61 protein-coding genes, 1 tRNA gene and 1 riboswitch (2 of these 63 cut by a window edge) are annotated in these 51923 nt (G+C 66.5%); of the genes, 20 read left to right on the forward strand and 42 right to left on the reverse strand.

What is annotated here, in order from left to right:
• The 9 genes from ubiB to rlmE form a co-directional block, all read right to left on the reverse strand.
• Positions 1 to 685, reverse strand: partial view of a 2-polyprenylphenol 6-hydroxylase gene (gene ubiB, locus ACJ7C5_RS09190; protein WP_412703718.1) — the start only. 1001 nt of this gene lie to the left of the window's left edge; only the first 685 of its 1686 coding nucleotides appear in the window; its start codon is at positions 683 to 685; the stop codon falls past the left edge of the window.
• Between the two features lie 31 nt (positions 686 to 716).
• Positions 717 to 1211: a CinA family protein gene (locus tag ACJ7C5_RS09195; RefSeq protein WP_010484249.1), complete on the reverse strand. Its 495-nt coding sequence runs from the start codon at positions 1209 to 1211 to the stop codon at positions 717 to 719.
• 122 nt (positions 1212 to 1333) lie between these two features.
• Complete coding sequence (hflX, locus tag ACJ7C5_RS09200; RefSeq protein WP_032128411.1) at positions 1334 to 2644, reverse strand: ribosome rescue GTPase HflX; 1311 nt, start codon at positions 2642 to 2644, stop codon at positions 1334 to 1336.
• Positions 2645 to 2658: 14 nt separating this feature from the next.
• The gene (hfq, locus tag ACJ7C5_RS09205) at positions 2659 to 2934 is read right to left on the reverse strand and encodes an RNA chaperone Hfq (RefSeq protein WP_004152891.1); all 276 of its coding nucleotides are present in this window, start codon (positions 2932 to 2934) and stop codon (positions 2659 to 2661) included.
• Positions 2935 to 3030: 96 nt separating this feature from the next.
• A complete protein-coding gene (miaA, locus tag ACJ7C5_RS09210) occupies positions 3031 to 3984 on the reverse strand; it encodes a tRNA (adenosine(37)-N6)-dimethylallyltransferase MiaA (RefSeq protein ID WP_412703719.1) in 954 nt (317 codons plus the stop codon).
• Complete coding sequence (gene folP, locus ACJ7C5_RS09215; RefSeq protein ID WP_412703720.1) at positions 3984 to 4880, reverse strand: dihydropteroate synthase; 897 nt, start codon at positions 4878 to 4880, stop codon at positions 3984 to 3986. The genes miaA and folP overlap by 1 nt, the downstream gene beginning before the upstream one ends.
• Before the next feature lie 535 nt (positions 4881 to 5415).
• Complete coding sequence (locus ACJ7C5_RS09220; RefSeq protein WP_004152872.1) at positions 5416 to 5601, reverse strand: hypothetical protein; 186 nt, start codon at positions 5599 to 5601, stop codon at positions 5416 to 5418.
• Between the two features lie 102 nt (positions 5602 to 5703).
• Positions 5704 to 7638, reverse strand: a complete 1935-nt coding sequence (gene ftsH, locus ACJ7C5_RS09225) for an ATP-dependent zinc metalloprotease FtsH (protein WP_176433047.1) — start codon at positions 7636 to 7638, stop codon at positions 5704 to 5706.
• Between the two features lie 69 nt (positions 7639 to 7707).
• Positions 7708 to 8340 carry a 23S rRNA (uridine(2552)-2'-O)-methyltransferase RlmE gene (gene rlmE / locus ACJ7C5_RS09230; protein ID WP_005409014.1) on the reverse strand — a complete coding sequence of 211 codons (633 nt, stop codon included), beginning with the start codon at positions 8338 to 8340 and terminating at the stop codon, positions 7708 to 7710.
• Between the two features lie 65 nt (positions 8341 to 8405).
• Here rlmE and yhbY point away from each other — a divergent pair, with 65 nt between their 5' ends.
• Together yhbY and ACJ7C5_RS09240 are read left to right on the forward strand one after the other, a co-directional pair.
• The gene (gene yhbY / locus ACJ7C5_RS09235) at positions 8406 to 8711 is read left to right on the forward strand and encodes a ribosome assembly RNA-binding protein YhbY (protein ID WP_004152868.1); all 306 of its coding nucleotides are present in this window, start codon (positions 8406 to 8408) and stop codon (positions 8709 to 8711) included.
• Positions 8712 to 8724: 13 nt separating this feature from the next.
• Complete coding sequence (locus tag ACJ7C5_RS09240; RefSeq protein ID WP_412703721.1) at positions 8725 to 9099, forward strand: Mth938-like domain-containing protein; 375 nt, start codon at positions 8725 to 8727, stop codon at positions 9097 to 9099.
• Between the two features lie 136 nt (positions 9100 to 9235).
• Here ACJ7C5_RS09240 and ACJ7C5_RS09245 read toward each other — a convergent pair whose 3' ends face one another.
• From ACJ7C5_RS09245 to surE, 4 genes are read right to left on the reverse strand one after another with little or no spacing between them, the layout of a single operon-like run.
• The gene (locus ACJ7C5_RS09245) at positions 9236 to 10021 is read right to left on the reverse strand and encodes a peptidoglycan DD-metalloendopeptidase family protein (protein ID WP_412703722.1); all 786 of its coding nucleotides are present in this window, start codon (positions 10019 to 10021) and stop codon (positions 9236 to 9238) included.
• Entirely contained in the window at positions 10018 to 10632 is a 615-nt protein-coding gene (locus ACJ7C5_RS09250; RefSeq protein WP_005409010.1) for a YqaA family protein, read from the reverse strand. Before ACJ7C5_RS09250 ends, ACJ7C5_RS09245 begins: the two co-directional genes overlap by 4 nt.
• A gap of 18 nt (positions 10633 to 10650) precedes the next feature.
• Positions 10651 to 11328: a protein-L-isoaspartate(D-aspartate) O-methyltransferase gene (locus ACJ7C5_RS09255; RefSeq protein ID WP_010485977.1), complete on the reverse strand. Its 678-nt coding sequence runs from the start codon at positions 11326 to 11328 to the stop codon at positions 10651 to 10653.
• Positions 11325 to 12104, reverse strand: a complete 780-nt coding sequence (gene surE / locus ACJ7C5_RS09260) for a 5'/3'-nucleotidase SurE (protein WP_049462715.1) — start codon at positions 12102 to 12104, stop codon at positions 11325 to 11327. Before surE ends, ACJ7C5_RS09255 begins: the two co-directional genes overlap by 4 nt.
• Positions 12105 to 12313: 209 nt before the next feature.
• Here surE and ACJ7C5_RS09265 point away from each other — a divergent pair, with 209 nt between their 5' ends.
• Entirely contained in the window at positions 12314 to 12853 is a 540-nt protein-coding gene (locus ACJ7C5_RS09265; protein WP_010485980.1) for a Smr/MutS family protein, read from the forward strand.
• Positions 12854 to 12952: 99 nt separating this feature from the next.
• On the opposite strand, the gene truD is transcribed toward ACJ7C5_RS09265, so the two are convergent.
• The 10 genes from truD to ACJ7C5_RS09315 form a co-directional block, all read right to left on the reverse strand.
• The gene (truD, locus tag ACJ7C5_RS09270; protein ID WP_412703723.1) at positions 12953 to 13984 is read right to left on the reverse strand and encodes a tRNA pseudouridine(13) synthase TruD; all 1032 of its coding nucleotides are present in this window, start codon (positions 13982 to 13984) and stop codon (positions 12953 to 12955) included.
• Positions 13981 to 14478 carry a 2-C-methyl-D-erythritol 2,4-cyclodiphosphate synthase gene (gene ispF / locus ACJ7C5_RS09275; RefSeq protein WP_005409005.1) on the reverse strand — a complete coding sequence of 166 codons (498 nt, stop codon included), beginning with the start codon at positions 14476 to 14478 and terminating at the stop codon, positions 13981 to 13983. Before ispF ends, truD begins: the two co-directional genes overlap by 4 nt.
• Before the next feature lie 34 nt (positions 14479 to 14512).
• A complete protein-coding gene (gene ispD / locus ACJ7C5_RS09280; RefSeq protein WP_049412797.1) occupies positions 14513 to 15211 on the reverse strand; it encodes a 2-C-methyl-D-erythritol 4-phosphate cytidylyltransferase in 699 nt (232 codons plus the stop codon).
• Complete coding sequence (gene ftsB, locus ACJ7C5_RS09285) at positions 15208 to 15561, reverse strand: cell division protein FtsB (RefSeq protein WP_014036740.1); 354 nt, start codon at positions 15559 to 15561, stop codon at positions 15208 to 15210. Before ftsB ends, ispD begins: the two co-directional genes overlap by 4 nt.
• A 4-nt stretch (positions 15562 to 15565) precedes the next feature.
• A complete protein-coding gene (gene eno, locus ACJ7C5_RS09290) occupies positions 15566 to 16858 on the reverse strand; it encodes a phosphopyruvate hydratase (protein WP_032130116.1) in 1293 nt (430 codons plus the stop codon).
• Between the two features lie 96 nt (positions 16859 to 16954).
• Entirely contained in the window at positions 16955 to 17284 is a 330-nt protein-coding gene (locus ACJ7C5_RS09295) for a hypothetical protein (RefSeq protein ID WP_412703724.1), read from the reverse strand.
• Entirely contained in the window at positions 17284 to 17631 is a 348-nt protein-coding gene (locus tag ACJ7C5_RS09300) for a hypothetical protein (protein ID WP_094000069.1), read from the reverse strand. Before ACJ7C5_RS09300 ends, ACJ7C5_RS09295 begins: the two co-directional genes overlap by 1 nt.
• Complete coding sequence (gene kdsA / locus ACJ7C5_RS09305) at positions 17628 to 18458, reverse strand: 3-deoxy-8-phosphooctulonate synthase (RefSeq protein ID WP_014036736.1); 831 nt, start codon at positions 18456 to 18458, stop codon at positions 17628 to 17630. The genes ACJ7C5_RS09300 and kdsA overlap by 4 nt, the downstream gene beginning before the upstream one ends.
• An 89-nt stretch (positions 18459 to 18547) precedes the next feature.
• Positions 18548 to 20212: a CTP synthase gene (pyrG, locus tag ACJ7C5_RS09310; protein ID WP_032130113.1), complete on the reverse strand. Its 1665-nt coding sequence runs from the start codon at positions 20210 to 20212 to the stop codon at positions 18548 to 18550.
• Positions 20213 to 20612: 400 nt separating this feature from the next.
• Entirely contained in the window at positions 20613 to 20846 is a 234-nt protein-coding gene (locus tag ACJ7C5_RS09315; RefSeq protein WP_088025598.1) for a hypothetical protein, read from the reverse strand.
• A gap of 172 nt (positions 20847 to 21018) precedes the next feature.
• On the opposite strand from ACJ7C5_RS09315, the gene parE reads away from it, so the two are divergent.
• From parE to ACJ7C5_RS09330, 3 genes are all read left to right on the forward strand, one after another.
• Complete coding sequence (gene parE, locus ACJ7C5_RS09320) at positions 21019 to 22908, forward strand: DNA topoisomerase IV subunit B (protein WP_049447768.1); 1890 nt, start codon at positions 21019 to 21021, stop codon at positions 22906 to 22908.
• 278 nt (positions 22909 to 23186) lie between these two features.
• Positions 23187 to 23765, forward strand: a complete 579-nt coding sequence (locus ACJ7C5_RS09325; protein ID WP_049421510.1) for a GNAT family N-acetyltransferase — start codon at positions 23187 to 23189, stop codon at positions 23763 to 23765.
• A 109-nt stretch (positions 23766 to 23874) separates the two neighbouring features.
• Positions 23875 to 25371 (forward strand): S10 family peptidase, encoded by a 1497-nt coding sequence (locus ACJ7C5_RS09330; RefSeq protein WP_412703725.1) that lies wholly within the window; start codon positions 23875 to 23877, stop codon positions 25369 to 25371.
• Positions 25372 to 25785: 414 nt separating this feature from the next.
• Here ACJ7C5_RS09330 and ACJ7C5_RS09335 read toward each other — a convergent pair whose 3' ends face one another.
• Both ACJ7C5_RS09335 and ACJ7C5_RS09340 read right to left on the reverse strand, forming a co-directional pair.
• Entirely contained in the window at positions 25786 to 26907 is a 1122-nt protein-coding gene (locus tag ACJ7C5_RS09335; RefSeq protein WP_412703726.1) for an inorganic phosphate transporter, read from the reverse strand.
• A gap of 13 nt (positions 26908 to 26920) precedes the next feature.
• The gene (locus tag ACJ7C5_RS09340; protein WP_004152833.1) at positions 26921 to 27547 is read right to left on the reverse strand and encodes a DUF47 domain-containing protein; all 627 of its coding nucleotides are present in this window, start codon (positions 27545 to 27547) and stop codon (positions 26921 to 26923) included.
• Between the two features lie 292 nt (positions 27548 to 27839).
• Here ACJ7C5_RS09340 and ACJ7C5_RS09345 point away from each other — a divergent pair, with 292 nt between their 5' ends.
• A complete protein-coding gene (locus ACJ7C5_RS09345) occupies positions 27840 to 29144 on the forward strand; it encodes a hemolysin family protein (protein WP_088025595.1) in 1305 nt (434 codons plus the stop codon).
• Positions 29128 to 29787 carry an exopolysaccharide biosynthesis protein gene (locus tag ACJ7C5_RS09350; RefSeq protein ID WP_412703727.1) on the forward strand — a complete coding sequence of 220 codons (660 nt, stop codon included), beginning with the start codon at positions 29128 to 29130 and terminating at the stop codon, positions 29785 to 29787. Before ACJ7C5_RS09345 ends, ACJ7C5_RS09350 begins: the two co-directional genes overlap by 17 nt.
• Positions 29788 to 29875: 88 nt before the next feature.
• Here ACJ7C5_RS09350 and ACJ7C5_RS09355 read toward each other — a convergent pair whose 3' ends face one another.
• The 4 genes from ACJ7C5_RS09355 to ACJ7C5_RS09370 all read right to left on the reverse strand — a co-directional run bounded on the left by ACJ7C5_RS09355 (position 29876) and on the right by ACJ7C5_RS09370 (position 33125).
• On the reverse strand, positions 29876 to 30373 hold the full coding sequence (locus ACJ7C5_RS09355; protein WP_049445693.1) for a pyridoxamine 5'-phosphate oxidase family protein: 498 nt from the start codon (positions 30371 to 30373) through the stop codon (positions 29876 to 29878).
• A 68-nt stretch (positions 30374 to 30441) separates the two neighbouring features.
• On the reverse strand, positions 30442 to 31437 hold the full coding sequence (locus ACJ7C5_RS09360) for an LLM class flavin-dependent oxidoreductase (protein WP_412703728.1): 996 nt from the start codon (positions 31435 to 31437) through the stop codon (positions 30442 to 30444).
• A gap of 211 nt (positions 31438 to 31648) precedes the next feature.
• On the reverse strand, positions 31649 to 32416 hold the full coding sequence (locus ACJ7C5_RS09365) for a sulfurtransferase (protein ID WP_412703729.1): 768 nt from the start codon (positions 32414 to 32416) through the stop codon (positions 31649 to 31651).
• A gap of 343 nt (positions 32417 to 32759) precedes the next feature.
• Entirely contained in the window at positions 32760 to 33125 is a 366-nt protein-coding gene (locus ACJ7C5_RS09370; protein WP_412703730.1) for a DUF6164 family protein, read from the reverse strand.
• 70 nt (positions 33126 to 33195) lie between these two features.
• Between ACJ7C5_RS09370 and ACJ7C5_RS09375 the strand changes: the two genes are divergently transcribed.
• A complete protein-coding gene (locus ACJ7C5_RS09375) occupies positions 33196 to 33630 on the forward strand; it encodes an FKBP-type peptidyl-prolyl cis-trans isomerase (protein ID WP_088025589.1) in 435 nt (144 codons plus the stop codon).
• Positions 33617 to 34864 (forward strand): TIGR03862 family flavoprotein, encoded by a 1248-nt coding sequence (locus tag ACJ7C5_RS09380; protein WP_412703731.1) that lies wholly within the window; start codon positions 33617 to 33619, stop codon positions 34862 to 34864. Before ACJ7C5_RS09375 ends, ACJ7C5_RS09380 begins: the two co-directional genes overlap by 14 nt.
• Positions 34865 to 34914: 50 nt before the next feature.
• On the opposite strand, the gene ACJ7C5_RS09385 is transcribed toward ACJ7C5_RS09380, so the two are convergent.
• The 4 genes from ACJ7C5_RS09385 to ACJ7C5_RS09400 all read right to left on the reverse strand — a co-directional run bounded on the left by ACJ7C5_RS09385 (position 34915) and on the right by ACJ7C5_RS09400 (position 39021).
• Positions 34915 to 35376, reverse strand: coding sequence for a GNAT family N-acetyltransferase (locus ACJ7C5_RS09385; protein ID WP_412703732.1), 462 nt, complete (start codon positions 35374 to 35376; stop codon positions 34915 to 34917).
• Positions 35377 to 35478: 102 nt separating this feature from the next.
• Positions 35479 to 37101 carry an FMN-binding glutamate synthase family protein gene (locus ACJ7C5_RS09390; RefSeq protein ID WP_043402155.1) on the reverse strand — a complete coding sequence of 541 codons (1623 nt, stop codon included), beginning with the start codon at positions 37099 to 37101 and terminating at the stop codon, positions 35479 to 35481.
• Positions 37102 to 37156: 55 nt separating this feature from the next.
• Positions 37157 to 38443, reverse strand: coding sequence for a nucleotide sugar dehydrogenase (locus ACJ7C5_RS09395; RefSeq protein WP_088025586.1), 1287 nt, complete (start codon positions 38441 to 38443; stop codon positions 37157 to 37159).
• A gap of 143 nt (positions 38444 to 38586) precedes the next feature.
• Entirely contained in the window at positions 38587 to 39021 is a 435-nt protein-coding gene (locus tag ACJ7C5_RS09400) for a BLUF domain-containing protein (RefSeq protein ID WP_032128935.1), read from the reverse strand.
• Positions 39022 to 39152: 131 nt separating this feature from the next.
• On the opposite strand from ACJ7C5_RS09400, the gene ACJ7C5_RS09405 reads away from it, so the two are divergent.
• A tRNA-Leu gene (locus ACJ7C5_RS09405) sits at positions 39153 to 39239 on the forward strand.
• 23 nt (positions 39240 to 39262) lie between these two features.
• Here the strand turns inward: ACJ7C5_RS09405 and hemN are convergent.
• Together hemN and ACJ7C5_RS09415 are read right to left on the reverse strand one after the other, a co-directional pair.
• Entirely contained in the window at positions 39263 to 40672 is a 1410-nt protein-coding gene (hemN, locus tag ACJ7C5_RS09410; protein WP_094000308.1) for an oxygen-independent coproporphyrinogen III oxidase, read from the reverse strand.
• Positions 40673 to 40716: 44 nt separating this feature from the next.
• Positions 40717 to 41094 carry a group III truncated hemoglobin gene (locus tag ACJ7C5_RS09415; RefSeq protein WP_412703733.1) on the reverse strand — a complete coding sequence of 126 codons (378 nt, stop codon included), beginning with the start codon at positions 41092 to 41094 and terminating at the stop codon, positions 40717 to 40719.
• Positions 41095 to 41336: 242 nt separating this feature from the next.
• On the opposite strand from ACJ7C5_RS09415, the gene ACJ7C5_RS09420 reads away from it, so the two are divergent.
• Entirely contained in the window at positions 41337 to 41630 is a 294-nt protein-coding gene (locus tag ACJ7C5_RS09420) for a hypothetical protein (RefSeq protein WP_412703734.1), read from the forward strand.
• Complete coding sequence (locus ACJ7C5_RS09425) at positions 41627 to 42676, forward strand: 4Fe-4S dicluster domain-containing protein (RefSeq protein WP_088025583.1); 1050 nt, start codon at positions 41627 to 41629, stop codon at positions 42674 to 42676. The genes ACJ7C5_RS09420 and ACJ7C5_RS09425 overlap by 4 nt, the downstream gene beginning before the upstream one ends.
• A gap of 1 nt (position 42677) precedes the next feature.
• On the opposite strand, the gene ACJ7C5_RS09430 is transcribed toward ACJ7C5_RS09425, so the two are convergent.
• Together ACJ7C5_RS09430 and ACJ7C5_RS09435 are read right to left on the reverse strand one after the other, a co-directional pair.
• Entirely contained in the window at positions 42678 to 42902 is a 225-nt protein-coding gene (locus ACJ7C5_RS09430) for a hypothetical protein (RefSeq protein ID WP_412703735.1), read from the reverse strand.
• A 365-nt stretch (positions 42903 to 43267) separates the two neighbouring features.
• Positions 43268 to 43477, reverse strand: coding sequence for a helix-turn-helix domain-containing protein (locus ACJ7C5_RS09435; protein WP_088025581.1), 210 nt, complete (start codon positions 43475 to 43477; stop codon positions 43268 to 43270).
• 111 nt (positions 43478 to 43588) lie between these two features.
• On the opposite strand from ACJ7C5_RS09435, the gene ACJ7C5_RS09440 reads away from it, so the two are divergent.
• Entirely contained in the window at positions 43589 to 43990 is a 402-nt protein-coding gene (locus ACJ7C5_RS09440) for a transcriptional regulator (protein WP_010486043.1), read from the forward strand.
• A 22-nt stretch (positions 43991 to 44012) separates the two neighbouring features.
• Positions 44013 to 44076, forward strand: a riboswitch (Fluoride riboswitch).
• An 82-nt stretch (positions 44077 to 44158) separates the two neighbouring features.
• A complete protein-coding gene (gene crcB, locus ACJ7C5_RS09445; RefSeq protein WP_125432070.1) occupies positions 44159 to 44551 on the forward strand; it encodes a fluoride efflux transporter CrcB in 393 nt (130 codons plus the stop codon).
• A 3-nt stretch (positions 44552 to 44554) separates the two neighbouring features.
• On the opposite strand, the gene ACJ7C5_RS09450 is transcribed toward crcB, so the two are convergent.
• Positions 44555 to 45388, reverse strand: a complete 834-nt coding sequence (locus tag ACJ7C5_RS09450) for an AraC family transcriptional regulator (protein ID WP_412703736.1) — start codon at positions 45386 to 45388, stop codon at positions 44555 to 44557.
• Between the two features lie 96 nt (positions 45389 to 45484).
• Positions 45485 to 45997 (reverse strand): P-loop nucleotide/nucleoside kinase family protein, encoded by a 513-nt coding sequence (locus tag ACJ7C5_RS09455; protein ID WP_097049137.1) that lies wholly within the window; start codon positions 45995 to 45997, stop codon positions 45485 to 45487.
• Between the two features lie 261 nt (positions 45998 to 46258).
• Between ACJ7C5_RS09455 and ACJ7C5_RS09460 the strand changes: the two genes are divergently transcribed.
• The gene (locus ACJ7C5_RS09460) at positions 46259 to 47335 is read left to right on the forward strand and encodes an alpha/beta hydrolase (RefSeq protein ID WP_412703737.1); all 1077 of its coding nucleotides are present in this window, start codon (positions 46259 to 46261) and stop codon (positions 47333 to 47335) included.
• A 90-nt stretch (positions 47336 to 47425) separates the two neighbouring features.
• Positions 47426 to 47626: a hypothetical protein gene (locus ACJ7C5_RS09465; protein ID WP_088025576.1), complete on the forward strand. Its 201-nt coding sequence runs from the start codon at positions 47426 to 47428 to the stop codon at positions 47624 to 47626.
• Positions 47627 to 47658: 32 nt separating this feature from the next.
• Here ACJ7C5_RS09465 and ACJ7C5_RS09470 read toward each other — a convergent pair whose 3' ends face one another.
• Entirely contained in the window at positions 47659 to 48591 is a 933-nt protein-coding gene (locus tag ACJ7C5_RS09470) for a LysR family transcriptional regulator (RefSeq protein ID WP_097049140.1), read from the reverse strand.
• 106 nt (positions 48592 to 48697) lie between these two features.
• On the opposite strand from ACJ7C5_RS09470, the gene ACJ7C5_RS09475 reads away from it, so the two are divergent.
• Positions 48698 to 49318: an FMN-dependent NADH-azoreductase gene (locus tag ACJ7C5_RS09475; protein ID WP_412703738.1), complete on the forward strand. Its 621-nt coding sequence runs from the start codon at positions 48698 to 48700 to the stop codon at positions 49316 to 49318.
• A gap of 57 nt (positions 49319 to 49375) precedes the next feature.
• Complete coding sequence (locus ACJ7C5_RS09480; RefSeq protein ID WP_094000089.1) at positions 49376 to 50140, forward strand: thioesterase family protein; 765 nt, start codon at positions 49376 to 49378, stop codon at positions 50138 to 50140.
• A 15-nt stretch (positions 50141 to 50155) separates the two neighbouring features.
• Here the strand turns inward: ACJ7C5_RS09480 and ACJ7C5_RS09485 are convergent, their stop codons facing one another.
• Entirely contained in the window at positions 50156 to 50425 is a 270-nt protein-coding gene (locus ACJ7C5_RS09485) for a hypothetical protein (protein WP_088025572.1), read from the reverse strand.
• Positions 50426 to 50548: 123 nt separating this feature from the next.
• A complete protein-coding gene (locus ACJ7C5_RS09490; protein WP_412703805.1) occupies positions 50549 to 51253 on the reverse strand; it encodes an ArsR/SmtB family transcription factor in 705 nt (234 codons plus the stop codon).
• A 105-nt stretch (positions 51254 to 51358) separates the two neighbouring features.
• Here ACJ7C5_RS09490 and ACJ7C5_RS09495 point away from each other — a divergent pair, with 105 nt between their 5' ends.
• On the forward strand, positions 51359 to 51923 hold the 5' portion of the coding sequence (locus ACJ7C5_RS09495; RefSeq protein WP_088025570.1) for a flavin reductase family protein. 77 nt of this gene lie beyond the right edge of the window; 565 of the gene's 642 nt are visible here — the first part of the coding sequence; the start codon lies at positions 51359 to 51361; its stop codon lies beyond the right edge, outside the window.

Below are 51923 nucleotides of genomic sequence, written 5' to 3' on the forward strand. Positions count from 1 at the left end.
GACCATTGAAGTTACGCGCGATGCGCTCGGCATTGCGGCATTCGGCGGCAAAATCCAGCTCGCGGCGCAGCGACACGGTGAACTGCTGCACGACTTCGGCCGGGCGGTAACGACGCAGGTCCGGCAGTCGTGCTTCAACGATCTCCGCCAGGCGGGCCAGCAGACGCAGGTCGGCCTCGACCACATCGCGGATGCCGGGGCGGCGCACCTTCAGCACCACCTCGCGACCATCATGCAGGCGCGCACGATGGGCCTGCGCCAGCGAGGCAGCAGCCATCGGGGTTTCATCGAGGAAGGCGAACACCTCTGCAGGCGATGCGCCAAGGTCGGCTTCGAGCTGCTCACGGATATCCGCATACGGAAGCGCCGGCACCGCGTTCTGCAGCTCAGAGAGCTCAGCGATCCATTCCGGCGGCAACAGGTCGACGCGCGTCGCCAGCACCTGGCCAAGCTTGACGAAGGTCGGGCCGAGATCCTGCATCGCGCTGCGCACACGCACCGGCGCGGTCATCCGCAGCAGCTCCTGCCGCTCCTCGTTCCAGTGAAGCAGGCGCCCTGCCCGCTCCAGCGTGCTGGCCAGGCCGATGCGCCGCACCACGTCGCCGAAGCCATAGCGGATCAGGACGACGGCGATTTCCTGCAGTCGGCCCAGGTCACGGACCGTGCCCAGCGTTTCCCACATCATGCGTGCTCCGGACGATTACCGGAGCAGCATGTCACAGCTGGGCGTCGATACCGCGCAATGCCGCCGCCACGGTTTGCCGGCGGATGGCTTCGCGGTCGCCGTCGAACTGGAAGAGTTCGGCACGGGCGTAGCCCCCACGGCGCTTCCAGCCGATCCAGACACTGCCGACCGGCTTGTCCGGACTGCCACCGCCGGGGCCGGCGATACCGGTGACCGCGACGGCGATGCCGGCACCGGAATTGACCAGTGCGCCGGACACCATTTCCAGCACGGTTTCGCGGCTGACCGCACCGAACTGCTCCAAGGTCTGCGCACGTACGCCCAGCAGGCGCTGCTTGGCTTCGTAGCTGTAGACCACCATGCCGCAGTCGAAGAACGCCGAGGAACCGGCGATATCGGTCATGCACTTGGCGATCCAGCCGCCACTGCAGCTTTCAGCGGTCACCAGCTGCAGCGAAGCCTGCTGCAGGCGCTGCCCGAGCGCGGCGGACTGGGCGTTGAGTTCAGCGTCGGTGGGAATGGACATCGGCATGACGGTGGGGTGAAGAACCTGCACGTTGTACCGCAGATGACAGCTGGATGTCGCGCCCCTCCGGCACGGTTGCGCTGCCGGCCAGCGGCCGGCACTACCGGGCATGGGCCGCTACCTCACCACTCCGGCAGCTTCTCCGGCAGCAGCGCCCGGATCGGCGCGCCGTCGGCACTGGCAGCCAGTTTTTCGGCTTCGGCAATCGGCAGGTCGACCTGCAGCAGCCAGCCGTCTTCGTCGGCCTGCTCGCTGCGGATCACTTCCAGCTGGTGCAGGCGCGCACGCAGGCGGCCGGCATCCGGCGGCAGGCGCAGTTCGCCGGTGACATGCTGCAGGCCCAGGCGCTTGCCCAGCACCGCCTGCAGCAGCTCCAGGCCCTGCCCGTCACGCGCGGAAATCCACACCCGCTCCCGGCGCGACTCATCCGGGATACCGTCCTGGCCATCGTGGCGGACATCGGCACCCTCGATGCGGTCGATCTTGTTGAACACCAGCAGCTGCGGCAGGTCACCGGCGCCGACCGCGGTCAGCACCTCGTCCACCTGCGCGATGCGCTCCTCGCGGTGCGGATCTGCAGCGTCGACCACGTGCAGCAGGAAATCGGCCTCGCGCGCCTCTGACAGTGTCGAGCGGAACGCGGCGACCAGGTCATGCGGCAGATCGCGGACGAAGCCGACGGTGTCGGCCAGCACCACGTTGCCGCCCGGCACCGCGATGCGGCGCACGGTCGGATCCAGCGTTGCGAACAGCTGGTCGGCGGCATAGGCCTCGGCGCCGGTCATGGCATTGAACAGGGTCGACTTGCCGGCGTTGGTATAGCCCACCAGGGCGACACGCGGCAGTTCGCTGCGCACGCGCGCACGGCGCATCTGGGTGCGCTGCACCTCGACCTTTTCCAGCCGCTTCTGCAGCTGCTCCACCCGCTTCTGCAACAGGCGGCGGTCGGTTTCCAGCTGGGTTTCACCCGGGCCACGCAGGCCGATGGAACCGCCGCGCTGGCGCTCCAGGTGGGTCCAGCCGCGCACCAGCCGCGTGGCCAGGTGGCGCAGCTGCGCCAGCTCGACCTGCAGCTTGCCTTCGTGGCTGTGCGCACGCTGGGCGAAGATGTCCAGGATCAGGCCGGTTCGGTCGATCACCCGGCGCTCGAGGAAGCGTTCCAGGTTGCGCTCCTGGCCCGGGCTCAACGCATGGTTGACCAGGATCAGGTCGGCACCGCTGGCGTCGGCCGCGGCCTTGATCTCGTCCAGCTTGCCGCTGCCGATCAGGGTCGACGGATTCGGACGGTCCAGACGCGCGGTGATCGTCGCGGCGATGCTGGCCCCAGCCGAGCGGGCCAGATCACCGAATTCTTCCAGCACATCGTCTTCCAGCTTGCCGAAATGGGGCTGGATCAACAGGGCGTGTTCGCCCTTTTTCGAGCGGTCAAACATTCACCGCTCCGGTATTACTCGTCTGCTTCATCACCTGCCTGACCACCTTCACCCGACTGCACGTAACCACCGCCCGGACCGACCTTCACGTTGCGTGCCGGAACGACCGTGGAAATGGCGTGCTTGTAGACCATCTGACTGACCGTATTGCGCAGCAGGACCACGAACTGGTCGAACGACTCGATCGTGCCCTGCAGCTTGATGCCGTTGACCAGGTACACCGAAACCGGCACGCGTTCGCGCCGCAGTGCGTTCAAGAAAGGATCCTGCAGCGATTGCCCCTTGGACATTGCACACTCCTGATTATTGTTCTTATTGGGTTGCCGACGGTTGCCACGGCCCCCGAGCCGCCCGCCGACCGATGATGTTACACGGCTGGCGGGGGTTCAGCGTGCGACGAAGGTCGACACCGCGCCGGCAAGGCGCTCGTGGTCGATATGGGGGTCGAACCAGCGCGCATCAAGCTCGCCGCGCAGCCAGGTCAGCTGGCGCTTGGCCAGCTGGCGGGTGGCGAAGATGGCCTTGTCACGGAAGCGAGCAGCATCGCCCTCCCCGACCAGGTACTCCCAGGCCTGGCGATAGCCGACCGCGCGCACTGCCGGCAGGTCCAGCGGCGCCTCCACGGCAGCCATTTCCGGCATCGCGCGCAACGCCCGCACCTCGTCGAGGAAGCCCTGCGCCAGCATGGCGTCGAAGCGTGCCTCGATGCGCTGGTGCAGCACCGCGCGGTCACGCGGCGTCAGAATCAGCTTGAGGGTGCGCACCGGCAACGGCGCCAGGCCCGGCCGGCGCTGCCATTCAGTGATGGGGGTGCCGGTCAGGCGATAGACCTCGAGCGCCCGCTGGATGCGTTGCGGGTCGGTGGCATGGATGCGTGCCGCCGCGGCTGGATCGACCTTGGCCAGCTCTGCGTGCAGTGCCGCCCAGCCACGCTCGGCCGCCTCGGCACTGAGCGCTTCGCGCGTCGCCGGATCGGCCTCCGGCATCGGCGACAGACCCTGCAACAAGGCGCGGAAGTACAGGCCAGTGCCACCGGCCAGGATCGGCATCTTTCCGCGTGCCACGATGTCGGCCACGGCCCGACCGGCATCGGCGGCGAATTCGGCCGCCGAGTAGGTCTGCCACGGATCGCGCAGGTCCAGCAGATGGTGCGGCGCCTGCGCACGCTCGGCCGCATCGGGCTTGGCCGAGCCGATATCCAGGTGGCGGTACACCAGCGCCGAATCGACGCTGACGATTTCGCCATCCAGCTGCTGTGCCAGGGCGATTGCGGTGGCGGTCTTGCCACTGGCGGTCGGCCCCATCACGGCGATCGCCAGCGGCCGCCGGTCGATGCCCATCAGTCTTCGTCCGGCCAGCGGATCGACGGCGTGGCGTCGGCGCGCGGCGTGGGCACCGCCTCGACCGCCTTCCATATCTTCAACGCGTCGACGGTGGCCGCCACGTCATGCACGCGCACGATGCGTGCGCCGCGCTGCACCGCGATCAGATGCGCGGCCACCGAGCCCGCTACCCGTTCGGACGGCATGTCGCGGCCAGTAAGTTCACCCAGGCTGCGCTTGCGCGACAGGCCAGCCAGCATCGGCACGCCCAGTTCCAGGAAGCGCTCCGAACGCGCCAGCAGGGTCATGTTGTGAGCGGTGGTCTTGCCAAAGCCGAAGCCGAGGTCGATCAGCAGGTTCTTCTTCGCGATGCCCGCCATCTCGGCAGCGAACAGACGCTGCACCAGGAAACCGTGCACCTCGCCGACCACGTCGTCGTAATGCGGATCGGCCTGCATGTGGCCCGGCTCGCCCTGCATGTGCATCAGCACCACCGGCACGCCAGTTTCAGCGGCGGCGTCCAGCGCCCCCTCCTGGCGCAGGCCGTAGATGTCGTTGATCATGCCGACGCCGGCGGCCACGGCCGCGCGCATCACCTCCGGCTTGAAGGTGTCGATGCTGATCGGCACCTGGGTACGGGCTGCCAGCTGCTCGATCACCGGAATCACCCGGCGCAGCTCTTCCTCGACCGATACCGGCGCAGCGCCCGGGCGGGTGGATTCGCCGCCGATATCCAGCAGGTCCGCGCCCTCCTCGACCAGCTTCAGGCCATGTGCGACCGCGGCCTCGGTGGTGTCGTGCGCGCCACCATCGGAGAACGAATCCGGGGTGACGTTGACGATGCCCATGACCCGGGCACGGTCGAGACGCAGGATGCGGCCGGCGCAATCGAGCTGGGGCGAGGTATCGAACATGGGCAATCCTGCAGGGACAACGGCGGGTAGTTTAGTTCGGCAGGGCGGCGCCCTGCACCCGCAGAGGCCAGAGCGACAGCAACAGCAACTGCGGCATTCCGTGGGATGGCGGGGTGGGTCCGGTTGCGGGAGACGCCGTAAACCCGTCCATGGGGGCTTGGCCGCGGCATCCATGCCGCGGACACTCCCGCAACCGGACCCACCCCGCCTTCGACAGATTTCTGCGATCTGTCGGAGCAGCTCTAGGGTCAGATCCGTTTTCCTCCGGAAAACGGATCTGCCCCCATTCTTGTACATCGATATCTGACAGATGTGTCGACCAAGGTCGACAACTACCAACAGCAGCAGGAATCTGTCAGAGGTGGGGCGGTGTCGGAGTGCGGGGTGTCAGCCGCATGGATGCGGCTGCCAAGCCCCCATGGACGGGTTTACGGCATCCCCGCACTCCGACACCGCCCCGCCAAACCACGGAATGCACGCCGTTGCCGTTGCTCTGGCTCGTAGCAGGTGCAGGGCGCAGCCCTGCCGATACCCCTCAACGGCGGCGGCGCTTGCGGTCCACGTACAGGGTCTTGGCGATGCTCAGCACGATGCCGACACCGATACCCACCACGCAGCCCAACAGCAGGTTGTCGGCGCCCAGACCCACACCTACGCCCACCACGGTGGCGATGACCATTTCGACGGTGTGGGAAATCGGTTCGGGCTTCGGGGTGGACATGCGGGCTCCAGCATCAGATCGGTTCTTCGGGATGGGCCAGTGGCCCGGAAACGACGAAGCCGGGTTGCCCCGGCCTCGTCTGGTGTCACATGCAACGGGCCGTCAGTGCGATTCGGCCGGGCCTGCGATCGGCGGCAGCGGACGGGCGTCGCCGCCCTTGTCGTTGCCACCATCCTTGTTCGACTTGTTCCAGCCGGCCGGCGGCGGCGGATCGCGGCCTTCCATGATGGCGTCGATCTGCGGCGCGTCGATGGTCTCGTACTGCAGCAGCAGCTGGGACATCGCGTGCAGCTTGTCCAGGTTGGCCGTCATCAGCTCGGTGGTGCGTGCGTATGCCTCGTCGAGGATGTTGCGCACTTCCTCGTCGATGCGGCGCGCGGTGTCGTTGGACACGCTCTTGTGCTGGGTGACCGAACGGCCCAGGAACACCTCGTCGTCCTCTTCGCCATAGGCGATCGGGCCGAGCTGGTCGGACAGGCCCCACTTGGTGACCATGTTGCGGGCCATCTTGGTGGCGCGTTCGATGTCGTTGGAGGCACCGGTGGTGACCTTGTCGGCACCGAAGATCAGCTCCTCGGCCACGCGGCCACCGTACAGCGAGCACAGCTGCGACTTGATCGCCACGCGGTTCATCGAGTACTTGTCACCTTCCGGCAGGTACATGGTCACGCCCAGCGCACGGCCGCGCGGAATGATCGTGACCTTGTAGACCGGGTCGTGCTCCGGCACCAGTCGGCCGACGATGGCGTGACCGGCTTCGTGGTAGGCGGTGAGGGTCTTCTCCTCCTCGCTCATGGCCATCGAGCGGCGCTCGGCACCCATCAGGATCTTGTCGCGGGCACGGTCGAAGTGGTCCATGCGGACTTCCTTCTCGTTGCCACGCGCAGCGAACAGGGCGGCCTCGTTGCACAGGTTGGCCAGGTCGGCGCCGGAGAAGCCCGGGGTACCGCGCGCAATCACCATCGGCTCGACGTCGTCGGCCAGCGGCAGCTTGCGCATGTGCACCTTCAGGATGTGCTCGCGGCCCTTCACGTCCGGCAGGCCGACCACGACCTGGCGATCGAAACGGCCCGGACGCAGCAACGCCGGGTCCAGCACGTCCGGACGGTTGGTCGCAGCGATCACGATCACGCCTTCGCCGCCTTCAAAACCGTCCATCTCGACCAGCAACTGGTTCAGGGTCTGCTCGCGCTCGTCGTGACCGCCGCCCAGGCCGGCGCCACGGTGGCGGCCGACGGCGTCGATTTCGTCGATGAAGATGATGCACGGCGCGTGCTTCTTGGCCTGCTCGAACATGTCGCGAACGCGGCTGGCGCCGACGCCGACGAACATTTCCACGAAGTCCGAACCGGAGATCGAGAAGAACGGCACCTTGGCTTCGCCTGCGATGGCCTTGGCCAGCAGCGTCTTGCCGGTACCCGGCGGGCCGACCATCAGCACGCCGCGCGGAATCTTGCCGCCCAGCTTGGTGAACTTGGACGGGTCGCGCAGGAAGTCGACCAGCTCGCCCACTTCTTCCTTGGCCTCGTCGCAGCCGGCGACGTCGGCGAAGGTGACCTTGATCTGGTCTTCGCCCTGCAGCTTGGCGCGCGACTTGCCGAAGGACATCGCGCCCTTGGCGCCGCCGCCACCGCCCTGCATCTGGCGCATGATGAACAACCAGAAGCCGATGATCAGGATGACCGGCAGGAAATTCATCAGGATCGCGGTGAGAGAAATGCCGCTGGACGCCGGTTGCTGGTCAATATCGACCTTCTTCTCGCGCAGCACGTTGATCAGGTCGCGATCGAACGGCGCGGTGATGGTCGAGGTCTGGCCGCCCCGGGTGGTGTAGGTGATTTCGTTGGTGCCACCGCGCATGTCGCCGCCCAGGGACACCTTCTGGATGTTGCCGCTGTCCACCTGGTCCAGGAACTGCGAATACGTCACGCCCTGCGCACCAGCCCCGGAGGACTTCGGCGAGAAGCTCTGGAAGACCACCATCAGCACGACGGCGACGACCACCCATAGCAGGAGGTTCTTGGTCAAGTCGTTCATCCTCATTGGCTCCGGTGTTCCTCTCAGTGCTGGCGTTGCGTTGGGGTCGAACTTGCGTACGTTGCGAGCTTACTTCATGTGGGCGCGTTTTCCCTGACCCAAGGCATACACCTCGGGAGAGCGCTTGCGCGAGGCTTCCGGCTTGCGGATGGAGACCTTGTCGTACCGGCGGCGCATGTCGCGCACGTAGTCGTCAAAGCCCTCGCCCTGGAACAGCTTGATCAGGAATGCCCCACCGGTCTTCAGGTGGTTGTCGGCAAAATCCAGGGCCAGCTCCGCCAGGTGCATCATCCGCGGCTGGTCGACCGCGCCTACACCACTCTTATTGGGGGCCATGTCCGACAGCACAAGGTCTACCGGCTGATCCCCGAGCATGGCCTCAAACTGCGATAGAACGGCTTCTTCCCTGAAGTCACCATGAAGGAACTCAACGCCGGCCAACGGCGGCATGTCCAGGATGTCCAGGGCCAGCACGCGGCCGGTGTCGCCGATTTGTCTCCGAACCTGCTGAGACCAGCCGCCCGGGGCCGCGCCAAGATCGACCACCACCATGTGCGGCTTCAGCAACCGGTCACGTTCCAGCAGCTCTTCGAGCTTGTAGGCGGCGCGCGAGCGCATGCCTTCGGCCTGGGCCTTCTTCACGAAGGGGTCGGAGAAGTGTTCCTTGAGCCAGCGCTGGCTGCTTTTGCTGCGGGTAGCCATTGAAAATAGGGGCTGATGGGGTCCTCATGATACCCTGATCGCCCCATTCAACCGTGTTTTCCTGCATGTCCATCGCCCTGACCGCCTCCCAGACCCGTTTCCTGCGCGGCCAAGCCCACGACCTGAAGGCCCTGCTGCAGACCGGCGGCAAGGGTGTGACCCCGGCCTTCATCGCTGAGCTGAACGAAGTGCTGGAGCGCCACGAGCTGGTCAAGGTGAAGGTCGCTGCCGAAGACCGCGACGCCCGTGACGTGATGATCGGCGAGATCGTCGAAGCCACCGAAAGCGCGCTGGTGCAGCGCATCGGCCACGTCGCCGTGCTGTACCGCCCCAGCAAGGAACAGCGCCAGATCGTGCTGCCGCGCGGCTGATCGCCCTACTGCCATGCAGCTGAACCACGAACCGCCGGATTACGCCTACAGCCTGCGCGCCGCCGATGGCCGCTCGGCCAAGGTGAATGACCAGGTGCTGGTCAGCAGTTTCTTTCTGACCCCGGACCAGCTGGTCACGCAATGGCCGGTGGTGAGCGCCACCGCGCTGCAGGTGGCTGACCTGGAGCCTATCCTGGCGCTGAACCCGGCGCTGATCGTACTTGGCACCGGCGACCGCCAGGTGTTCCCGCCGGCGGTGGTGATGGCCGCCTGCCTGTCACGCGGCATCGGCCTGGAAGTGATGAACAATCCGGCCGCCGCGCGCACCTTCAACATCCTGGCCGGCGAAGGCCGCAAGGTCGCCGCCGCTTTCATTCTGGAAGGCTGAGGCGCGGCGCTGCCGGGCATGGTCCGGCGCCCCCCCCCCCCCTTGGATCTCACGCAGCCTGTAGCGCCCGAGCCCATGCTCGGGCGGCGCCGCTTCGCGGCGGAAAGACGCCGGGCATTGCCCGGCGCTACCAACGTCAACGCGCCGGCAGGTACTGCTGCGGGTCGACCGGCTTGCCGTTGTAGCGAATCTCGAAGTGCACCATGTCGCGGTTCGCACCGGTACGGCCCATTTCGGCGATCTGCTCGCCGGCCTTCACGCTCTGCCCTTCATTCACCAGGCGTTTGCGGTTGTGGCCATAGGCCGACAGCCACTGGTCGCTGTGCTTGATGATGATCAGCTCGCCGTAGCCGACCAGACCGGCACCGGAATACACCACCACGCCATTGGCGGTGGCCTTGACCGCCTGGCCGCTGGTGCCGGCGATGTCCACGCCCTGCTTGGTCGCGTCACCAGCCACGTAGCGGCCAACGATCGCGCCGTCAGCCGGCCAGCGCCAGGCGATGTTGCTCTTCACCGGACCGACCGGCGCCGGGGCCGGCGTGGTGCTGCCGCCACTGCTGCCACCCGAGCGCGGCGGGGTGACCACCGTGGTGGGCGCGCGGCCGCCGCTGGCACCGGCCGGATACAGCCGGATCACCTGCCCCGGATGGATGGTCGAGGGGTTGTCCAGGTTGTTCCAGGCAATCAGGTCGGCCGGGGTGATGTCATGGATGCGGGCCAGCGCATAGATGGTGTCGCCCTTGCGCACCACCACGGTCTGCCCGGGCTTGGGCACCGAGGTCTTCGGCGTGGTCACACCACCACCAGTGCTGCCACCACCAGGACGAACCACGGTGGCGGTGCCGCAGGCGGCCAGGGTGGAAACCAGCAACGCCAGCGCGCCGATGCGCACTCCCTTGCTCAGACGATCAGGACTCATGCGAACTTCGACCTCCATACAAGCCAGGCGATCAGCACCACCACCAACGCGGTGGCGATCCAGCCCAGCGGTTCAATCCAGCGACGCAGTGCCGCTTCAGCACGCGCACCACCGATACGGATGACCGCAGCCAGCACGAACACGCGCTTGCCACGACCGATCAGCATGCTCAACAGGTACTGCGGCATCGGCACGCCGACGATACCCGATGCCCACGTGAAGACCTTCATCGGGATGGGCATGAATCCGCCCAGCACCAGGAAGGTGAACACCGCCCACGGCGACTCGGCCATCTTCGCCTGCACGGTGGTGATGCCCTGCTCGATGGCCGGCAGCATGCCCAGCGCTTCGAACAACGGCTTGATCGCCTCGAAGGCGTAATGACCCAGTGCATAGCCAATCAGCGCGCCGACCATCGAGCCGGCCAGGCTCAGGGTGGCGAACCACCAGCCGCGCTTGGGCTGGGCCACGCACATCGGCGCCAGCATCACCTCCGGCATCACCGGGAAGATGATCGCCTCGAAGAAGCTCAACACCGTCAGGTAGGTTGGGGCGCGTTCGTGCGCCGCCCACTTCATCGCCCGCTCGTACAGCGGCCCGAAAATCTTCATGCAACCCTGCTCCGTGGATTAGTCGAGCATGCCAGACAGCAGCGGCACGAACGTGACCGGCGCCAGCACGTGTTGTTCGATGCTGCCGTCGGCCTTGCGGTCCAGCTGTACCAGCGACTGCGCCCCAGGGCCACCGACCGGCGCCACCAGGCGGCCGCCTTCGGCCAGCTGCTCGATCAGGGCGTCGACCAGTGCCGGCGCCGCCGCAGTGACCACGATGGCATCGAACGGACCGTGCTCGGCCCAGCCGACGCGGCCGTCGTCATGCTTGGTGCGGATGTTCATGCCCAGCGCACGGAAGCGCTTGCGGGCCTGGCGCAGCAGATCGCCGATGCGCTCCACGGTGTAGACCTCCAGGCCCAGCGCACCGAGGATGGCGGCCTGGTAACCGGAACCGGTGCCGACTTCCAGCACCCGCTTCGGCGCGACCTGGAGCACCGCCTCGGTCATCCGCGCGACCACCCAGGGCTGCGAGATGGTCTGGCCGTGGCCGATCGGCAGCGCGGTGTCTTCATACGCACGCGAGGCCAGTGCCTCGTCGATGAACAGATGGCGCGGCACCACCCGGATCGCGTTCAAGGTCGGCTCGTCGACGATGCCGGCTTCGCGCAGGCGGTCGACCAGGCGGTCACGCACGCGCTGCGAAGTCATGCCGATACCGACGGCTTCCGGTTGCAGGCGCAGGCGTGGGCTCATGCCGGCTGGTCCAGCGCGGCACTGAGGCCGCCGACCCAGCTGGCCACCTTCTCCAGTGCCTGGTAACGGGTCAGGTCGACCTGGATCGGGGTGATCGAGATGTGGCCGGTACGCACCGCATGGAAATCGGTGCCGGGACCGGAGTCCTGCTCACGACCGGCCGGACCGATCCAGTACACCTCGTTGCCGCGCGGGTCCTTCTGCGCGATGCAGCCTTCGGCGCGATGGCGGTTGCCCAGGCGGGTGACCTCGAAGCCCTTGACCTCGCTCCACGGCAGGTCAGGCACATTGACGTTGAGGATGGTGTCGGCCGGCAGCGGATCGGCCTTGAGCCGGGCGACGATCTCCACCGCAGCGCGCGCGGCGGTCTCGAAGTGCTTCGGATCGTGGTTGCGGCTGACCAGCGAGACCGCCACGGCCGGCAGGCCGAGGAAGCGACCTTCCATCGCCGCCGAGACGGTGCCGGAATAGATCACGTCATCGCCGAGGTTGGCGGCGTTGTTGATGCCGGACACGACAATGTCGGGTTCGAACTCGAGCAGCCCGGTCAGCGCAAGGTGCACGCAGTCGGTCGGGGTGCCAGCCACCGAGACGGTGTAATGGTCGATGCGCTTGAGGCGGATCGGCAGGTCCAGGGTCAGCGAGTTGCTGGCGCCGGAGCGATCGCGGTCGGGCGCGACCACCGTGACTTCGTGTCCGGCCTCGCGCAGCACCGAAGCAAGCATCCGGATGCCTGCGGCGTCGACGCCATCGTCGTTACTGACCAGGATTCGCATCTTCGATTTAACCGCTTGATTTTCCAAGAATTCGATTCCATCACCGTGCAGTGTGGGCGGGACCGTCGTACTCCCCTGCGGAAGCCGTCGACCCTGCAAGGGCATCGTCTATTGTGCCGCATGCGAGCCGCCGGTCCTACCCTGCCGGCGGTCACGGCCGACATCGAACCGTCATAGGCAGACCTGCGCCGGCGGTTTACCCTGTGCGCATGTCGCACCCTGAAGACGAAGATCCGGCCGCATTGTTCCGTGCGGCCATCGGCGAAGTGACGCCGCTGCGCAAGGATGCCGAGCCGGCACCGGCTGCGCCCCGGCCGAAGCCGCGCGCGCGCATGGCCGAACGTGACGAGGCCGAAGCAGCCGGCGAGTTCGCCCGGCTGCTGCGCGACAGCACGCCGCTGGAAGCCGGCGATGTGGCCAGCTATCGCCGCGACAACCTGCCACCACGCCTGTTCCAGCGCCTCAAGCGCGGCCAGTACTCGGTGCAGGACGAGCTGGACCTGCACGGCGCCACTGCGTCGCAGGCGGAGACGCTGCTGCGCCAGTTCCTGTTGGAGGCGCATGCACACGACTATGGCTGCGTGCGCATCATCCACGGCAAGGGCCTGCAGTCCGATGGCGGCGCGCCGGTACTGAAAAACCTGGTCGATCGCCTGCTGCGGCTGCGCAACGACGTGCTGGCGTTTCATTCGGCGCCGACCGGACAAGGGGGTACCGGCGCGGTACTGGTGCTGCTTGCACGGCGTTGAGGTAAACCATCCACGCATGGCGTGGATCTACTGTGGCGAGCGGAGGAAAGTAGATCCACGCCATGCGTGGATGCTCTTTGCCTCCGCCCCCTTTTCTGCTCAGGCCTGCGAGGCGTCCTCGACCGGGCCGAGCTCGTGCAGCACGGCGGTGGCGTAGCAGCCTGGGGGCAGTGCGAACGACAGTTCCAGCACGTCATCGGCCAGCCACTGGTGCTGCAGCAGCGCCGGGCGCAGGCGCAGCGCGCGGCGTTCCTGCTTCAGGCGCGCGTCTTCCAGGCCGGCCCGCAGCGCTTTCGATTCCTCGTCATCCAGCGCGGCCAGCTCCAGCTCGCGTGCCGCATCGGTGCTGCGCAGCTCGCCTTCACCCCACAGCGGCGCGCTGGGATGAATGTCGAAACGCGCCAGGCGCTCGGCCAACACGTCGGTGTACGGCTCGGGTCCGAACACGCTGCGGCTGCCATCGAGCATCCACACCTCACCCTCCAGCGGCTGATCCCAGTTGCCCTGCTCCACGCGCGCGGCCAGCACGCGGTTGAACAGCGCCGAACGAGCGGCTGACAGCAGCAGCGAACGCTGATCCTTGCGCATGCGGCGGCCACCGAACATCGCCAGTGCCGCCGGCACATTGCCGCCGTCGCGGCCAAAGCGCTGCTCGCCAAACCAGTTCGGCAGGCCGCGCTCGGCAATCTGCTGCAGGCGTTCGCTGATCGCTGCGGCATCGCCCTGCACTTCACGCAGCACCAGCTTGAAGCGATTGCCGGCCAGTGCACCGCGCTGCAGCTTGCGGTTGTGCCAGGTGGCTTCGAGCACTTCGATCTCGTCACTGGCCAGCTCGCCCAGGTCCGGCGCAATGCGCTTGGGCAGGTGCACGCTGAAACGCTGGGTGGTGACCGCGTGCCGATCCTTCATGCCGGCGTAGCTCACCGCCATTTCCGGCAGGCCCGCCCACTTGGCCAGCACCTTGGCCACATGCACGGTGTTGGCGCCGCGCTTGCGGATGTGCAGCAGCAGGTGCTCGCCTTCACCGGTGGCCTCGAAGGCCGGCAGTTCGTCAACCTGGAAATCGTCCGGCGTGGTGCGGATGCGCGCCGTCAACAGCGGCGCACCGAACGCCAACGGCAGCGGAATCATGCCGCCACCAGCAACACGACCGCCTGTGCGGCAATGCCTTCACCACGGCCGGTGAAGCCCAGCTTTTCCGAGGTGGTGGCCTTGACGCTGACCGCATCCAGCGGCAGCTGCAGCAGGCCGCCGATGCGCTCACGCATCGCCAGCGCATGCGGGCCAACCTTCGGCCGCTCGCAGATCACGGTGATGTCGGTGTTGCCGACACGCCAGCCGCGCTCGCGCAGCAGGCTGTCGCAGTGGCGCACGAAATCACTGCTGTCGGCGCCCTTCCAGCGGTCGTCACTGGGCGGGAAATGCTGGCCGATGTCACCCAGCGCCAACGCGCCGAGCATGGCATCACACAGGGCGTGCAGGATCACGTCGCCATCGCTGTGCGCGAGCACGCCACAGCTGTGCGGCACGTTCACCCCGCCGAGCATGATGTGATCGCCTTCACCGAAGGCATGGACGTCGTAGCCCTGGCCTATGCGGACGGGCGGGAACGGTGCGGTGCTCATGGATGCAACCCTTGCAGCAGGGCCGCGCGGACGGTCAGCCGGCGCGGCGGGAAAGTACGAATTCGAACCGGTCCAGATCGGCCGGGGTGGTAACCTTGAAGTTGTCCTCGCTGCCTTCCACCAGCAGCGGACGCTGGCCCTGACGCTCCATGGCCATGGCCTCGTCGGTGACTTCAACACCGGCGGCAGCGGCGTCGGACAGCGCGCGGCTGAGCTGGTGGCGGCGGAACAGCTGCGGGGTCAGTGCGCGCCACAGGCGCTCGCGTGGCTCGGTGCCATCGATGCCACCGTCGTCGCCTGCACGCTTGAGCGTGTCACGCACCGGTGCGGCCAGGATCGCCCCGACCGGATCGGCACGGCCGACTTCAAGCAGGCGGCCGAGATCGGCCAGCGACAGGTTCGGTCGCGCGGCATCGTGGACCAGCACGAATTCGTCGGCGCGCACCGAGTCCGGCAGCGCCTGCAGCCCGGCCAGCACCGAGGCGGCACGGGTGGCACCCCCGATGCAGGTCAGCACCGGCTTGCCGGCCCACTCACTCCAGCCCGGCCAGTCGGCATCGTCCTGGCCGATCACCACCATCGCTCCGGCCACGGCCGGGTGCGCCAGCAGCGCGTCCAACGTGTGGGCGAGCAGGATCTGCCCACCCGCCTGCAGGTACTGCTTGGGCAGCGGCGCACCAAAGCGGGCACCACGGCCGGCGGCCGGAACCACCACCCAGATCGCCGCGCTCATGGCACGTCCGCCGGATGATCGCCCGCCTGCGCACTGACACCTGCCGCGGGCTGCACCGGATGAACCGGTGCATCCTCGACCACGCGGTAGAACTTCTCGCCAGGCTTGATCATGCCCAGCTCGCTGCGTGCGCGTTCCTCGATGGCGGACTGGCCTTCCTTGAGGTCCTTCACTTCGGCAGCGAGCGCGTCGTTGCGCTGCTGCAGACCCTCATTGTCCCGCTCCTGGTTGGCGACCTGGGCTTCGAGCATCATCACTTCACCCGAATTGCCCGGACCGAACCAGAAGCGGTACTGCAGCCAGCCCAGCAGCAGGGCCAGCACCAGCAGCATCCAGCGCCAGTCGCGCATCGGCTCAGCGCTTCAGCGAAACGAACGCGTCACGACCGGCGTAACGCGCGCCGGCGCCGAGGGCTTCCTCGATGCGCAGCAGCTGGTTGTACTTGGCCACGCGATCGCTGCGGCACAGCGAACCGGTCTTGATCTGGGTGGCGGTGGTGGCCACCGAGATATCGGCAATGGTGGTGTCTTCGGTTTCGCCCGAACGGTGCGAGACCACCGCGGCGTAACCGGCACGGTCGGCCATGGCGATCGCTTCCAGGGTTTCGCTCAGGGTGCCGATCTGGTTGACCTTGATCAGGATCGCGTTGGCGGTGCCCGAGTCGATGCCTTCCTGGAAGATCTTCGGGTTGGTCACGAACAGGTCGTCACCGACCAGCTGCACCTTCTTGCCGATGCGGTCGGTCAGCAGCTTCCAGCCGGCCCAGTCGTTCTCTGCCAGGCCGTCTTCAATCGTGATGATCGGGTACTGCGCGGCCCAGTCGGCGAGGAAGTCGACGAACTGCTCGGAGGTCAGGCGCTTGTTCTCGCCGACCAGGTTGTACTTGCCATTCTCGAAGAATTCGCTGGAGGCCACGTCCAGGCCCAGCAGCACGTCTTCACCGGCGGTGTAGCCGGCCTTGCCGATCGCTTCGAGGATGGTGTCCAGCGCTTCGACGTTGCTGCGGAAGTCCGGTGCGAAGCCGCCTTCGTCGCCGACCGCCGTGCTCAGGCCGTGGCCCTTCAGCACCGACTTCAGCGAATGGAAGATTTCGGTACCGGCACGCAGCGCTTCGGAGAACGAAGTGAAGCCGACCGGCAGCACCATGAACTCCTGGAAGTCGACGTTGTTGTCGGCGTGCGCGCCGCCATTGATGATGTTCATCATCGGCACCGGCAGCGACGGGGTCACGCCGGTCTTGGCGGCAAGGTACTGCCACAGCGCCTGCTTGTTCGATGCGGCGGCGGCGTGCGCGGCGGCCATCGAAACACCCAGCAGCGCGTTGGCGCCCAGGCGGCCCTTGTTCTCGGTGCCATCGAGGTCGATCAGGCGACGGTCGAGGCCGGCCTGGTCGGTGGCTTCAAAACCCTTCAGCGCATTGGCGATGGTGGTGTTGACGTTGTCGACGGCCTTGCGCACGCCCTTGCCCAGGTAACGGGTCTTGTCGCCATCACGCAGCTCGACCGCTTCCTTGGTGCCGGTCGAGGCGCCGGAGGGAACCGCGGCACGACCGAACGAACCGTCCTCCAGGATGACTTCGGCTTCCAGCGTGGGGTTGCCACGGCTGTCGAGGATTTCACGGGCGTGGATGCTGCGGATCGTACTCATGGTCGGGCCGGTTACCTGTCTGGAGAGGGGGCGACAAAACGAATGCCGCGTGATTATCCCCGGCTGCCCGCCAGTTGCCAAATGGCCTGGGCGGCATCAGCCCCAGTTGGACCCGATCACGATCAGGACCAGCGACACCAACATCACCAGCAACGCACCAGCAATCGCCGCCAGGATGGGGCCACGCCGCCGTCGCCAGGCCAGCACCATCGCCACCGGGCTGCCCAGGAAGGACAGCACCATCGTGACCAGCGCGCCCAGCAACCACCACTGCGTAGCCTGCACACCGTTGTTTCCGTCCCCCGGCGGCCGGAAACCGGCAGTGAAGGCCAGCACGCCCACCACCAGGGCCATCCAGGTCAACACAGACAGCCCCAGCGCGATCAGGCCCCAGGGCCAGCCGCGCGCTGACGTGCTCGTATTCATCAAAGCAATCCGTAGAACAGGGCACCCAGCCACAGCGAGAGCAGGATGATCGCCAGGCCAGCGGCCACCTTGCCGCGGTTCAGCCGCCACGCAAGTACAGCGGCAGCGACGCAGCCCACGGCACCGAGCAGCTCCACGACCAGCAGCGCAATGAAGTACGCCCGCAGATCGAGTGCGCTGCTGCCATCACCGGGGGGCCGCACGGACGCGGCGCCGATCAGCACCAGGCCGAACATGCCCACCGTGAACAGCACGGCCAAGCCCAGCGCGATCAGGCCCCACGGCCACTGTTTCCAGTGCCGGCGGTGACGCTGGGTTTCCAGCGCCAGCCACGGGTCATGACTCACGCGAAGCGCGAGAAGCCGTGCTTCTTGGTCACCGCATCGAGTTCCATCAGAGTCTCGAGCAGTGCTTCCATCTGGTCCAGCGGCCATGCATTGGGGCCATCGGACAGGGCCTTGGACGGATCCGGATGGGTCTCGGCGAACAGGCCGGAGATGCCCACCGCCACGGCGGCACGGGCCAGCACCGGCACGTGCTCACGCTGGCCACCGGAACTGGTGCCCTGCCCGCCCGGCAGCTGCACCGAATGGGTGGCGTCGAATACCACCGGGCAACCGGTATCGCGCATCACCGCCAGCGAACGCATGTCGCTGACCAGGTTGTTGTAGCCGAAGCTGGCACCGCGCTCGCAGACCATGATCTGCTCGTTGCCGGTGGCCTTGGCCTTCTCCACGACCGGCTTCATGTCCCACGGCGCCAGGAACTGGCCCTTCTTGATGTTGACCGGCTTGCCGGCCGAGCACACCTTGCGGATGAAGTCGGTCTGGCGGACCAGGAACGCCGGGGTCTGCAGCACGTCCACCACCGAGGCCACCTCGTCCATCGGGGTGTACTCATGGACGTCGGTCAGCACCGGCACGCCGATCTGCTTCTTGACCTCGGCCAGGACCTTCAGACCCTCTTCCATGCCCGGGCCACGGAACGCGGTGCCCGAGGTGCGGTTGGCCTTGTCGAAGCTGGACTTGAAGATGAAGTTGACGCCGAGCTTGTCGGTGACTTCCTTCAGCTTGCCGGCGGTATCGAGCTGCAACTGCATCGACTCGATCACGCAGGGGCCGGCGATCAGGAACAGGGGCTGATCCAGCCCAACCTCGAATCCACACAGTTTCATGGCGTTTCCTTGTTGTCCGCGGCACCGGCCGGGCCGGTGCGCTGGGGGTTGAAGCGTGCAAGATGGGGGCCGATGGCCCCCATCACAAGTCAGGCGCGGGCTTCCTGCAGCAGCTTGCCGCCGGCCTTGCGCTCGCGCGCGGCACGAATGAAACCGATGAACAGCGGGTGGCCGTCACGCGGCGTGGACAGGAACTCCGGGTGCGCCTGGCAGGCCAGGAACCACGGGTGCGCATCGCGCGGCAGCTCGACCACTTCCACCAGGGTGTCGTCCATCGACTTGCCGGCGATCACCAGGCCCGCATCTTCCAGCTGGGTGCGGTAGCGGTTGTTGAACTCGTAGCGGTGGCGGTGACGCTCGGCGACCACGTCCTTGCCGTACAGCTCACGGGCCAGCGTGCCCGGCTTCAGGCGCTGCTCCTGCAGGCCCAGGCGCATGGTGCCACCCAGGTCGCTCTTGTCATCACGCTTTTCGACGTCGCCGGTTGCCGTGCGCCATTCGGTGATCAGGCCGATCACCGGGTTCGGCGACTGGCGGTCGTTCTCGGTGCTGTTGGCGCCTTCCAGGCCGACCACGTTGCGGGCGTAATCGACGACAGCCGCCTGCATGCCGTAGCAGATGCCGAAGTACGGCACGTGCTGCTCGCGGGCGAACTTCGAGGTCAGCACCTTGCCTTCGAAACCACGGTCACCGAAGCCACCCGGCACCAGGATGCCGTCGACATCGGCCAGCGCGGCCATGTCGGTGCCTTCCAGGTCCTGTGCTTCCAGCCACTTCAGGTTGACCTTGGTGCGCTGGCGCAGGCCGCCATGCTTGAGCGCTTCACCGACCGACTTGTAGGCATCCTGGTGATCGACGTACTTGCCGACCACGGCGATGGTCACTTCGTCCAGCGGATGCAGGGTCGCGTCGACCGCGTCCTCCCACATCGACAGATCGACCGGGCCGACCTTGTCGGCCAGCTTCAGCTGGTTGACCACGATCTCGTCCAGACCCTGTGCGTGCAGGCCCGACGGAATGCGGTACAGCACGTCCACGTCCGGCACACTGATCACGGCGCGCTCGGAGACATTGGTGAACTGGGCGATCTTGCGGCGCTCCGAATCCGGCACGGCCTGTTCCGAACGGCACAGCAGCACGTCCGGCTGGATGCCGATCGAGCGCAGTTCCTTCACCGAGTGCTGGGTCGGTTTGGTCTTCAGCTCACCGGCGGCGCCGATGTACGGCACCAGGGTGAGGTGCATGAACAGCGCCTTCTCCGGGCCACGCTCGGTGCGCACCTGGCGGATCGCTTCCAGGAACGGCAGCGACTCGATGTCGCCGACGGTACCGCCGATCTCGACCAGCGCCACGTCGTAGCCTTCGGTGGCTTCGTCGATGCAGCGGCGGATCTCGTCGGTGATGTGCGGAATGACCTGCACGGTCGCGCCCAGGTAGTCGCCGCGGCGCTCCTTGCGGATCACGTTCTCGTAGATGCGCCCGGTGGTGACCGAGTTCTTGCGGCTCAGGCGTGTGCGCACGAAGCGCTCGTAGTGGCCCAGGTCGAGATCGGTCTCGGCGCCGTCGTCGGTGACGTAGACCTCACCGTGCTGGAACGGGCTCATGGTGCCCGGGTCGACGTTGATGTACGGGTCGAGCTTCATCATCGTGACCTTCAGGCCACGGGCTTCGAGAATGGCGGCCAGCGACGCGGCGGCAATGCCTTTGCCGAGCGAGGACACCACGCCGCCGGTTACGAAAATCAAGGGAGTCATGGCTGCAAGCATCCTGTCTGGAAATGGAAAACGGCAGCACCACGCGCACCCGGAGGGCGGGCATGGTGCTCGGAGGGGGTTTTCCGGTTCGCTGGGACAGCGAGGGAGGTGCGGGTCCGTGCGGCGGCAGGCGCCGGACGGGGACCATCGTGCGAGGTCGGGGTGGCCGTGCCGGTCAAATCGACCGTCACCTGCGACCCGCCATGCTGGAAGCCACGCTTGGCCGCTCCAGCCCATTCGCAAATGGTGGACACGCACTTACTCCCGGAAAGCCATAGTTTACAGATTGATGGCCGCCAACCCAAGAGGCAGATGGCACGCCACTAAAAAGAAACGCCCCGCAAAGCGGGGCGTTCCGGAGCGCAACCCTTGTCGCAAGGGCGTTTGGCAGGTTGCGGGATCAGCGCTTCTTGCGCGCCTCTTCCTCTTCTTCCTTCTGCGGGGCCGGCTGGCCCTGCGCCTTCATTTCGGCATTGGCCTGGGCGCGACGCTTGGCCTTGGCATCGGCCTCGGCCTGCGCCTTGTCGGCCTGGTCACCCTGCTGCGGGGCCGGCTGGCCGGCGTTCTGCGCCATCACCAGCGGCACTGCAACGGCGGCAGCGGCCAGGATCGCAATGGTCAGCAACTTCTTCATGAGGTCCTCCTCGCGGTATGGCTTGGATGTTTCGACCCAACGGGGGTCGCCGGCGTTCAGATTCCAGCGGCTGCCATTTTACCCCCTCTGCGTCGCCGAGACTGAACCGCAGGCGTGCAAAATCCCGTGCCAGACCCCACACTTGCCCGTCGCTCCAAGCTTTCGAAGACAGATGAACGCCCGTTATAACGCCGCCGATATTGAAGTCCTGTCCGGCCTTGACCCGGTCAAGCGCCGTCCCGGCATGTATACCGACACCGCGCGCCCGAACCACCTGGCGCAGGAAGTGATCGACAACTCGGTGGACGAGGCCCTCGCCGGCCATGCCCGCTCGATCGAGATCACCCTGTACAAGGACGGCAGCGTGGAGGTCAGCGATGACGGCCGCGGCATGCCGGTGGACATCCACCCGGAAGAGAAGATCCCGGGTGTCGAGCTGATCCTCACCCGCCTGCATGCGGGCGGCAAGTTCAGCAACAACAACTACACCTTCTCCGGCGGCCTGCACGGTGTCGGCGTCAGCGTGGTCAATGCACTGTCGACCCTGGTCGAGGTGCACATCAAGCGCGAAGGTGCCGAGCACCGCATCACCTTCCGCAACGGCGACCGCGCCACCCCGCTGGAAGTGGTCGGCAGCGTCGGCAAGAAGAACACCGGTACCCGCGTGCGCTTCTGGCCGGACCCGAAGTACTTCGACACGCCCAAGTTCGCGGTGCGCGCGCTCAAGCACCTGCTGCGCGCCAAGGCCGTGCTGTGCCCGGGCCTGACCGTGAAGCTGACCGACGAGGCCACCGGTGAAGTCGATACCTGGTACTACGAAGACGGTCTGCGCGATTACCTGAAGCTGGAGCTGGGCGATCGCGAGATGCTGCCGGCCGAGCTGTTCGTCGGCAACCTGAAGAAAGACACCGAGATCGTGGACTGGGCCGTGGCCTGGCTGCCGGAAGGCGAGCTGGTGCAGGAAAGCTACGTCAACCTGATTCCGACCGCCCAGCACGGCACCCACGTCAACGGCCTGCGTACGGGCCTGACCGAGGCGCTGCGCGAGTTCTGCGACTTCCGCAACCTGCTGCCGCGTGGCGTCAAGCTGGCCCCGGAAGACGTGTGGGACCGGGTGTCGTTCGTGCTGTCGCTGAAGATGACCGACCCGCAGTTCAGCGGCCAGACCAAGGAGCGCCTGTCCTCGCGCCAGGCCGCCGGCTTCGTTGAAGGCGCCGCCCACGATGCCTTCAGCCTGCTGCTGAACCAGAACGTGGACCTGGGCGAGAAGATCGCGCAGATCGCCATCGAACGCGCCAGCGCGCGCCTGAAGACCGAAAAGCTGGTCGTCCGCAAGAAGGTCACCCAGGGCCCGGCCCTGCCTGGCAAGCTGGCCGACTGCATCAGCCAGGACCTGTCGCGCACCGAGCTGTTCCTGGTGGAAGGTGACTCGGCAGGTGGCAGCGCCAAGCAGGCACGCGACAAGGATTTCCAGGCGATCATGCCGTTGCGCGGCAAGATCCTGAACACCTGGGAAGTCTCGTCCAACAGCGTGCTGGCCTCGGAGGAAGTGCACAACCTGGCCATCGCCATCGGTTGCGATCCCGGCAAGGACGACATCAGCGGCCTGCGCTACGGCAAGGTCATCATCCTGGCCGACGCGGACTCGGACGGCCTGCACATCGCCACCCTGCTCACCGCCCTGTTCCTCAAGCACTTCCCGGCGCTGGTCGATGCCGGCCACGTGTTCGTGGCGATGCCACCGCTGTTCCGCATCGACGTGGGCAAGCAGGTGTTCTACGCCCTGGACGAGGAAGAAAAGCGCTCGATGCTGGACAAGATCGAACGCGAGAAGATCAAGGGCGCGATCAACGTCACCCGCTTCAAGGGCCTGGGCGAGATGAATCCGCCACAGCTGCGCGAGTCGACCATCCACCCGGATACGCGCCGCCTGGTGCAGCTGACCGTGGACGATCGCGAGCAGACGAGCTCGCTGATGGACATGCTGCTGGCCAAGAAGCGTGCGTCCGACCGCAAGGGCTGGCTGGAGTCGAAGGGCGATCTGGCTTCGCTGGAAGTCTGATCCCGGCGCGGGGTCGGATCCGTTTCCCGACAGGAAACGGCTCTGACCCGGTTGCCCGGTAGTGGCGGGGGGGGGGGGGGGGGGCGGCGCGCATGAAAAACGAAAGAGAGGGGGGGGCCGCCGGCCGGCCGCTGGCCGGCAGATCTGCATGAATCAACTGGATATCGAGGTTGCCGGCCAGCGGCCGGCACTACCGGTCCATGCGGCCCAGGGCATTACACCCCCATCGGCAAACCCGGCGGCGCCATAATGCGCGTCCATCCGCGTGGACCACCGTATTGGCCAGCCACTCGCTGCTGTTCCCGGGCCTGCCGCTGCACAGCGCACGCCTGGTCCTGAGCCCGATCCGCCGTGACGATGCGGCCGCCCTGTTCGCGATCCAGTCCGATCCGGACGTGATGCGGTTCTGGAACCACCCGGCGTGGACGCGACCGGCCGAGGCGCGCGCGCAGATCGACGATGACCTGGCCGCGCAGGCCACCGGCACCCAGCTCAAGCTGGCCGTGCGCGAAACGCTGGACGGCCCGTTGCTGGGCATCTGCGTGGTGTTTGCCCTGGACCGCGATGCCGCACGTGCCGAAATCGGCTACCTGCTGGCCCCCGACAGGCAGGGCCAGGGCTACATGCACGAAGCGCTGCAGCACTTGCTGGACTACCTGTTCCAGACCCTGCGCCTGCATCGCGTGGAAGCCGAAGTCGACCCGCGCAACCGGCCCTCGGCACACGTGCTTGAACGGCTGGGCTTCCACCTGGAGGGCGTGCTGCGGCAGCGCTGGCGCATCCAGGGCGAACTGTCCGATTCGGCGGTATACGGCCTGCTGGCCGACGACGACGTGCGCACACCCCTGCCCGCTTGACCCAATCTGGCCAGTGGCAGCCTCCACGCGCGGGCATGCCTTTGGACACATTCGGCATGCCCGCCACCGGCCTAGCATCGGAACCCCCTTCCGCTGCCGATACGGTGCCATGAAGTCCCTGCTGCACACTGCCGCGCTCTGCGTCGGCCTGCTCATCGCCCCTGCCAGCGTGCTGGCCGCGCCCGACGCCGACACCAAGGCCGATCCAAAAGACGACAAGACCGAAGCACCTGCGCTGCCCGCCGATGCATCGGCCCGCCAGAGCACGCGCCTGGCCGGCCGCACCCTGGACTACACCGCCACCGTCGGCACCCTGCCGGTGCGCGATGCGAAGGGCAAGGTGATCGCCGACGTGGTGTTCACCGCCTATACGATGCCGGGCAAGGACCGGCCGGTGACCTTCGCGCTCAACGGCGGCCCGGGTGCATCGTCGGTCTACCTCAACATGGGTGCGATCGGGCCCAAGGTGGTCACCTTTGGTTCGGAGGGTGACAGCGCATCGGCACCCGCCACCCTGCACGACAACCCCGGCACCTGGCTGGACTTCACCGATCTGGTGTTCATCGATCCGGTCGGTACTGGCTTCAGCCGCGCGCGGATCGGCGACGATGAAGCCAAGAAGGCGTTGTACAACCCCAGTGCCGACGTCGAATATCTCTCGCGCTCGATCTACGACTGGCTGCTGCGCAACCAGCGCATGGCCTCGCGCAAGTACCTGACCGGCGAGAGCTATGGTGGCTACCGTGGCCCACGCATCACCCACTTCCTGCAGACCCGGCTGGGCGTCGCGATGAACGGCCTTGTGCTGGTCTCGCCCTACCTGAGCCCGACCCTGGAAGACAACGCCGACGTCTCGCCGATGGCGTGGATGCAGACGTTGCCGTCGATCGCCGCGGCGCACCTGGAGCGCCAGGGCAAGCTGACCGATGCGGCGATGCGCGAGGTGGTGGAGTACACCCGTGGCGACTACGCCACCGCGCTGATGAAGGGCCGCAGCGATCCGCAGGCGACCGAGGCGATGCTGCGCCGGGTCACCGAGCTGACCGGGCTGGACCCGCAGTTCGTGCGCCGCGCCGGTGGCCGCCTGGAGACGCAGGCCTATCTGCGTGAGGTGTTCCGCGACAAGGGCACGCTGGGCAGCCGCTACGACTCCAACGTGACCGCGTTCGATCCGTTCCCGAATGATCCGGAACAGCGCGCCAACGATCCGCTGCTGGACAGCATCATTGCGCCGACCACCACGGCGATGGTCGACTTCGTGACGCGTGTGGTCGGCTGGAAGGTGGATGCGCGCTACCAGGCGCTGAACTACGACGTGAACCGGTTGTGGGACCGCAATGGCGAGCTGCGCCAGGGCGCGGTGACCCAACTGCGCCAGGCGGTGGCGATCGATCCGCATCTGCAGGTGCTGATCGTGCATGGCTGGAACGATCTGTCATGCCCGTTCATGGGATCGATCCTGACGGTGGACCAGATGCCGGCGATGGGCAGCAACCCGGACCGGGTGCAGGTGCGGAGCTATCCGGGCGGGCACATGTTCTACAGCCGGGCGGACAGCCAGGCAGCGTTCCGCAAGGATGTGCAGGCGCTGTTCCAGCGTAACTGAGGGGTTTGGCCGGGCCTGCGGCCCGGCACCCGCAGAATCAACGGCCACTGCAACGGCAACTGCAGAAGCCGGGGTTCCGTGGGTTGGCGAGGTGGGATGGGCAGGCGGGGGACGGCAAAAACTGCTCCTGCGTGCCTCGTAGAGCGCCATCCATGGCGCTCTGCGCCCCCGCCTACCCATCCCCCCCCGCCTTCGACAGTTTCCGGGCGCTGTTGGTGGGTGCCGACCGTTGGTCGGCACGGGATCGGATCTCGGTTTCTGCTCTGGTAGGTGTCGACCTTGGTCGACACGATGGGTGCAGAAGAATTGTTTATCCAATGAAAAAAGCCCGCCGGAATACGGCGGGCTTTTTCGTTTGTCGGGGTCAGATCCTTTTCCCGCAGGGAAAGGGCTCTGACCCCAAGGCCGCTGGCATCAGGTCCAGCCGAACAGCTCGAACAGCTTCAGGATCAGGTACGCGCAGCCACCGGCGGCCGGAATGGTCAGGATCCAGGCCCAGACGATGCGTTCGATCACGCCGAACTTCAGCGAGCGCGGGTTCTTGGCGAAGCCGACGCCCATGATCGCGGTGGAGATGCTGTGCGTGGTCGAGACCGGCATGCCGAAGTGGGCGGCCAGGGTCAGGATGGTGGCCGAGCTGGTCTCCGCGGCGAAGCCGTGGATCGGGTGCAGCTTGACCATCTTGTGGCCCAGGGTCTTGATGATCTTCCAGCCACCCGAGGCGGTACCAGCGGCCATCACCACCGCACAGGTCAGCACGATCCACATGGCGATGCCGTCACCGGCATGCGCGTCCGGGTGCATGAAGGCCAGCCAGGACGGCAGGTCGTTCAATGCGCCGGTGGCTTCGGCACCGATCAGTGTCATCGCGATGATGCCCATGGTCTTCTGCGCGTCGTTGTGGCCGTGGGCGAAGCCCATGTAGGCCGCCGAGGCGATCTGGGCCTTGCCGAAGAAGGCGTTGACGATGCGCGGACGGGCCAGGCGGCCGATGGCACCACCGATCCTGGCCAGGCCGGCGATCAGCGCCCACAGCAGCACCATCACCACGATGCCGAGCAGGAAGCCGGCGATCGGCGAGGTGATCATCGGCACGAACACCTTCCACAGCAGGCCCTTGTTCTGCGCCCAGCTGCCCAGGCGCTCGGACCAGATCAGTGCGTCCCAGTTGTTGTGGGCCGCGGCCAGGCCAGCGCCGCAGAGGCCACCGATCAGCGCGTGCGAGGACGAGGACGGCAGCCCCTTCCACCAGGTGATCAGGTTCCAGATGATGCCGCCCAGCAGGGCGCACAGGATCACCTGCGGGGTGACGTCGACCACGTTGGTGTTGAGCAGGCCCGAGGCGATGGTCAGCGCCACCGCGGTACCGGTCAGTGCACCGAGGAGATTCATGAAGGCGGCCAGCATCACCGCCCAGCCGGGCGAGAGCACCTTGGTCGCCACCACGGTGGCAATGGAGTTGGCGGTGTCGTGGAAGCCGTTGATGAACTCGAAGACGAGTGCGGCCAGGATCACCACCAGGACAAGGGTCAACATGCGGCGGCGTCCGTCAGCTGTTCTTCAACACGATCTGGTACGCCACCACACCGGCCTCGCGGCAGCGGTCGATGGCCTTTTCCAGGATCTCGAAGAATTCCTTCAGCAGGAACATCTGCAGGTTGTCCAGGCGGCCCGAATAGATGTCGCGGTACAGCTCGAGCATCAGGCGGTCGGCCTCGTTCTCCAGCGAGCGCAGCTTCTCGTTGAGCGCGGTCATCCGGTCCAGGTTCATGTGGCGCAGGTCGGCCACCATCTCCACCACCACGCCGGCGGCCTGTTCCAGCATCGCCGCGCGCGGCGCGAAGTCGATGTGCTCCAGGTGGGTCGTGGCCAGCGAATAGCGATCGGCGAACTTCTCGATCTGCTTGGGAATCTTGTACAGCGCCGAGCCCAGCGCTTCGATGTCTTCGCGCTCGATCGGGGTCATGAAGCTGTCCACCAGCGCCTGGCTGATCTTGTCCGAGGCCGCGCGTTCGCGCAGGCGGGCCAGCTTGAAAGCGTCCAGCGCGGGCTGGCGGTCGGCCTCGCGCAGCATGGAATGCAGCGCCTTGGCGGCGTCGGAAGCCGCGACGGCAGCCTCATCGAGCAGGGTGTAGAACTGTTTGCCGGAACCGAAAATGGTCTGCAGAGAGAACATTGAGAAACCTGTCAGCCGTCGCGGGAAGGACGGCACCAGACGGAATTATGACGGCTAGATGACCATCTCGGGTATCCCTGCCCCCTTTCCGGGCCTTGGCCCGCCCAACCTGAACAGGCAGTTGCCACCCTGCCACGCCCCTTTGCTAAGATGCCAGCGCGCCTTCGGGCGCACCTTATGGACGACGACCCTTATCCCCCTGCGCCGCGCCGGACCCTGTTCCTGAGCGCCAGCCGCCATCGCAAGCACCCGCCCTCCCTGCCACCAACCGGGGACGACGCCCGTGTTTGAAATGATCCTGATTGTCTTCGCGCTTGTTCTGCTGAACGGCTTCTTCGCCATGTCCGAGATGTCGGTCATGACCTCGCGCAAGAGCCGCCTGAAGCAGATGGCCGCCACCTCCAAGCGTGCCGCCAAGGCGCTGGAGCTGTCGGAGAAGCCGGAGAGTTTCCTGTCCACCGTGCAGATCGGCATCACCGTGATCGGCGTGCTGACCGGCTACCTCGGCGGTGAAGCACTGGGTGAAGCCTTCGCCGGCTGGATCCAGGGCCTGATGCCGGGCTTTGCCTACGCCGGCAACATCGGTACCGCGCTGGCGGTCAGCCTGATCACCTTCATCACGCTGATCTTCGGCGAACTGGTGCCCAAGCGCCTGGCACTGACCCGCTCGGAGGCCATTGCCGGCCTGGTGGCGATGCCGATGAGCTGGCTGGCCAAGCTGGCCCTGCCCTTCGTCTGGCTGCTGTCCAAGACCACCCAGCTGGTGCTGCGCCTGTTCGGCCTGGGCAAGGATGAAGTCGCCTCGGTGACCGAAGAAGAGATCCGCATGCTGGTGGCCGAGAGCCACGAGGCCGGTGTGATCGACGCCCACGAGCGCGACATGATGAACCGCGTCATGCGCCTGGGCGACCGCACCGCCGACAGCCTGATGACCCCGCGCAACCGCATCGCCTGGCTGGATACCCAGGCTGGGCTGGAGCGCAACCTGGAAATCATGGCCGAGCACGAGTTCTCGCGCTACCCGGTGCTGCGCGACAACGACATGGACGTGGTCGGCGTGCTTGAACTGAAATCGCTGGCCACACGCATGGCGCGCGGCGACAACGCGCTGTTCCAGACCCTGCGCGAACCGCTGTACGTGTCTGAATCCACCCACGCGATGAAGCTCCTGGAGATCTTCCGCGAGGAACAGCAGTCGATGGCGCTGGTGGTGGACGAGTACGGCGAGATCCAGGGCCTGGTGACCATCAGCGACCTGATGGGCGCGGTGGTCGGCCGCCTGCAGGCGGTGGAGAACGCCGACGAAGATGCGTTGGTGGTGACCCGCGAAGACGGTTCGCTGCTGGTGGACGGCTCGCTGCCGATCGAGGACCTGCGCGAGCTGATCGGCAGCAACGATCTGCCCGATGCCGAGGATGGCGATTACTACACGCTGGCCGGCATGTGCATCCACTACTTCGGCCGCATCCCGCACGCGGGTGAGTACTTCGACTGGGCCGGCTGGCGCTTCGAGGTGGTCGACCTGGATGGTGCGCGGGTGGACAAGCTGCTGCTGCGCACGCTGTCCGACGAGCAGGCCGATGAGCTCACCGCCTGAGGCCGGCCAGGGTCCGGGCGTTGAGCGCCCGGCCTACCGTAACGAGGGCATCCGCACCCTGCTGGAGATGTTCGCCTCCGGCGACCCGGCCGAGCACATGCCGCTCGGCCAGATCCTGTGCAACCTGCAGCAGAGCGCGTTCGGCGTGTTCCTGTTCGTGGCGATCCTGCCATCGTTCATCCCGATCCCGGGCATGGGCGGCGCGGTCAGCGGCCCGCTGGTGATCCTGATCGGCCTGCAGATGCTGTTCTGCCTGCGGCGGCCGTGGCTGCCTGGCTTCATTGCCCGCCGTGGACCGAAACGCGGCACCATGCACCGCTTCCTAGACCGCATCGACCGCCCGCTTCGGCGCCTGGACAAGATGTTGAAACCGCGCCTGCCGCAGCTGCTGACACCGCTGCCGGCACACGCCTTCAGCGGCCTGCTGCTGGTGCTGCTGGGCATCCTGCTGTCGCTGCCGATTCCCTTCACCAACTTCCTGTTCGGCTTCCAGCTGCTGCTGTTCTCGCTGGCGCTGCTGGAACGCGATGGTGCGCTGATGCTGTTCAACTGGATCGCGGCGCTGGCGGCGATCACGTTCTTCGGTTTCAGTTCGGGGCAGCTGGTGGGCTACACGGTGGAGCTGTTCCAGCGTTGGTTCTGAGCACCGGAATTCATCGGGGTTGCCCCATCCACGCATGGCGTGGATCTACCGGGATGCAGTAGATCCACGCCATGCGTGGATGGAACGATCATCGAAGGTCGATGAATCCGTTGTCGGCCAACGGCGCGGGCTCGTCCTGCACCGCCGACAGCACGAAACTCAGCGCCGTCCCCAGCAGCGTGCCCGGGCCATCCCAGTATTCGGCCGAGTCGGCGCGCACCTGGATAAGGCGCAGGTTCGGGTCATCCTTGCCGCCCGGGAAGAACAGCTTCATCGCCGGCGACCACAGCTCTTCGATCTTCGCGCGGTCGTCGACGATGCGCGCACGCCCTGCCACCGACACATAGGTATTCTTCGACGGTGAGGCGTAGGCCACGTTGACGTATGGATCAAGCGCGATCTCGGCGACCTTGGGGCTGTCGGCGGTGATGACGAACCACAGATCACCGTCGAAGGTGACCTGCTGCGTAGCCAGCGGCCGGCTGTAGAGTCGTCCATCGACGCCGGTCGTGGCGAACATCGCCACCTCGACGTCCTTGATCAGCTCGGCCAGTTGGGCGATGTGTTCGGCGCGGGTATCAGCCATGTGGGGGCTCCATCGGTGTGAGCCCCCATCAGACGCGGTTCGGCCGCAATGGGCCGTGACGCAATTGTTCAGCCCGCGTGGCGGGCATGCCAGGCGTGCATGGCCAGTTCGAACGAGCGCAGGCGCGCGCGGTGGTCATACAGGTTGGCGGTGAGCATCAGTTCATCGGGCTTGTGGCGCTCGACAAACGCGGCGATGCCTTCGGCCACCTGCTGCGGATCCCCAAGCACGGTGCAGGCCAGTGCCCGCTCCACACCCAGTTTTTCATGCGGTTCCCAGAAAGCTTCGATATCGTCGATCGGTGCCGGGATCTTGCCCGGTCGACCTCGGCGCAGGTTGACGAAACTCTGCTGCTGGCTGGTGAAGAGGCGGCGCGACTCGGCTTCGCTGTCGCTGGCAACGACGTTCAGCGCCAGCATCGCGTGCGGCTGCTTCAACGTCGCCGAGGGGCGGAATTCGCGGCGATATACCGCCAAGGCTTCATCCATCACATCAGGCGCGAAGTGCGAGGCGAACGCATAGGGCAAGCCCATCGAGGCGGCCATGCGTGCGCCGAACAGGCTCGAACCGAGGATCCAGGTCGGCACCCGCAGGCCGCCTCCGGGAACGGCCTGCACTGCCTGGCCAGGCTGCACCGGCTCGAAATAGTGCAGCAGCTCACGCACGTCCTGCGGGAACTGGTCGGCGCTGTCGAAGTAGCGGCGCAGTGCACGCGCGGTTGGTTGGTCGGTGCCCGGGGCACGGCCCAGGCCGAGGTCGATACGATCCGGATACAGCGAGGCCAGCGTGCCGAACTGCTCGGCCACCTGCAGCGGCGCGTGGTTGGGCAGCATGATGCCGCCTGCCCCGACGCGGATGCGCTTCGTACCTCCGGCAACATGGCCGATCAGCACGGCCGTAGCGGCACTGGCGATGCCGGGCATGTTGTGGTGTTCGGCCAGCCAGTAGCGGCGGTAGCCCAGCGCATCGGCGTGCTGGGCCAGTTCCAGCATGTTGGCGAAGGCAGCGGTGGTGTCACTGCCCTCGCAGACCGGGGCCAGGTCAAGGATCGACAACGGGATCATCAGCGGTTTTCCGTTACAGGATCCCCCATGCATGGGGTCGGCCAAGCGCGGCGGCCAGTGACGGTGGCGGGATGCTGATTCCCGTGGGGCAGGTGTAGAGCCGAGCCCATGCTCGGCTGCTGGTGGACCACGAAAGGCAGCCGAGCGCGGGGTGGGCTCTACAGAGGCAGCGGAAAGCAGCCGGCCAGCGGCCGGCTCTACCAAGGAAGCGTCAGAACGCGCTGGGGCGCGGCTCCGGCAGCGGCTGGTCGACCATCGGCTTCAGTTCGGCATCCAGCGCCACGCGCTCATCGAACACGAAGCAGCGGCCTTCATAGCCTTCGCCGCCCACCTCCTCGAAGTAACCGAGGATGCCGCCATCGAGCTGCAGCACGTTTTCCATGCCGTCGTTGACCATCCACAGCGCGGCCTTCTCGCAGCGGATGCCGCCGGTGCAGAAACTGACCACGGTGCTGTCCTTCAGCGCTTCGCGGTGCGGCGCCAACGCCTCGGGCAGGTCGGTGAACTTGTGGATGGGCAGCACCAGCGCATCCTTGAAGGTGCCGTACTCCACTTCCTGCAGGTTGCGGGTATCGAGCATCACCACCGGCTTGCCAGCGTCGTCATGCCCCTGCCGCAGCCAACGCTGGACGGTGGCCGGATCGACCGCCGGGGCGCGCGGATACTCCAGCGGCTGGCCGTCATCGCGGCGGAAGCTGATGATCTCGTCCTTCACCTTGGCCTTCAGCCGCGCGAACGGCTGATGCTCGCTCAGGCTGGTCTTGACCCGCATATCAGCAAAACGCGCATCGGCATGCAGCGCGGAGTAGAAGCCCTCGACCGCCTCTGGCGCACCTGCCAGGAACAGGTTCAGCCCCTCGCCCGCCACCAGGATCGTGCCGCGCAGCTGCGCCGCCTCGGCGCGCGCCAGCAACTGGTCGCACAGGGCCTGGGGAGCGTCGATGACGGCGAAATGGTAGGCAGCGGTATTGGCGATCATCCCGCTATTTTAGCGCCAGACCGCCCCAGGGTCAGATTTTCACGTTCATCCACGCATGGCGTGGATCTACAGAGCTCATGAACCTGTCAGAGGCGTGGCGGTGTGGGCAGGCGGGGGCGCAGAGCGCCATGGGCCCGGGGCATGCGCCGGGCGGGTTGGGCAGGACGCCCAACCCAGGTCTTGCCGTGTGCGCAGGAGAGCGCACACGAGCAAGGCGCTCTACGAGGCACGCAGGAGCAGTCTTTGCCGTCCCCCGCCTGCCCACACCACCACGCCATCCCACGGAAACCAGCTTTTGCCGTTGCCTCTGCGGGTGCCGGGTGCAACCCGGCCAGAAGCCCCCTTACCCCCGCAACAGCACGAACGGCAGCAGCACCAGCGCCGCCGCACCGGCCATCGCCAGCAGTACCAGCACCACATATGCCGGCCGCCGCCGGAACAGGCTGCCGAACGTCTCCGCCGTCCCCTCGCGCAACGCCTGCTCGCGCTCGGCACGGATGCGCGGCCCGCGTTCGGCCTGGTACCCGGCCATCAACGCCTTGGCACGCGGATGATCGGCATCTTCGCGCAGCCACAGGCCGCCATTGGAGATGCCCCACGGGCTGGGTTCGGTGCGATACCAGGCGATGCCGTGCTGGTCGAGCAGCATGCAGACATCGGCATATTCGTCGTCGCCGACATTGCGCAGATTGAGCAGGAGTTTTGCCATGCCCCCATGATACCCGGCGCCGATGCGCTACCCTTGCCGCCCTCGCCCCGCGCCCTTCTGGAGACGCCCGATGCGCCGCCTGCTGCTTCCCCTGCTGCTGTCCCTCGCCGCCGTTGGCTGCTCGACCGAACCCTCCGGGCCGCCGCCGGGCGGCACCCTGACCACCTTCGAGCGCATCGATACCGTGCCCGGCACCGGCGCCGAGGCCGTCTCTGGCAGCAAGGTCACCGTGCACTACACCGGCTGGATCTACGACAACCGCACCGAAACCAAACACGGCAAGACCTTCGACAGCTCGGTCAGCCGTGGCGAACCGTTCACCTTCGCGCTCGGCGCCGGCCAGGTCATCCGCGGCTGGGATGAAGGCGTGGCCGGCATGAAGGTCGGCGGCAAGCGCACGCTGATGATCCCGCCGGACTACGGCTACGGCGACCGCCGGGTCGGCCCGATCCCGGCTGGCTCGTCGCTGGTGTTCGATGTCGAGCTGCTCGATGTCAAACCGTAATACCGCAACGTCTCCGCGGGTCGCCGTCATCGGCGGCGGCCCGGCCGGCCTGTTTGCCGCCGAGCGCCTGCGCGCCGCTGGGCTGGAGGTCGACCTGTACGAGGCCAAGGGTTCGCCCGGCCGCAAGTTCCTGATCGCCGGCAAGGGCGGCCTCAACCTCACCCATTCCGATCCGCGCCCGCTGTTCGACAGCCGCTACCGCGAGCAGGCCGAAACGGTCGGTCGCTGGCTGGATGGCTTCGACGCACAGGCACTGCGTGACTGGGCCGCCGGCTTCGGTGTGGAGACCTACGTGGGCAGCTCCGGCCGCGTGTTCCCGGTCGACCGCAAGGCAGCGCCATTGCTGCGCGGCTGGGTTCGTCGCCTGAAAGAACAGGGGGTGCGCCTGCACGCCAACCACCGCTGGATCGGATGGAGCGACGACGGCGCCCTGCGATTTGAAACCGAAGACGGCGCCGTTGAAGTGCATGCCGATGCCACCCTGCTGGCCATGGGCGGCGGCAGCTGGCCGCAGCTGGGCAGTGATGGCGCCTGGGTCGCGCCTCTGCAGGCGCGTGGCGTGGACATTGCGCCCCTGCAGTCGGCCAATTGCGGTTTCGACGTGGATTGGACGCCGTTCTTCGCCCAGCGCAATGCCGGCGCACCGTTGAAACCGGTGGTCGCGCACTGGATCGACCTGGCAGGACAGCCGCAGTCGCTGCAGGGCGAATGCGTGGCCAGCGAGTACGGTATCGAAGGCAGCCTGATCTACGCGCTGGCGGCTGACCTGCGCGAGACCATCAACCGCGATGGCCACGCCATGCTCTGGCTGGACCTGGTGCCGGGCCGCGACGAGGCGCGCCTGCTGACCGATCTGTCACGCCCGCGCAAGGGCCGCAGCTTCGGCGAACACCTGCGCCGCCAGGCCGGCCTGGATGCAGTGAAAGCCGCACTGGTGTTCGAGATTCTGGGCAAGGAAGCGGGCAACGACCTGCCTGCCGTGGTGGCTACGCTCAAGCGTCTGCCGCTGCGCCTGCTGCGTCCCCGGCCGATGGCCGAAGTAATCAGCACCGCCGGTGGCGTGCGCCTGGATGCGCTGGACGATGGTCTGATGCTGCGGGCAGTGCCCGGCGTGTTCTGTGCCGGCGAGATGCTGGACTGGGAGGCACCGACGGGTGGCTACCTGCTGACCGCGTGCTACGCCAGTGGCCTGCGTGCTGCGGACGGCATGACCGGGTGGCTGGCGGCGCAGTGACGCGTGCCTTGTAGAGTCGAGCATGGCTCGACTCTACAATTGTAGGGCGCTCACCACGGCCGGCGCATGCTCACCGAGGCCAGCGCCACGCCGCTGGGATGCGGGTAAGCCTCTTCGCGCACGCTGATGAACCCCTGCCGTTGATAGAACGGCACGGCGTTGAGCGAGGCCGACAGCACCACCTCACGCCCAGGATCGGCCATCGCCAGCAGGCGCTGCATCAGCGCCTGGCCGATGCCCTTGCCGCCACGATCCGGATCGACGAACAACGCATCGACTTCATTGGCATCGGTATCGAACACACCGAAGCCAAGCAGACCGCCCTGCCCGTCCTCGGCCACCACGCAGCCACCCTGCCCGATCAACCGTGCGTACTGCGACGGCGGCGGCGAGGCCGACCACGGTGCGATGACCTCCGCCGGATAGTGGCTGCTGCAGGTCTCGCGAACGCAACGCGTACGCAATGCCCACAGCGTGGCCACGTCGTCCATGGTGCCGGTCCTGAACTGCATGAGGTCTCCTTGTAGCGTCGAGCCATGCTCGACTGTTCTTCGCTCCAACGTCGCGATGCCTGATAGAAAAGCAGTCGAACATGGCTCGACGCTGCAGAGACGTTATCGCGACTTGCTGGCGCGCAGTGCCTGGATCTTCGGCGGCGGCTGGAAGGAATCGCTGCGTGCATCAGCCCAGAACGCATGGAACACCGCGTGGTCCGGCACCTTGTGCAGCAGCTCGCCCGGTTCCAGGTAGCGGTACAGCGAGGCCAGCGAACGGATTTCCACCGGCGAAACACGGCGCAGGATGTGTTCCGGCCCAAGTTCAGCCGGATCGTTCAGGCCCGCGGCACACAGCAGTTCCTTCAAGGCATGCAGCGTATGCTCGTGGTAGCTGTACACACGGGTGGCCTTGTCCGGTGCATCCAGATGCTTCCAGCGTGCGGGATCCTGGGTCGCGATGCCGGTCGGGCACTTGTCGGTGTGGCAGCTCAGTGATTGGATGCAGCCCAGCGCGAACATGAAGCCTCGGCCGGCATTGCACCAGTCAGCCCCCAGCGCGATGGTCCGCGCGATGTCGAACGCACTGGTGATCTTGCCGGCCGCACCGATGCGGATGCGATCACGCAGGTCGAGGCCGACAAGGGTGTTATGCACCAGCAGCAGCGCCTCGTGCATCGGCACGCCGACATGGTCGACGAACTCGGCCGGTGCCGCGCCGGTGCCGCCCTCGGCGCCGTCGACCACGATGAAATCCGGCAGCAACCCGGTTTCCTGCATCGCCTTGGCAATGCCGAACCACTCCCACGGATGGCCGATGGCCAGCTTGAAACCGACCGGCTTGCCACCGGACAGCTCGCGCAAGCGGGCGACGAACTGCAGCAGCTCGACCGGCGTCGAGAACGCCGAGTGACGCGAAGGCGACACGCAGTCCACACCCATCGGCACGCCACGCGTCACCGAGATCTCGGCGGTCACCTTCGGCGCCGGCAGCACGCCACCGTGGCCGGGCTTGGCGCCCTGCGACAGCTTGATCTCGATCATCTTGACCTGATCATGGGTGGCATTGGCAACGAAGCGCTCCTCGCTGAAACCGCCCTTCTCGTCACGGCAACCGAAGTAGCCCGAGCCGATCTCCCACACCAGGTCACCCCCCATCTCGCGGTGGTAGGGCGAGATCGAACCCTCGCCGGTGTCGTGGTAGAAGCCGCCCTGGCGCGCGCCTTCGTTCAGCGCGCGGATCGCATTGGCCGACAGTGAACCGAAGCTCATCGCCGAGATGTTGAACACACTGGCCGAATAGGGCTTGGCACAGTTCGGGCCGATCAACACGCGGAAGTCATGCTTGGCGATGGCGGTCGGCGCCAGCGAATGATTGATCCACTCGTAATCCACCGCATAGGTGCTGCGCAGGGTGCCGAACGGCACCGTGTCCATCTCGTTCTTGGCGCGCTGGTAGATCAGCGCCCGCTGCTGGCGCGAGAACGGCACGTCTTCCAGGTCGCTCTGCACGAAGTACTGGCGGATCTCCGGGCCGATCGATTCCAGCCCGTAGCGGAAGTGCGCCATCACCGGATAGTTGCGGCGCAGCGTGCTGCGCTTCTGCAGCAGGTCCCAGGTCCCCAGCGCCACCATCGCGGCAGTCAGGCCGACGCCCCAATACCAGGCCGGCCAGATCGTGGCCAGCCACAGGCATATCGGGAACATCAGGATGGCGAGCAGGTAGACGATATACCGGTGCATGGCTTTCCTCGGTTGCAACTGCCCCCGAGTCTACCGCGCCGTTCGCTGCCCGGGCTTACAAACGATCGTCAACCACGTTGCGCGGCCAGGCCGATTTCACGTCGTAGACCAGGCCACCCGGCGCCAGCAGTTCCCGGATTGCACCTTCATCCATTGCCTTGAAACGGGCGTGGGCCACCGCCAGCACCACCGCGTCATAGCGCCCCGCCCCTGGCTCGGCCAGCCAATCCAGGCCCTCGTCGGTCAATGCCGCCGGGCCGACCCACGGGTCGCTGACCTCCACCTGCGCACCGGCATCGCGCAGCCGTTGCGCCAGTTCCAGCGCGCGGCTGTTGCGAAGGTCCGGGCAATCCTCCTTGAAGGTCACGCCCAGCACCAGGATGCGTGCGTCCGCCGGCGCACGGCCACGCTCGGCCAGCATCGCCAGCACCCGCGCCGCCACGTGCTCGCCGACGCGGTTGTTGACCTGTCGTGCGGTGTGGATCAGGTCCGGGTGGTAGCCCACGCTCTCGGATTTGTGCAGCAGATAGTACGGATCGACGCCGATGCAGTGACCGCCGACCAGCCCCGGCCGGAACGGCAGGAAATTCCACTTGCTGCCGGCGGCGTCCAGTACGTCCTGGGTATCGATGCCAAGCCTGTCGAAGATCAGGGCCAGCTCGTTGACCAGCGCGATGTTGACGTCGCGCTGGATGTTCTCGACCACTTTGGCCGCTTCGGCCACCCGCATCGACGGTGCCGGGAACGTACCGGCGGCGATGATGCGCTGGTAGAGACCGTCGATCACCGCGGCGACTTCCGGTGTCGAGCCGGAAGTGATCTTGCGGATGTCGGCCAGGCGCCGCTGGCGGTCGCCGGGACTGACCCGTTCCGGGCTGTAGCCGCAATAGAAGTCTTCGTTGAAGCGCAGGCCCGAACCCTGTTCCAGCAGCGGCACGCACACTTCCTCGGTGGTACCGGGGTACACGGTGGACTCGTAGATCACCAGATCGCCGGCGCGAAGATGACTGGCAATCAGCCGTGTCGCCGAACGCAGGGGCTCCAGGTCGGGCTGCTCGTATGCATCGATCGGGGTCGGCACGGTGACGATGTAGACATTGCAGGCATCGAGCAGTGCCGGATCGCTGCCGTACTGCAGCAGCTGCGCATTGGCCAGCTCGTCGGCTTCCATTTCCAGCGTGTGGTCCTGGCCGCTGCGCAGCTCGGCGATGCGACCGGCATCGATATCGAAGCCCAACGTCGGCCACTGCCGGCCAAACGCCACCGCCAACGGCAGGCCGACATAGCCCAGGCCGATCACCGCAAACCGGGGTGCGCTGGCCGCCGCTACCGGCGCACTCATCGGCACATCCCGCGCAACGGATGCGATTGCAGATACGCTGCCATGGCTTCGGCCAACACACTCATTTGCTGCACCACTCCGGGGAAACCTGCGCCAGAAAGGCTACAGCCTACCGGCCCCGGCGCCCTGCCGCCAAGGCGGGCTCAGGAACCCAACGCCACCGCGGCAGGTTCCAGTTCACCGTCGGCGCCGGTCCAGGCCTGCAGCAGGCGCTCGAATCCACCGCTGCCAAGGAGGAAGCCGGGCCACGCGGCATCGACGATCTGCGCCAACAGCTCCGGCTCGATCCGCCGCGTGCCCATTGACCAGCGCGGAAATGCGCGCTGCACCACGGGTGCACGGCACAGCACTTTCAGCTGCCCGTGGCTGCGCGCGTTGAGGATGCGCTGGAACACCGAATCGATGCCGTCCTCCGGGCCTTCCAGATACTGAAGGAAACGTGCTCCGTCGAACATCAGGACACCGGTGACACCGGCCACACGATTGAATGCCGTGGCGTCGGCCAGCAGGCGGTCAAGATCGGTTGTCTGCAGATCGGCGCGGGCCTCACTGGCATAGGCAATCGCGTGCAGCGACATCAGGTGGCTCCCCCCCTGGGAACGATGGCAGGGACTATGACATGAATGCGATCGACAGTTAAGCGCGCCGCCGCCGTGATGCAATCCAGTCGCAGTACCGCATGTGGGCTACAATCGGCGCCGCGCTGCAGGCCCGGATGGCGAAACTGGTAGACGCATCGGACTTAAAATCCGCCGGGGGCAACCCCATGCCGGTTCGATTCCGGCTCCGGGCACCACACGCACGCAGCACAAGCTACCTTCAGATCGCCCGCGAATAACGCGGTTGCTCGTGCGCGGCACGCAGATACGGGTCGAAGCACATCGCCAGCAACCGCAGCAACGGTCGCCCAGGTTCACTGGCACGCACCACGCCACCACGGTATTCGGCCAGTCCGTCTTCCTGCAGCCGCTGTACCGAACGCAGGTCCTCGGCGAAGTACTGCTCGAAATCCACGCCATGACGCTGCCCCAGTAGCACACCATCCACCTCGCCCTGGCACATCAGCTGCTGGATCAGGTCCGCACGCAGCTGGTCGTCGGCACTCAACGCCACGCCGCGCCAGACCGGCAGCTGGCCCTGGTCGACCGCGTCCTCCCACGACTGCAGGTCGCGCGGATTCTGGCTGTAGGTGGCACCGATGTGGCTGATCGCACTCACGCCCAGGCCGAGCAGATCGGTATCGGCGTGGGTGGTATAGCCCATGAAGTTGCGATGCAGCTGGCCGGCGCGCTGTGCACGCGACAGATCCTCTTCCGGCAGAGCGAAGTGATCCATGCCGATGTACTGGTAGCCGGCGGCAGAAAGCTTCTCCACCGCCAGGCCCAGCAGCGCCAGCTTGTCTTCCGGCGAAGGCAAGCGGCTTTCATCGATCTGCTTCTGTGCGCGGAACAGATGCGGCAGATGCGCATAGCCATACACCGCCAGGCGATCCGGTCGCAGCGCCAGCACCAGTTCAAGGGTGCGGCCGAATCCTTCCAGGCTCTGTCCCGGCAGGCCATAGATCAGGTCGACGTTGACCGAACGCATGCCGCTGTCGCGGCAGGCGCGCAGGATGTCCAGCGTCTGCTGCACACCCTGTATGCGGTTGATCGACTCCTGCACCTGCGGGTCGAAATCCTGCACGCCCAGGCTGGCCCGGTTGAAGCCCAGCCGCGCCAGCATGGCGACGTCACGGGTGTCGATGAAGCGCGGATCGAGTTCGATCGAGAAATCGCGCTGCGGCGAATCACTGAAATCGAAACGTCGGCGCAACCCTTCCACCAGCGTGGTCATCGCCTCGGCATCGAGGAAGTTCGGCGTACCACCGCCCAGGTGCAGCTGGATCACCTCGCGGCCGTCATCGAACTGCGGCGCCAGCAGGTCGGCCTCGGCCAGCACGCGCGAGACGTAGCTGTGGCCACGACCGCGATCGCGGGTGATCACCCGGTTGCAGCCGCAGTAGAAGCAGGGGCTGGAACAGAACGGCACATGCACGTACAGCGACAGCGCGCGGGCCAGCTGGTTGCTGTCGGCGATCGCCTGGCGCAGTGCCGGCGCGTCGAACCCATCATGGAAATGCGGCGCGGTCGGGTACGAGGTGTAGCGCGGGCCCGGCCGGTCGTGCCGGCGCAGAAGGTCGGGGTCGAAGGTCCAGGCCAGGCCACCGGCGGCAGGAGAGAATGTGTCCATGCCGCCAGCATCGCGCCGGGCGGCCTGCGCCGCCTTGACCCAGATCAATCCTTGGCAGGGATGCCCAGCACCGGCAGGCCCACCTGCGGCCAGCGCAGCATCTGGTAGCGCTTCCAGAAGGTGTCACCGATGCGCGCGGCCACGTCGTTGGCCAGTTCCTGCATCGGCGGGTTGTTGCATTCGGCGGTGGTGACCCGGAACAGCACCAGCCAGCGGTCGAACAGGTCCTTGTCCAGCTCGATGGCCATGTGCTTGGACATCGGCGAGCCCTTGAAGCGGCGGGTACCGCGCAGCATCGCCGACCAGAAGTCGACCAGTTGCGCCAGATGTTCCGGCCAATCATGCACGTGCGCCTCGAACACCGGTCCCAGCCGTTCTTCCTCACGCACACGGGCATAGAAATCGTGGACCAGGCGGGTCACTTCCTGCTCGGTGCACAACTCGGACGAGGCGACGGGGAGGACAGGCGGCGGTGTTGCGTTCATCAGGGTACCCAAAGCGTGCCGGCAGTGTGCCGCACCCAGGCGGCAGCGCCGTTGATCCAGATCAATGTCGGCGCAGTCCGCTGCACCTAGGCTGGCACGCTTGCAGGAAGCATGCCCTGCGGATGCTGCGCCAGCCTTGGCGAAGTATACGCGCCGCCCACTTTCCGATCCGGGACAGCATGAACAGACCCTCTCCCAGCCGCCGCCAGCGGCTGATACAGCATTGGGGCGCCATCCTCTGGCCCAGCTTCATCGCCGCCGGCGTGGCCAGCGTGGTGTTCTTCGCCTTCGTCGATCCGTTGCGCCTGCAGGCGATCAGCTTCCCGGACACGGCCATCAGCCGCGAGCTGGGCTATACCGCAGGCTTCTTCATGTTCTGGACGGTAACGGCGCTGTCCAGCGCGGTCACCTGGCATCTGCAACGACCGATGCCGAGCGACGACGACGACGACGACGAGCTGCCGCTGGGATGAGCACGCCCTGCACAACGACACCGCGCCCCTGGCACTGGCGCGGCACACTCAACGCTGTTCTGCTGGCCCTGTTCTACGCGCTGCCGTGGTTGCGCTGGGACGGACGCCAGGCGTTGCTGCTGGACATCAATGCCCGGCGCTTCGACCTGTTCGGCTGGACGTTGTGGCCCAACGACGTCGGTGTGCTGATCGGACTGCTGGCGGTGCTTGCGGTGGGCCTTGCGCTGCTCACCCACGTCGCCGGGCGCATCTGGTGCGGCCACGCCTGCCCGCAGACCCTGTGGCGCCGGGCCTTCGACGGGATCGCCCGTGCCGCGTCCCGGTTGCTTCCCGCCTCGGCTGCGCGCCCGGCCACCCAGCTGGCCTGGGGGCTGTTGTCGCTATGGACCGGGATCACCTTCGTCGGCCTGTTCAGCCCCATCGCCGAACTGGTGACCGCTGCGCCCCACGCCGGCTGGAGCCGCTGGGAAACCTTTTGGGTGCTGTTCTATGCGGCCGCGACCTGGGGCAATGCCGGCTTCCTGCGCGAGCAGGTCTGCCGTTCGTTGTGCCCGTTCGCACGCATGCAGCCATTGCTGACCGATCCGCATACACCGCGCATGCTGTACGACGCCCGCCGCGGCGAGCCACGCGGACCGCGTCCATCCGGTCTGGGCGGCGTGCTCGGTCGCGGTCGTGGCCTGCTCGATCCAACAACTGCGCAGGACTACGTGTTCCGTGCTGCGCATCCGCTGCTGGCCGGACCCATGCCGACCTTCAGCGCCGATCGCCTCGGTGACTGCACCGACTGCGCTGCTTGTGTCAGCGCCTGCCCAATGCAGCTGGACATCCGCCAGGGGCCGCAGGCCGATTGCCTGGCCTGCGGCGCCTGCCTGGAAGCCTGCGCACAACAACAGCACCGGGCCGGTTTCGGTCCGGGGCTGGTGCGTTACTGCAGTCCGCAGGCGATGGCCGGACAAACGCGGCGCTGGTGGCGACCACGTACCCTGGCCCTGCTGTCGATGCTGCTGGCGCTGCTTGCCTGCGGCGTCTGGCGCCTGCTCTGAATCAACGCGGCCCGCTGGCGTGCGGCGGAACCAGCTGCGCACGTCGCACGATGCCCAACTGCTCGATGATCAGCGCCATTTCGTTGGTGACTTCGGTACGCTCGGTCCCCTGCGGGACCAGGCGGTCCAGCACCTGCTGGTAGGTATCCCAGAACGCCGGACCGCATCCGTGTTTGTGATAACTGGCTTCCAGTTCGCGGCGTACCCGTTCAGCCAAGCCATGCATGCCGTATTCCATACGACCTGCGTTGGACTTGTTCTGCATTGTTGACGGTCTACCGACTCACTTGCGTGCTACTGAAAGACTCCCAGGCTTCACGCCCGGTTGATGCCAATTAGTCATAGATTTCACGACAGGTCAATTACATGCAGCGACTTTCGTGATCGAAATTATTAATCGTTCACGAAACTACATACGGCCCCCCGGCCGTCCCGGATGGGTTGAACCCGACATGCCGCACAGCTCCCAGACTCCCACTTCCAGTTGAAGAGACTGATCGGATCCACCCGATTCATCGAATCTGCCTATTTCGCTAAGCATACTTAGCAAATGGCGCTAAGCGTGCTGTATGCGACAAAAGGCGGCGCAGTTCAGATGGATTCGCGTCCCGTTGCTTCAGTCGCGGGGAACAGATTCGGGTAGCGCTGATGCAGGATGAACTGTCGCAGGGCCGGGATCGGAAAGTCCCTCGGCCATTGCGACACCGCGGAACGGCTTATGCCAAAGAAGCGTGCCAGTTCGGCGTCGGTGCGGAATCCCAGCCGGGTGCGCACCTGCCGCTTGCTCCAGAATTCGGTCACGGTCGGTCCTTCTGTTAACCAGACTGATTCTTGCGACAAGGCTTCTTCGCAATCCACGCGTTAAGCTGGCTTGCATAGATGAATACTCTCGGCCAACGACTCGCGGCAGCCATGAAGAAAGCCGGGCACCCACGCCCGGCAGATCTGGCACGCGCCGCCAAATCAACGACAGCAACCATCAGCAACTGGCTCAACGACCATGTGAGTGCCTCGCACGTTAAGGCCGAACAGCTGTTCCGCATCGCCGATGCGGCCAAGCTGGACGCACGCGAGCTGCTGTACGGGGTCAGCGGGCTCGGCGTCGGTGAGCCTGGCAGCGCCTACATCCCCAGCCAGGCCCATCTGGATGTCTGGCAGGACGCCTATGAGCTGGTCAGCCATCTGGTGGCCGAGAACGGGCTGGAGATCGACCACCGCCGGCATGCGGCGCTGGATCTGCTCGCGTTCGAACTGCTGATGGATGGCTTCAGCCGCAGCAAGGTGGCTCGCGTTCTGACGACCTCGATGACGTGAATGCACTGCCGCTGGTAGCATGGACCGCGATGGGGATGGGGCTCCCCCGATAACCGCCTGAGAAGGCTGATGGCTCCTGCCAGGACGAACCCGGTGTTCGTCGACGGCAGGTCGTGCCTGCCCTCGGCGTTCGCCATTGACCCTGCGAACCCGCATTCGAGGCACGCCATGCAAGCATTGAACAATTATTTTCTGGTCTTCGTCGGCGGTGGCATCGGCGCCTGCCTGCGCCACGCCTGCAACCTGATCGGCGCGCGGGTGGCGGTCGGCAGCCCCTGGCCCTGGTCGACCTTCCTGATCAACATCAGCGGTGCGCTGCTGATGGGCGTGGTAGTCGAGGTCTTCGCCATGCGCAATGGCGCCTCGCCACAGCTGCGCCTGTTGCTGGCCACCGGCATCCTGGGCGGCTACACCACGTTTTCCACCTACGCGCTGGAGATCGGCCTGCTGCTGCAGCGTGGCCAGCATGGTCTGGCGGCACTGTATGCCGGTGGCTCGGTGGCGCTGGGCCTGGCCGGTCTGTTCGGTGGCATGAGGCTGGCCCGGCTGGTGCTGGGCTGAGGCTCAGGCCGCGCCCGCGCGTGCCTGTCCGCGCCACTCCCGCGGCGACTGCCCGGTGTGCGCCTTGAACGCGCGCGACAGCGCCGCTTCGCTGCCATAGCCCACATCATCGGCAATACGCTTCAGCGGCCTGCCCTGCCGCAGCGCCTGCTGCGCAAGCCCGACCCGCCAGCCCTGCAGGTACTGGCCCGGCGTGGTGCCCATCGCCTCGCGGAAGCTGGCGGCGAACACGCTGCGTGACATGCCGGCAACCTCGGCCAGGTCTTCCAGGGTCCAGGACTGTGCGGGCGCTTCATGCATCGCCACCAATGCCAGCCGCAGCCTCGGATGACCCAGCCCGGCGAACAGGCCGCCGCGCATCTCGCCCCCTTCCATCAGCTGGCGCAGCACCTGGATCATCACCACCTCGAACAGCCGGTTGACCATCGCCGCCCGCCCGCAGCGCTGCTCGAACGCCTCTTCGAACAGCAGTTCCAGCGCCGCGTGGCCGCCATACAGATCCGCCAGCGGCAGGCAGATGAAATCCGGCAGTGCCGCGCTGATCGGATTGAGCGGACCACCTTCGAAATGCAGGTTGGCGCAGGCCATGTCGGCGCCGTGCTGCGGGTCGGTACTGAAGCGGTGCGGCATCGGCCGCGGATACAGCAGCAGGCTGGGCACCTCGACCTGCACAGTCTGCTGGCCATGGCTGACCTGCAGCGGGCCGCGCCGCACCAGATGCAGCTGGCCGGCCTCATCCTCCCCCTGCAGGGTGTTGATGCCGCACAGCGCGCCGGCATGGAACACCGAAGCGGTGACCGAGAAGCGTTCGAGCAGGATGGCGAGACGATCGACCATGACGGGACTCCGGGTCAAGCGAGGCGGGCTCAATGCGACAGATCGTATCGGAATCGCCACCTTAATGGTCGACTGAACGGCGCCCTCTCCGCGCCCTCACGCATCTTGTGCATGACGGATCACCACGAAGCCCTCCTCCGGCGCAGGTGCCACGAAGTGGCGGGTGATCTGCTCGAAGGCTTCATCGCTGGCCTGGAACGGGTGCTCACCGCGTGCATTGCGGGCACGCAACCGCGCCTTGCAGACGGCGTCGGGAGCATCGAGAAAATGCAGCTGATGGGCAACGCCGGCCGACTCGAACAGTTCGCGGCCCCAGGCACGGGCGGCGGGCGTGTTGAACGGAACGTCGAGCACGACGGAGACGCCGGCCTGCAGGATCGCGCGGACATGCTGCGTCAGCGCAGCGCGCAGTGCTGCCGCGCGCCGCAGGTAGTCGGCGACGGAATGGATCTGGTCGGGATACAGCGCCGCCAGCCAAGCGTCCTCGCTGATCAGCACGTGGCACGGCTGCGCTACCAACTGCTGCGACAGAGTGGACTTTCCGGCGCCGATCTTGCCGCACACCAGGTGCAGGGTCGGGGCGTCGCGGGTCGACGAAAGAGGGTACATCTGCGTTCTCCTCGGTGGATTCCAATACCCGGAAGAGCGCCGTATGCAACCCGCCTTCCCGGGCGGGTTGCAGGGCCGTGACGACCGCGCGCTACCCCGCCTTCCCGTGGGGAATGCGGATAATCGACGCGGTGGTTTGCAGGGCCATGCCGCCAGCGTAGAGCGCGGCATGGCTGGCCGGCAATCCCCTGCGGCAGTGCAGCGCGCGCAACAATTCGCAGGCATCTATGCTCGGCGCCATTCCCGGATGGAATGACCACGATGCGCCCCTTGCTTCGATGCGCCCTCGCCCTCGCCCTTCTGCTGCCTGCGGCATCGCTGCTGGCTGCGCCACCCACTGCACCACGCATGCTCAGCGGTGAACTGCAGGGTGCCCCCTGGCGCCTGGACGTGCCGGCTGACTGGAACGGCGACCTGGTGATGCTGGCGCACGGCTACGAGCCGGTGGGCGTGCCACGCACTACGCCGATGACCGCCAATGACAGCACTGCAACGCTGCTGGCCGCAGGCTACGCCGTCGCGCAGAGCGCCTATGCCAGCCAGGGCTGGGCCGTGGCCGATGCGATCAACGACATGGAACGCCTGCGCCAGCATGCGCTGGGCGAACTCAAGCGCGTGCACCACACCTGGCTGCTCGGATTCTCGATGGGCGGCGCGGTGACACTCGCCAGCCTCGAGCGCTACCCGCAGCACTACGCCGGTGGCGTCTCGCTCTGCGGTGCCAACCTCAGTGGCGAACAGATCGCCGCCGACCTGCTGACCACGCTGGTCGCCTTCGATTACTTCTTCCCCAATGCGGAAGGCCTGCCGGCCAGTGGACTGGCCTCGCGCGAAGCAGCCGCGTTGCCGCAGGGAGCGCTCTATCAAGGCATCGCCGGCGCGCTGCAGCAGAATCCCCAGCATGCCGAGGTGCTGGCCAGGCGGCTGCAGGTTGCTCCGGATGCGCTGGCCGGTACGATCAGCCTGCATGCACTGGTCCTGCACGAACTGGCGACACGTAGCGGCGGCATGCCGGTGGGCAACAGGGGCGTGGTCTACCGCGGCTTCGGCGACGACACGGCGTTCAATGCCGGCGTGCAGCGTCTCGACGCGGTGCCCGCTGCACAGGCCGATGTCCGCGCCAAGCTGGCACTGAGCGGCGCGTTGAAACGACCGCTGGTGATCCAGTTCAACAACAACGACCCCACCATCGTGCCGCACATGCAGACGGTGTATCCGCAGCTGGCGGCGCATGCCGGCGCACGGCCGTTGCCACGGGTGCTGCCTGCGGCAGGCGAAGGGCATTGCGGCTTCTCTGAAGCCGACGTGGTCGAGGCTTTGAAGGCTGCACGGCGGTGAGCACAACGCGTGTCGCGGTGCGTCAAGGCCGCGATGGAAGGACTGCTATGGTAGCCCCGCCCATTGAAGGGCACACAAAGGACTGACGTGATGATCAAGACGACCTTGAAGACCGTGATGTTCCTTGGCATGGCCGTAACCGGCCTGGCCTTCGCCGCAGGATCCTGCGAGTTCTGCACGCTGAAGTACGAGCAGTGCCTGCGTACATCACATGGACCGCTGGGCAAGACCTCCGAGCAGTGTCTGGCCGAGTACAAGCTGTGCCGCGAAACGGACTGCCCGTCGCCCTGACCGGCATCCAGCCGGCTCCTTCGGGAGCCGGCTCAACGCTCACCGGTGCGTCCGGCCTCCACCTCCAGCAGGCGCGCCGGCAATTGCTGCAGCAATGCGTCCACCGCCACCCGCGTCTTCAGCGGCAGGTGCGGCACCCACGGCCACACCGCATGGATCGGATAGATCGCACTGGAGGCAGCCGGAAGAACTTCCAGCAACCGCCCCTGCTGCAGGGCATCGCGCACCAGCCAGTACGGTAGCCAAGCCACACCCAGCCCTGCCACGGCCGCATCAGCCACGCCCTGCAGATCGTCCATCTGCACGCGTGCATCCGGCTTCAACACCTGCGGCTCGCCATCCACCCGCATCTTCCATTCCATCACCTGGCCGCGGCGGCTGTAGGCCACCGCCTCCAGCCCACGCAGTGCGTCGACGGTGTGCGGCAGCTCGCGCCCGGCCATGAACGCCGGCGAGGCGCAGATCGCCATGCGGTGTTCGCCCAGCGGCCGCGCCACCAGATCGCTGCTGTCCGGCAATGCGCCAATGCGGATCGCCAGGTCGATGCCCTCCTCGCGCAGGTCGACCGTACGATCATTGAACTGCAGGTCCAGCGCCAGCGCCGGATGCTGGCGGGCCAGCTCAAGCAGGATCGGTGCGATGCACAGGTGGCCGAACAACACCGGCAGGGACACGCGCAGGCGACCGGCAACCTGGGTGCGCCCGCCCTCGAGCGCGGCCTCGCCTGCACGGATTTCCTCCAGCGCTCGCAGGCAATGCTGGTAGTAGAGCGCCCCGGCTTCGGTCAACTGCTGGCTGCGCGTGGTGCGCAGGAACAACGGGGTGCCGAGGCGGGCTTCCAGCCGCGCAATGCTCTTGGCCACCGCTGAGCGGGTGACCTGCAGCGTTTCGGCCGCCTGCGCGAAGTTGCCGGCCTGCACCGTGGCCACGAACACGTCGATACCGTTGAGATCGGACAATGCCATAATGTATCCAACCAGGAACCAATGGAAGGAAAAAATAGCGCCACTGGCGAAGTTTTTAAAGTCTAGAGTGGGCACCCTCCCCTTTCGCGCAGATCGACTTCCCGCCATGAGCAAGGTGCTTGTCCTCCACTCCAGCCTCAACGGCACCGCCTCGCGCAGCGCCGGCCTGATCAATCGTTTCCTCGCCGAGCGTGCCGCGCAGGGCTTCGATGACGCCGTCACCGTGCGCGACCTCACCGCACTGGAACTGCCGGTGCTGGATGAGGAGATCTTCCACGCCCTGCGCGGTGCAGAGACCCCGGGGCCGCGCGCACGACAGGCCATCGCGCTGTCCGATGCGCTGATCGGCGAGCTGATGGACAGCGACCTGCTGCTGATCGCCGCGCCGATGTACAACCTCAACGTACCGACGCCGCTGAAGAACTGGTTCGACCTGGTCGCCCGAGCGCGCGTGACCTTCCGCTACACCGACACCTGGCCGCAGGGCCTGGTCCAGGGCGTGGAAGCGGTGGTGTTCAGCCCGCGCGGCGGCGTGCATGTCGGCCAGGGCACCGACACGGTGACGCCCTACCTGCAGTCGGTGCTGGGCCTGATCGGCATCACCGAGGTTGATTTCGTCTACGCCGAAGGCATGGACATCCGCCCGCACGGCATCGAACAGGGGATGGCCCGCGCGCAGGCACAATTGACCGCGTTGGCGCAGCGCATGCCATTGCCGACCGCTTAGGATGCAGAGGCCGGCAGCCATCCTGCCGCCTCTTTTCCCGCTGAAGCAACGCATCCGATGGCCTTCTTCGAACGACTGAGCGACACCCGCTACCTGCCGACCGAACATACCGGCGGCGCCTGGAACATCCGCGAGCAGCACATCGCACCGGCGATCGGGTTGCTGGCCCACCACCTGGAACGCGACGCTGCGGCGCGTGGCCATGGCTTCCTGATCGCGCGCCTGTCCTACGACATCCTCGGCACCATCCCGATCGAAGCGATGGAGGCTGAGGTGCAGGTGCTGCGAGGTGGTCGCACCATCGAACTGGTCGAAGCCACGCTGCGCCATGACGATCGTCCGGCGCTGCGTGTACGCGCGTGGCTGATGCGCCCGAACGATACGCAGGCCATCGCCGGCACGCCCATCGCCGCCATCGCACCACCGGAGTCGATGCCCGCGTGGAATCCGGGTACGGTGTGGCCAGGCGGGTTCATCCAGAGCATCGAGATCCGCCGGCACGACCAGGGACCTGGACGGGCCACCTACTGGGCACGCGCGAAGCACGCGCTGCTGGACGGCGAGGCGGTCAGCCCCTTGGCCCGTGCCGCCACGCTGTTCGACCTGTCCAACGGCATGGCAGTACGCGCCGATCCGAAGGAGGTTGCCTTCCCGAACCTGGACCTCACCGCTCACCTGTTCGGCATGCCCGAAGGCGAGTGGCTGGGTTTCGACACGTCGGTGTCGTTCGGCCGCCAGGGCATCGGCCTGACCAGCACCGTGCTGCATGATGCGCGCGGCCCGATCGGAACACTCGGCCAGGCGCTGACCGTACGCCCGTAATCGCAACGGGCAGCGTCAGCCGCCCAGCGTGCCCATGGTGAAGGTGTAGCCGGAACTCATCAGGAATTCGCGCATGCGCATTTCCGCGCGGCGCGGTGAGGCCAGATTGGCCGGTGCATACAGCGCGTAGACCACGCCGGCGCCTTCGATGGCCTCGCGCCGCACGCCACAGTGGCGGGTCTCCGAGGCGACCACCCAGCCATCCTTCAGCCGATCCGGCCCGATCGACTGACCGTTCATCAGCCGGAACGTCAGCCAACGTACTTCCACAGAAGATTTGCTCATTGCCGGCGTACCGCCAGCGTGCCGCGATCGTTCATGTCCTTGCTCGCCATTGCAGCTCCCTAAGACTTGGAACTCGACCATAGCGCCTTGCCATGTCGTGGGCGAATGAGACTGGAAGGGCCCTTACGTCGCCAAGCCGAACCGCTTCCACAGCGCTTCGCGCCCGAGTTGCGTCAGGCGCAGCTCGCGCCGGCCCTCAACCCGCCGAAGCCAATCGTTCTTCACGAAGCTGTCCAGCATCGCCTCGCCGACCAGTCCAGCCAGATGCGGGCGCCGCTCGGTGCAGTCCAGGCATCCCCGGCAGTAGCGCGCAGGCTTGACCGTCACGGGAAGCCGCAACAGCTCAGACAGCGGCTGGCCGAGCTCCTGCAGGAACATTGCGCCCTCCACACTCACCTGCCAATGCGCCTGGTGCGGTACCAGGTGTCCGGCCTGCAACAAGCTGTCGGTGATCGCCACCGCATGCACGCCGGCCAGATGCCGGTAGCAGGAACGCGCCTGGCGCAACGCCGGCATGCTGCGTGATGCCGCAGCGGTGCAGGACGGGGTGCGGTCGGCAACGCGCAGGATGCCCTCCAGCATGTCGGCAACCTCGTGCGAGGCCAGCCGGTGGTAGCGGTGTCGCCCCTGCGCGACAGCGACCAGCAGATCGCCCTCGACCAGCCTGCGCAGGTGCGTGCTCGCCGTCTGCGGCGTCACCCCGGCCACCCGTGCCAGCTCCATCGCGGTGTACGCACGTCCGTCCATCAACTGCAGCAGCATGGATGCGCGCGCCTGGTCGCCAACCAGGGCACCGACGCTGACAAGGGAACCAGAGGTATGGACCATGCCGGCATTGTGGCACGCCGTTGCGGGCAGACAGTTCGATGCAGGCCGAAGCGTCGGCACCCGCTGCCACGGCACAGTGGCCACCCCGATAGTGCAAGGCCTGCCATGAAATCCGCTCCGATTCCCCGCCGCCGCATCACCCCTTCGGTCCTGTACCCGGGCACGCCTGTGCTGCTGATGACCACGCTGAACGACGACGGCAGCAGCAACATCAGTCCGTTGTCTTCGTTCTGGGCCTTGGGCAACCGGGTGGTGCTGGGCCTCGGCGTGCAGGGTCAGGGCTATCGCAACCTGCAGCTGCGCAACGAATGCGTACTGAACTTCCCATCCTCTGCGCAGGCGGCCCAGGTCGAGGCCATCGCGCGTGCGACCGGCCGCGATCCGGTTCCCGATGCCAAGCAGGCGATGGGCTACGTGCATGTGCATGACAAGTTCGCGCTGGGCGGCTTTACCGCCGTACCGTCAGCACAGGTGGCACCCGCTACGATTGCCGAATGCCCGCTGCAGGTGGAAGTCACGGTGATGGCGATGCACGCACCCAATGATGACGATGGCCAGCACTTCGTGATCGTCGAAGGCCGCATCCGCTGCGTGCATGCGCATGAAGCGATCACCCATGCAGGCACCCAGCACATCGATGTCGCCCACTGGAAACCGTTGATCTATCTGT

This window comes from Nocardiopsis yanglingensis (genome assembly GCF_045809185.1).
Taxonomy (GTDB): Bacteria; Pseudomonadota; Gammaproteobacteria; order Xanthomonadales; family Xanthomonadaceae; genus Stenotrophomonas; species Stenotrophomonas yanglingensis.

What these genes read in the sequence shown, in the direction of transcription:
- folP (WP_412703720.1), bottom strand. Translation starts at nt 4,880, where the DNA reads ATGTTCGATACCTCGCCCCAGCTCGATTGCGCCGGCCGCATCCTGCGT.
- ACJ7C5_RS09330 (WP_412703725.1), top strand. Translation starts at nt 23,875, where the DNA reads ATGAAGTCCCTGCTGCACACTGCCGCGCTCTGCGTCGGCCTGCTCATC.
- ACJ7C5_RS09375 (WP_088025589.1), top strand. Translation starts at nt 33,196, where the DNA reads ATGCGCCGCCTGCTGCTTCCCCTGCTGCTGTCCCTCGCCGCCGTTGGC.
- pyrG (WP_032130113.1), bottom strand. Translation starts at nt 20,212, where the DNA reads ATGACTCCCTTGATTTTCGTAACCGGCGGCGTGGTGTCCTCGCTCGGC.
- ACJ7C5_RS09370 (WP_412703730.1), bottom strand. Translation starts at nt 33,125, where the DNA reads ATGGCAAAACTCCTGCTCAATCTGCGCAATGTCGGCGACGACGAATAT.
- yhbY (WP_004152868.1), top strand. Translation starts at nt 8,406, where the DNA reads ATGTCCATCGCCCTGACCGCCTCCCAGACCCGTTTCCTGCGCGGCCAA.
- ACJ7C5_RS09485 (WP_088025572.1), bottom strand. Translation starts at nt 50,425, where the DNA reads ATGAGCAAATCTTCTGTGGAAGTACGTTGGCTGACGTTCCGGCTGATG.
- crcB (WP_125432070.1), top strand. Translation starts at nt 44,159, where the DNA reads ATGCAAGCATTGAACAATTATTTTCTGGTCTTCGTCGGCGGTGGCATC.
- ACJ7C5_RS09250 (WP_005409010.1), bottom strand. Translation starts at nt 10,632, where the DNA reads ATGAAGATTTTCGGGCCGCTGTACGAGCGGGCGATGAAGTGGGCGGCG.
- kdsA (WP_014036736.1), bottom strand. Translation starts at nt 18,458, where the DNA reads ATGAAACTGTGTGGATTCGAGGTTGGGCTGGATCAGCCCCTGTTCCTG.
- hflX (WP_032128411.1), bottom strand. Translation starts at nt 2,644, where the DNA reads ATGTTTGACCGCTCGAAAAAGGGCGAACACGCCCTGTTGATCCAGCCC.
- ispD (WP_049412797.1), bottom strand. Translation starts at nt 15,211, where the DNA reads ATGAGCGCGGCGATCTGGGTGGTGGTTCCGGCCGCCGGCCGTGGTGCC.
- eno (WP_032130116.1), bottom strand. Translation starts at nt 16,858, where the DNA reads ATGAGTACGATCCGCAGCATCCACGCCCGTGAAATCCTCGACAGCCGT.
- ACJ7C5_RS09220 (WP_004152872.1), bottom strand. Translation starts at nt 5,601, where the DNA reads ATGTCCACCCCGAAGCCCGAACCGATTTCCCACACCGTCGAAATGGTC.
- ACJ7C5_RS09380 (WP_412703731.1), top strand. Translation starts at nt 33,617, where the DNA reads ATGTCAAACCGTAATACCGCAACGTCTCCGCGGGTCGCCGTCATCGGC.
- ACJ7C5_RS09365 (WP_412703729.1), bottom strand. Translation starts at nt 32,416, where the DNA reads ATGATCGCCAATACCGCTGCCTACCATTTCGCCGTCATCGACGCTCCC.
- ACJ7C5_RS09335 (WP_412703726.1), bottom strand. Translation starts at nt 26,907, where the DNA reads ATGTTGACCCTTGTCCTGGTGGTGATCCTGGCCGCACTCGTCTTCGAG.
- ACJ7C5_RS09390 (WP_043402155.1), bottom strand. Translation starts at nt 37,101, where the DNA reads ATGCACCGGTATATCGTCTACCTGCTCGCCATCCTGATGTTCCCGATA.
- ACJ7C5_RS09295 (WP_412703724.1), bottom strand. Translation starts at nt 17,284, where the DNA reads ATGAATACGAGCACGTCAGCGCGCGGCTGGCCCTGGGGCCTGATCGCG.
- rlmE (WP_005409014.1), bottom strand. Translation starts at nt 8,340, where the DNA reads ATGGCTACCCGCAGCAAAAGCAGCCAGCGCTGGCTCAAGGAACACTTC.
- ACJ7C5_RS09420 (WP_412703734.1), top strand. Translation starts at nt 41,337, where the DNA reads ATGAACAGACCCTCTCCCAGCCGCCGCCAGCGGCTGATACAGCATTGG.
- ACJ7C5_RS09265 (WP_010485980.1), top strand. Translation starts at nt 12,314, where the DNA reads ATGTCGCACCCTGAAGACGAAGATCCGGCCGCATTGTTCCGTGCGGCC.
- ACJ7C5_RS09345 (WP_088025595.1), top strand. Translation starts at nt 27,840, where the DNA reads ATGATCCTGATTGTCTTCGCGCTTGTTCTGCTGAACGGCTTCTTCGCC.
- ACJ7C5_RS09490 (WP_412703805.1), bottom strand. Translation starts at nt 51,253, where the DNA reads ATGGTCCATACCTCTGGTTCCCTTGTCAGCGTCGGTGCCCTGGTTGGC.
- parE (WP_049447768.1), top strand. Translation starts at nt 21,019, where the DNA reads ATGAACGCCCGTTATAACGCCGCCGATATTGAAGTCCTGTCCGGCCTT.
- ACJ7C5_RS09340 (WP_004152833.1), bottom strand. Translation starts at nt 27,547, where the DNA reads ATGTTCTCTCTGCAGACCATTTTCGGTTCCGGCAAACAGTTCTACACC.
- ACJ7C5_RS09455 (WP_097049137.1), bottom strand. Translation starts at nt 45,997, where the DNA reads ATGTACCCTCTTTCGTCGACCCGCGACGCCCCGACCCTGCACCTGGTG.
- hfq (WP_004152891.1), bottom strand. Translation starts at nt 2,934, where the DNA reads ATGTCCAAGGGGCAATCGCTGCAGGATCCTTTCTTGAACGCACTGCGG.
- ftsH (WP_176433047.1), bottom strand. Translation starts at nt 7,638, where the DNA reads ATGAACGACTTGACCAAGAACCTCCTGCTATGGGTGGTCGTCGCCGTC.
- ACJ7C5_RS09465 (WP_088025576.1), top strand. Translation starts at nt 47,426, where the DNA reads ATGATCAAGACGACCTTGAAGACCGTGATGTTCCTTGGCATGGCCGTA.
- ACJ7C5_RS09360 (WP_412703728.1), bottom strand. Translation starts at nt 31,437, where the DNA reads ATGATCCCGTTGTCGATCCTTGACCTGGCCCCGGTCTGCGAGGGCAGT.
- ACJ7C5_RS09400 (WP_032128935.1), bottom strand. Translation starts at nt 39,021, where the DNA reads ATGTCGCTGCACGCGATTGCCTATGCCAGTGAGGCCCGCGCCGATCTG.
- ACJ7C5_RS09440 (WP_010486043.1), top strand. Translation starts at nt 43,589, where the DNA reads ATGAAGAAAGCCGGGCACCCACGCCCGGCAGATCTGGCACGCGCCGCC.
- ACJ7C5_RS09195 (WP_010484249.1), bottom strand. Translation starts at nt 1,211, where the DNA reads ATGTCCATTCCCACCGACGCTGAACTCAACGCCCAGTCCGCCGCGCTC.
- ACJ7C5_RS09470 (WP_097049140.1), bottom strand. Translation starts at nt 48,591, where the DNA reads ATGGCATTGTCCGATCTCAACGGTATCGACGTGTTCGTGGCCACGGTG.
- miaA (WP_412703719.1), bottom strand. Translation starts at nt 3,984, where the DNA reads ATGGGCATCGACCGGCGGCCGCTGGCGATCGCCGTGATGGGGCCGACC.
- ACJ7C5_RS09245 (WP_412703722.1), bottom strand. Translation starts at nt 10,021, where the DNA reads ATGAGTCCTGATCGTCTGAGCAAGGGAGTGCGCATCGGCGCGCTGGCG.
- ACJ7C5_RS09450 (WP_412703736.1), bottom strand. Translation starts at nt 45,388, where the DNA reads ATGGTCGATCGTCTCGCCATCCTGCTCGAACGCTTCTCGGTCACCGCT.
- ACJ7C5_RS09475 (WP_412703738.1), top strand. Translation starts at nt 48,698, where the DNA reads ATGAGCAAGGTGCTTGTCCTCCACTCCAGCCTCAACGGCACCGCCTCG.
- ACJ7C5_RS09385 (WP_412703732.1), bottom strand. Translation starts at nt 35,376, where the DNA reads ATGCAGTTCAGGACCGGCACCATGGACGACGTGGCCACGCTGTGGGCA.
- truD (WP_412703723.1), bottom strand. Translation starts at nt 13,984, where the DNA reads ATGATTCCGCTGCCGTTGGCGTTCGGTGCGCCGCTGTTGACGGCGCGC.
- ACJ7C5_RS09395 (WP_088025586.1), bottom strand. Translation starts at nt 38,443, where the DNA reads ATGAGTGCGCCGGTAGCGGCGGCCAGCGCACCCCGGTTTGCGGTGATC.
- ACJ7C5_RS09315 (WP_088025598.1), bottom strand. Translation starts at nt 20,846, where the DNA reads ATGAAGAAGTTGCTGACCATTGCGATCCTGGCCGCTGCCGCCGTTGCA.
- ACJ7C5_RS09480 (WP_094000089.1), top strand. Translation starts at nt 49,376, where the DNA reads ATGGCCTTCTTCGAACGACTGAGCGACACCCGCTACCTGCCGACCGAA.
- ftsB (WP_014036740.1), bottom strand. Translation starts at nt 15,561, where the DNA reads ATGCGCGACTGGCGCTGGATGCTGCTGGTGCTGGCCCTGCTGCTGGGC.
- ispF (WP_005409005.1), bottom strand. Translation starts at nt 14,478, where the DNA reads ATGAGCACCGCACCGTTCCCGCCCGTCCGCATAGGCCAGGGCTACGAC.
- ACJ7C5_RS09240 (WP_412703721.1), top strand. Translation starts at nt 8,725, where the DNA reads ATGCAGCTGAACCACGAACCGCCGGATTACGCCTACAGCCTGCGCGCC.
- ACJ7C5_RS09255 (WP_010485977.1), bottom strand. Translation starts at nt 11,328, where the DNA reads ATGAGCCCACGCCTGCGCCTGCAACCGGAAGCCGTCGGTATCGGCATG.
- ACJ7C5_RS09460 (WP_412703737.1), top strand. Translation starts at nt 46,259, where the DNA reads ATGCGCCCCTTGCTTCGATGCGCCCTCGCCCTCGCCCTTCTGCTGCCT.
- ACJ7C5_RS09350 (WP_412703727.1), top strand. Translation starts at nt 29,128, where the DNA reads ATGAGCTCACCGCCTGAGGCCGGCCAGGGTCCGGGCGTTGAGCGCCCG.
- surE (WP_049462715.1), bottom strand. Translation starts at nt 12,104, where the DNA reads ATGCGAATCCTGGTCAGTAACGACGATGGCGTCGACGCCGCAGGCATC.
- ACJ7C5_RS09425 (WP_088025583.1), top strand. Translation starts at nt 41,627, where the DNA reads ATGAGCACGCCCTGCACAACGACACCGCGCCCCTGGCACTGGCGCGGC.
- ACJ7C5_RS09355 (WP_049445693.1), bottom strand. Translation starts at nt 30,373, where the DNA reads ATGGCTGATACCCGCGCCGAACACATCGCCCAACTGGCCGAGCTGATC.
- hemN (WP_094000308.1), bottom strand. Translation starts at nt 40,672, where the DNA reads ATGGACACATTCTCTCCTGCCGCCGGTGGCCTGGCCTGGACCTTCGAC.
- ACJ7C5_RS09430 (WP_412703735.1), bottom strand. Translation starts at nt 42,902, where the DNA reads ATGCATGGCTTGGCTGAACGGGTACGCCGCGAACTGGAAGCCAGTTAT.